The following is a 57,671-nucleotide window of genomic DNA, read 5'->3' on the forward strand; positions in this document are numbered from 1 at the left end:
TTTGCCTGTTCTGTTGCAAGGGCCATGAGTATGCTAGGGTTGTCAAGCAGGCGGCGCCTCTTTTCATGGGGGAGAAGGTAATCCTCCAGGTCATCCCTGATCTGGTAGGCTACACCCATTGCCTCGCTGTATTGATGAAGGCAGGCCAGCACAGAACTGTCCGCCCCTGCAAGGAGCGCCCCAAGGGAGAGCGCAACATCAAAGGCAGGGGATGTCTTTCTCCTGAATATCTCGATCACCTGATTGGATGTGAGAGATTCAGGATGCCTTGACCAGTAGAGCTCCTCACCCTGCCCAAGGCACATGATGCGATGCGCATGGGCAGCACATTCAATCAGAGAGGCCTTCACCTGCGCAGCCACATCCAACTCTGAGAGGAGCTGATATCCCCAGCCAATAAGTAGATCCCCTGCATTAAGCGCAACAGGGATGCCATATCTTGCATGAAGGGTCTCCTGCCCGTATCGAATATCATCATTATCCTCTATATCATCATGGATAAGAGATGCCTTGTGAAAGCATTCCACTGCGACACATATACGCCTGATATTATTGTCGGAGATGTTATTGCCCGGTGTCAGGGCTGTAAATGTGCATGACGCAAGAAAGGGACGCCATCTTTTCCCTGACAGGGCAATCCAATCCATTGCAATGGCCTCTGTCTGCGTGCCTTCGGGCCTGATAACCTCATCAAGCTCCTCCTTTGAAAACCAGGAATCAACACGGTTTCTCTCCTCTTCAAGGTTCAGCCGCGGGATTGAGGGGTTTTCAGATGTTTCATACAATGCCTCCCATAGCCAGTCTGTATCAATAGCTGTGTTTTCACACCCGTCATAGAGCAGGGGGATAGCTATACCGGGTACAGCGCCTGCCTCCATGTATGGAAAGACCCTTTCAAGTGTGGAGAGGCAGCTTACACCCAGAATTGCCTCAATCTGGCGTGTCTCTATCAGGCTCATTACAACCGGCGAACCCTCTGCAATGAGCACCGCATACCCCAGCTCCTCTGCCTGCCTTTTAAGGTCATTTATTATGCATGATCCGCAGTGGGCGCAGATGAGCCCGATCTCATCCATAATGCCCCTGCACTTTTCCGCTGAACGCAGACACTTTGGTACCAACAGCAGGCGCCTGTTATAGGGGATGGCAGTAAAGATATCATGCCACAGGGTATTATTGATGAGCACAGCTACAAAACCCCTGAACCTTGCGGGCCATTTATACTGGTTCAGTAATATTTCTGCATGTCTCTCAAGTTCAGCAATACCAAGAGGCGCACAGAGAGAGTTTGACTCAGCATAATCCCTGACTATCCGGCGCAGCTCTTCCCTTTCCCTAAGGGTGCAGGGGATATCCGCCTGGGGCGGACGGGCATTATATATCAATGCAAGGTTAAGGTCGCTCATCTCTTTTTCTCCGTTGCGCTGTACGCGGAAATCGTTGCTGACCCTGATAATCTCTTTGACATGCCCCGAAAGGTCATGCGCCAGTTAAAGATCTCTGCCCTGCCCATCACCTGCATTATCATACGTTTAAGCCAGGGCACACCTCCTGCCTGCTGGTTGTCCCACATGAGTTTGGGGACACGTTTAAAATTGATCTCATAACAGGTGCGATAGAGTTCAAAATGGCTCATGCTCATACTCGAAACAGAAAAACCGCCACCTGCCCTGATATCCTTTTCAAGCACAGGCTCATAGAATACAGGGAAGACAACAAGCTCCTGAGAGGAGAGCTCTTTAATGAGACTGAGGGTATCTATCACATCCTTAGGCTCCTCACCGGGCAGGCCCAGGACAATGCTGATTACCGGGAAGAACCCGGAGCGGGTCATCCTGCCTACTGCCTCCCTTATAATGTCAGGCCAGTCTTCAGATGAAAATGGCGCAATCTTACCGGGGCTGTTGGCAGCAACAAGCCTTCCATTGGCGCTTTCAGCCCCCATGTTTACCCATAGGTATTTTGCCGGTTTTTCCCAGGTCAATAGCCGCCGGATCTCCACAAGCTCCTTTTCCTCAAGATCAATAACGCTTGTGATATTGGCGTGATCTATCTGCATGAATGATAGCCCTTTAAGCCCTCTCATCTGTTCAAGGAGGGATGCAAGCCTTTTAAAATCAGGCCTTGTTGTGGATGAGCCATACCTGAAAAAATCTTCGCTCCCGCTCACCACATTTTTTATTCCATTGGAAAGGTTTGTCTCGAGGTCTGCCATGATCATATCAGGGGAAAGGTGTTTCATCCCCTTCTGGGCCATGCTGCAAAACCTGCATCCCCTTCCGCATCCCCTTGAAAGCTCAATAATACCCATCATTGAGGGGCCACAAATGGGCTGAACGCGCTCGATGCCAATCCCATTTACAGCAACATAATTATCTACATGCCTGCCCGCTAAAATGTCAGCAATAAGCTCAGGGCCAGATTCTTCGAAATAGCCCTCATATACCACATCAATGCCAAGACGGGCCGCTTCATCCGGGCTGGTTATAAATTGCCATGCGCCTGCCCCTCCGAACACCACCTTGAAGGGGTATTTTTTTTTGGCAGCCTTGAGCATGAGGAGCGTCTCTCTTGTCCATCTCCTGGTATAGAGTTCCCCTCCCCAGAAGCTGCTTGTGGTGGTATTGCTCATGCCATGACCAAGAGGGTCGCTGGAGCTGAAGAGCACAAGCTTTACCCATGGCCCAATAAGGTCAAAAAGCCGCTCAGGTGTGGTGCAGACTATATCATCAGGAGAGAGACCTGATGCGGCCCTCATGCATGATTCAATGCGGCGCAGCCCCAGGGGAGCAACAGAGGCCCTGCCATTTTCATCAGTATGCACCTTTGGGCTTAGAAAATATCTCATAAGGGGTTCAGGCACCTTGCTTGTCTGCATGGTTGCAAAGATGCCCTCAAACAATACTGGGTAATTGGCGCTTAGTGTGCGGTCAGCCACCAGTATAACGGCAGGTCTTAAGAAGTTATTTTTCATCCTGATCTCCGGCCTTAAAGGCCCTTTTTTGTATCCGGGACAGGTCTGATGGTGAGAGTCCTTCCAGCACACTCATCGGGATATCAAGCCTTTTGTGAAGCGCCTCCAGCATATTAACCGGCTTGCGCGGCTCAGCGGAAAAGAGCCCGCCCTGCCTGCCGCGGTTTCTCAGCATGGAGTGGATGTCTGTTCCATTCAGAAGATCCAGCCTTACAGGAGGTGCCTGGATTTTTGATTCATCTATTTCGTCACCATTAAATGGTGGCTGATTCAGTTTAGGAAATATAATGGCCCTGCCAGGGCATATACGGGCGCATGCGGCACAGTTGTTTTTACAGTTGTCAGGGTGGGAAACCCTGATATTGGCCTCTTCATCAATGGTGTAGACACCAAAAAGACAGAAATTAAAACAGAGTTTACATTTCTGGCAGCGGCCCCGATCAATTACCGGGAACCATGGCTCCTGTAAACCGCTGAATGCTATCTTCTCAGGAGTGCCTCCTGAACCTCCTGTTACCTCACTTGTGACCCTTGACATGATCTCTTCAGGAGGCATGACCCGCGGGTTGAGGATTATGATTTGACTGCCGGGTGAAGACTCTGCCTCTGCCATGCTGAACAGGGCCTGTATGGCCCTCTCATAACAGGCAATAACAATAAGTTTACTGTATTGCACCCACGCCTTTAACAGCGGGTCATTATGCGAGACAAGCCCGCACAGGTCATCAACAATAACCGCATCATGGCCATGTTGTTCAAGACTTTTAAGCAGCATATCACGGGATTCATCAGAGACCAAATCCCTGTGGGTACATTTGCAGTAAACTATCATATTATTTTCAGCCATATAACTTCCAAAAATATTAAGCTGTTTTTTTGTCTGTTTCATAAAATAATTAAGACATTACCTTGAGCCTTGCGCCATTAATTATCTAAATATTCAATGTGGAAACACAACTGATGCGCAGCATGTAATGCTCAAATATAAACATGATATATTTTAATGCATTATATAGCCAATTAAAGGATAGTCAATCTATGTTGATGCCTATCCCTTGAATCCTGTTTATTCCCATATCCTTTCTCTCACTATTAGACTTTTGACTCTCTTTCTTTCTCTCCTCTTTTCCCCCCTTGCTTTTTTAAATAGTTCATCTTAAACCCAGCTTTTTTATTAGTTTGGGTGCAATGTATTATTGTATCTTTTCAATCTCGGGGAGTTAACTTATAATTGTTTATGGTTCATGCATTTGTGTATTAAAAAGATGAAAACGGGTATGATGTATACCTTCACCGCCCGGAAGAGCCATGCCGGAAATTTTTTGGGGCTCCAAAGGCCAAGGCTAATGATGATTAAATATAAGGAGAACTATTATGGCGACACCAGGGTTTGGAGGAAAGTTACTCTTAGTTAATCTTACCAATAAACAGATAACTGCACTGGACACAGAAAAATATGAGCAGTTCGGCGGCGGGCATGGAATGGCCACTGCACTTTTCTGGGATTATTGTGTGGCGCCCGGAGACTGGGATCTGCAGGATGCCTTTCACCCGAAAAACATGGTTGCCCTTGTAACCGGCCCGGTAAGCGGGACAGGAGTGCCGTGGGCAGCAAGGACAAGTGTTTCAGGGTTGTCACCGCAGTGTTATCCCATACAGTGGTTCGGTCATAGCAATTTCGGCGGCATGTTCGGGGCCTTTATGAAAATGGCCGGCTGGGATGGTGTTGCGGTCATTGGCAGGGCAGAATCCCCTGTCTATATCAATGTGGTAGATGACAGGGTCACCATTGAAGATGCTAAAGAGCTCTGGGGTTTAACCACATGGGAGTGCCAGGAGGAGATATGGAAGAGATCCGGCATCAGGTATGGTAAGGAGTGGCAGGGGGTTGAAGAGAGGTATACACTACAGAGACCTGCTATAGTAACCATAGGCCCTGCTGGCGAAAACATGACCAGGGTAGCATCACTTGTCCACGGAGGCGGAAGCGGTGCAGGGCAGGGAGGTTTCGGCGGGGTATTTGGCTCCAAAAATCTCAAGGCAATCGCCTTTCTTGGAACAAAGGGGATAAAGATAGCTGATCCAAAAGTATTGCTGGATGTAAGAGACTGGTATTACCAGAATTGGCCGGCAGGGGCACCCCCTTTTGCAGGGCAGGGTGTATCATCAGCGTGTATTGGCTGCGGACAGGTAAGAAAGTGTCATAACCGGGACAGGATTCATGGCAAGGATTCGGATGGTTGCGCTGAGGCAGGATGGTTCTACCTTACACCCCAGGATGCAAATGGGATGGACGATGCAACAAAGTTCAGGATAAACGCTAAAGGCACTGACATAGTCCAGCAGCTTGGTATAAACGGCATGGAAACCTGTTTCATGGGCCCCCTGACATTTAAAACTGATCATAATCCCGATTTTCCAATTCAGCCGGAGGTGCCCGCCTATACGGCCCTTGGCTGGTACATGAAGAGGATGTATGACATGGGTGTTATAGGCCCAGGCACAAAATATGATACTGCCCCTCTGAATTTTAAAAAGTTTGCCACTCAGGAGTTCATGGAGATCTACGGCATTGCCCTGGCAAACCGTTATGGAATAGGTGACCTGTTGGCCGAGGGAACCGCGCGCATGGCGGATATACTTGGACGAAAGGATGATTTTAATACACTTGCCAGACTTACCAACTGGGGTTATGTGGATCACTGGTCCATGCCCGGAGTAGACTGGGCCTATGGTAACCTGATGGATTCAAGGGACATCAACAGCCATGATATAGACCTGGCAAACCCTGCTGTAGGTCTGATGGGTTTTGGGGGCGGCGGCAACAGCAAATGGTCATGCGAGGAGTTTGTAAAGATCCATGCAGAGCGAACCACGCGCAACAACCCCTACTGGTTTGATTTCAGCTGGGAGGGTAAACAGGCACATGATACCGGTGTCTTTTCAAGGCACAAGGCGGAATTTGTCGCATGGCGCATGCATTACTGGACCTATTACAAGGAATCTGTCGGATTCTGTGACTGGGGTTATACAAAGCTCTTTGATGCAAACCACCCGAAAGGCTATGGCTATACCCCTGAGGCTGAACCTCGCTGGCTAAACGCAATCACCGGAAGAAAACACACCTTTGAGGATGGGCTTGAAATGGGAAGACGCGCCTGGAATCTGAAACGTGCAATCTTTGCCCTTCAGGGCAGGCACAGAAAGATGGAAAAATTTAACGGTTACATGTACAGACCCGGGGCGTCCTATTGCGGATTTTACAACACGAAGCCAATATACGATGGAAAAAACTGGGAATGGAAGGACTGCAAGGAGCTTTACCTGACTGAAGAGGGTGTGGAAAAGTGGAAGAGCTATTTCTATGAGATAGAAGGCTGGGACAAGGATTCGGGATATCCGAAGAGGAAAACCCTGGAAAAGCTTGGTCTGAAATATGCTGCTGATCTGCTTTCTAAAAAACTTGTTTAAGCATAAAGCCAGGGGATAGACTGTATGCTTAAGGCTGGTAGGAGGTATAAATTCAAGACTAAAGATTCACGATCCAATATTCCTCTAGTTCCAATGTTCTTCGTTGGAAAAAACGTTCGGCATGTAAATGTGGAACAGGTGGCGCACTTCAAAATGTTAAATTACTTTTAAGTTGGTAAATTGATGTGCGCCAACTATAAAAAAGTCCTGGTTTTATTACATCTCAGGAGATATTTAATTTTTTATGTCCGTTTCCACTTTTAATACAGTATTCTTATTGTTTTCATGAGATCCTGTTTTTGACTGAACAACAAAATAATAAGGTTTACCAGGTTCAAGCCCTGTAACATCAATATGGTTTATATCTATTTCCTGCACCGCTGTATTATCCGAATTGCAAAGCACTAAAAAGCAACTGGATTCCCGCCTTCCAGGGAATGACTATAAAAAGACTATTGTTATCAAAATCTTAAATTTAAAATCATTATCTTTCAATCTCTGCAAGCGTCTTTTCTATTGCATCCTGGAATATGGCAAATGGTTTTGCGCCGCGGATATAGGTTGCCCCCTTCACCTTTTCGGGATTTTCCGGATCGACTTTCCCAAGTATAAACCCCGGCACACTCGGTATGCGAAGCTTATCAGCAAGGGCTACATTTTTAGTGACTGTATCAGCATGTTTTTTTATCTCCATGCAGACCCTGAAATCAGGCATGTCAAGATTAATAGAGGATGCAATACCTTTTATGTCTGCCATTTTGGTCTGATTAAACATGAGCTCTTCATGCATCTCCCAGAATTTACCCTGATCAGATGCACAGTGTGCCGCCTCAGATGCTGTCACAGAAGGGAGGTCTGACAGCAAAGGATAATCTATAACCACATAGCGAAGTTTCCCGGTATCAATAAAGTGCTTCTGTATATCAGGCAGGGTCTCTCTTGTATGAAATGAACAATGGCTGCATGAATAGTCTGAGAATTGCACAATTATAAGCCGGGCTTTATTACTCCCCATGACCTGATTACCTGCAATATCAAACTCAACATCCTTTACAATAGGGTCCGGCTGCCTTGGAGGCTGATTCTGTTGCATGATCATATTGATCATCTCTTTGTCTTTGTTTATGGCCTCCTGTACAGAGCTTGATTCCATTCCATTTTTTTTCTTTTCAGTCGCCTGCTCCGCAGCAAATACAGGAGAGGCAACATCTGATACCATTAAAAAGATTAGAGCGGCTGTTATGACAAGCCTTATATGCATTTTTTGATCTCCTTATTCTCAATAAAAAAGCTTCATCCATAAAAACAACTTTCTGGATGTATGCTATTTAGTGTCCATCCAGAAAGAGACAAATTCTGGATGGGGCTTTCATCTGTCAGCGATCAGATGTCAGCTAAATCTTTGATTTGAAAGTCTTTTGCTGAAAGCTGAATGCTGATGGCTGACCGCTTGAATCCAAAAACGACAGTTTTTGGATTGACATATTTAGTATTACCAGTGATTCCCTTTGTCAATAATCTATCCAAAATTTTGTGACGTTAGAAATGGTTGACAAAAAAAAAGATTACCTATAGATTTTTCATATTCCCTAACATATTAATTTGAAAGGTATTATTGTTATGAAAACAATTATTTCCGGTTCTATGGCTTATGACAGAATAATGGAGTTTCCGGCAGGATTCTCCGAATGTATATTACCCGAAAAGATAGATAACCTTAATGTATGCTTCACTGTTAACGGCATGAAGGAGAGGTTTGGCGGCACAGCAGGCAATATTGCCTATGCCCTCAGGCTCATGGGTGAAGCGCCTGAGATCTCTGCCGCCATTGGTCAGGATCATGCAAAATACATTGACTGGCTCAGAAAAAACAATATCTCTACAGGCATGATCAAAATTATTGATAAGGATTTCACAGCAGGGGCATTCATTACCACCGATAAAACAGGCAACCAGATAACCGTATTTAACATCGGCGCAATGGGCAATTCATCATGCCTTGATTTTAACAGCCTTGACCCTAAAAATACCATCATTATAATATCACCGGGTAATCTGGATGACATGGTCAACTATCCGAACCATTGCAAGGAGAAGGGGATAAGGTATATCTTTGACCCGGGTCAGCAGATACCGGTTATACCCCCTGAGGCACTTGAAAAATCCATTGATGGGGCTATGATACTTATTTGCAATGAATATGAACTTGACATGATCATGAATATTACCGGGCTTAATAGAGATGCCCTTCTTAAACGGGCTGAGACCATAATTGTTACAAAGGGAGAAGAAGGCTCAGTAATCTTCACACAGGATAGTAAAATAGAGATACCTGCTGTGCGTGCAATTCGTGTGCTTGACCCGACTGGCGCAGGCGATGCTTACAGGGGCGGGCTTATAAGCGGAATTGTAAGGGGAATGGGGCTTAGAGAGAGCGCTATACTTGGCAGCGTATGCGCCTCCTTTGCAGTTGAATGTTATGGGACACAGGAATATACTTTTACCAAGGATGAATTTCAAAAAAGACTGGATGAGGTTACTAGATAGTGTCCATCCAGAAAGAGGCAAATTCTGGATGGGGCTTTCAGCTGTCAGCGATCAGCTGTCAGCTAACTCTCTGATTTGAAAGTCTTTTGGTGAAAGCTGAACGCTGATGGCTGACCGCTTGAATACAAAAACGATAGTTTTTGGATGGACACTAGATAACAGTATATAACAGCAAATCTGGAGAAAGGAAAAATGACACAGACTAAGGAATGGGCAGAGGCAATTGGAATCAATACACAGGATATCTTACCCCCCTCGGAAGATATCAATGAGAGCTACTGGAGAACTGCAGGGGAGGTCGCCATTCGAATCCTGTTGCTTCATTCAATTGTGGCAGCCGGCTCAGGCATAGACAGAAGGACTATTACTTCATGGTTGCAGGATCAGAACCTGTGGGAGCATGCATCACCACATGAGCAGACAGTGCTTCTCTCCCCAAGGGTCTTCAGAGAGGACAGGTCCGCTTCACAGTGGCTTCAGGAGGCGCAATGGGCGCTGTTATGGACTATCAATAAGGTTGAAGCCCTCGGCCTTCCGACAAAAACATGTAACAGTATCAGGCTGGTTGATGAGATTATGCCTACCCTCGGCGGCAATATAGACCAGTTCATCTCCACCGCAGAATTCCGGCCTGCCCCGGAGATAAATGCGGAAAATGACCGAATCAGCAGGCTGTACCTGAACTACAATAAGGCAGCCGATAAAGGCGAGGCACCTGATGACCTTATCTACGGGGTGCTGGCAAACCGTTATCACGCCTTCAGGTGGCTTACAAGTGATGACCCATGGGATGATGTGAAAATGGACATCACAGAGTCATAAATATCGATAGAGAGATATCATGAGAATAAAAATGCTCGGAACAGGAGGGGCAATAAATGACGGGCTCCCATATAACTCATTCATTGTTGATAATACCCTTCTTGTTGAAACCCCGCCCGATATCATGAACAGCCTTTACAGGGAGGGTATAGAGAGAAGGGATATATCGACAATATATATATCTCATTTCCATGCAGACCACTGTTTCGGGCTTCCATTCCTTCTTTTAAAAAATTTTTTTGACGGGTATACAAATACAATAGATGTTTATGGATCTGAAGATATTAGGCAAAGGGTATTAGATTTGTGTGCTCTTGCCTTCGGGCCTGAAAGCAGGATGCTAAACTGGGTAAACACATATGTCAGGTGCCATGAGGTCAAAGAGGGTAAAGAGGTAACAGCCTGTTCAAAATACAGACTCATTCCCATAAGGATGTTTCATTCTGAAGAGACGTACGGTTTCAATCTGGATTCAGAAGGAAAAAGGCTTCTGTATATAGCTGACTCATACTGGGATATGAGCCTGCTTAGATACATGGATGATGTGGACACCATTCTGATAGACCTGAATGGCGAAAAATCCGACACTGTAAAGGTGCATATATCTGAGGATGACCTTGTAGAACATGCACTCCCTTACTTAAAAAACAGAGAGGTTATTTTTTACGGCACGCACCTCAAATTCAGCAAGGTATCATCAAACAAGAAGATAAGGTACCTTAAGCCTGGAGATGAGTTAATTATCTAAGTCACCCTGTTATCCAGCACCCGACGCACTGTTTCCGCCACGTTATATAAAGCAAGTGGCTTCATTATATATTTTGCAATGCCTGCTTCAGCCGCCCTCTGTTCATCAATAAGATCACTGTAACCGGTGCAGAGTATAACTGGGATATCGGCCCTTAATGCCTTTACCCTTCTGGTAAGGTCAAACCCTGTCATTTTGGGCATGGTCATGTCTGTAATAATAAGGTCAAACCTATTTGGATCATTCTCAAATACTTTGCAGGTCTCGACGGGGTCTGTCCCTGATGTTACTCTATATCCAAGCCTTTCAAAGAGGTAGGTGAGCAATGTTACGATACTCTTTTCATCATCTATAATGAGTATACTTTCACTTCCACCAAAAAGTGTGCCTGATGATTCATTTTCCTTTTCAGGCTGCTCATTAACAACCGGGAAAACTACCCTTATTGTTGTGCCTTTACCTGGGATGCTTTCAACGCGGATCTTTCCATTATGGACTGTCACTATACCATGCACAACAGCAAGCCCCATACCACTGCCCTCTCCCACCCCTTTTGTTGTAAAATAGGGGTCAAATATGCGCTCCATAATATCAGGCAGAATGCCATGCCCTGTATCCTTCACTATCAGCTCTGCGTACTCACCATTGGGAAGGTCATAATATTTTATCCTTTCCCTGTCCCTGGCGCCGAATCTTATGACTGAAATATCGAGTGCTCCTCCGGTTTCACGCATGGCATGTGCGGAGTTTGCGCAAAGGTTAAGCATCACCTGGCTTATCTGGGTTGAGTCGCCTATTATATTGTCATCAGACTCAGGGATATTTACGGATATTGATATTGTTGAAGGTATTGTGGCCCTGATCAGATTTATAGATTCCCTTATTACCCTGTTTATGCTTATGGGGCTAAACTCCTGATCGCTTTTACGGCTGAAGACAAGTATCTGCTCAACCATCTTTTTTGCCCTGAGACATGCGGTCTTTATCTCATCAATAAACTCTCCGACAGGCCCCCCTTCTGATATGGTGATCTGGGTAAGCTCCGCATTGCCAAGGATAATGCCAAGGATATTGTTAAAATCATGCGCAATGCCTCCGGCCAGCGTGCCGATTGATTCCATCTTCTGCGCCTGATATAGCCTAGATTCAAGGTTCTTGCTTTCGGTGATGTCATAAAAAGCGCCCTGAATAAAGCTCTTCTTTCCCTCTCCGGGGTTTATCCGGCAAATATCCCTTACCCACTTTACCTTGCCATCTTTGCGGCTTATCCTGTATTCATTATCTATAACCTGTACAGTGCCCTCCTTTAGATTATCAATATCAGCCATGACTTTCTTGATATCTTCAGGATGAATCAACTCTCTTAATGTCAGCTTCTTTTCAAGAATTTCCCAATCATCATAACCGGATATATCCTTCACATAACCGTGAATCATCATAAATTTAAGACTCTCCTGATCTGCCTGATAGGCAATGCCTACAAAGTTCTGCAAAAACTGACGATATTTTTCTTCGCTGTCCCATAAGGTACGATTAAGCGCCTCCAGTTCACCTGTATACTCATTGACCTTTCCTAAAAGTTCTGCAAGTTTCATATCAACAAGACGTATCTCACTGCTTACGACCCTGCAGCGGGATGAGACAGGCTCTATCTCCCTGATATTGCCCGCTGCCAGTGATTCAGCCAGAAACTGAAGTGGTTTAAGCAGGTACAGAAGGATCATCCATGATGCAAAAAGAAGCACTATTGTCCCGCAGGTGGCAGCTATAAAACTCTTTTTTACACTTTTCTCAAAATGCCTGAATGAATATTTACTGCAATGAAAACGGGCAATGCCAAGCAGCTCTTTTGTGTTAAGAGAAAAAAGGGGTATCTCAACATTGTAATAATCATCATCTGTGTTTTTAGTCTCAACATCCTGCCATCTGCTTATATCAAGCGAACCCTCTTGCACATCTTTTAAGACATCATAATCCATTATAAGCTCAATGCCTGAAACAAAAGGTGTGCCTGTAACAGAATCCCTGAGCAGAAATAGATCATCTATAGTGCTGATGATCTTTTCCTTGTTTATTTCTCCATCTGAGAGAGAGTTTGCAATAGCGTTGCTCTGGGTCTGTGCAAGTGCCTTGATATTTGACTCTATATCACTCTCTATATGAGGCATCATAAAATAGAGCCAGTAAAGTGCAATGGATATCTCAATCACAAATGCCAGCACCACAAACATAAGTGTGATCCGGCCCTTCAGGGAGGACGCATATTCAGAAAACTTATTGCCCATAGATAACCGATACCCTCATATAGAATTCTTTTATGTTTATTCCTGCCGACTTCATGGTTGATTTATTAATATAGGGCAGAACCCTGTCACTTATGTGCAGCCCTCCCAGAACACCCTTTTCAACATCCCCCTGAAAAGGTGAAAAGAGAATAACTCCCTTGTTTACTGAAAATCTGATTATCTCAAGCAGTTTTTCATCAAGGGGCTGCATTAAAAAGATGCCGGCAGGAGGATTATCCGCATATGCCCTCATAGTAAGGTCATTCGATATCTCAACACGGACTGGTATATTGCAGATTGTTTTAAGTTCGCCCAGTCTCTGCGACATGGAAATGGCCTGAGACCTTTTGTCAGTATAAACAAGAAGCAGGGTAATAGTTCCGTCACTGCCTCTCTTTTTTACAATGTCAAGGTCAGCAGCTATCAGGCTTGGGAAAAGGTCAATGCCTGCCCTCACCCCTAATTCATCCCTCTCTACTGAATATGCCCTTTCGCCCGTAATAACTATCAGGGCAAGGCTGATAAGGAGGAAATTCCAGGCCAGATATCTGGCATTCTTTATGTTAAAAAGTATCTTCATGAATATAACAGCAATTAGAATTCATATGTTATCTTTGTCCACCACTCTCTTCCCGGTCTTGGATAGTCATTAAAGTACAGATATTCCGGGGCTGCATAATACACATCTTCATTAAGGATATTTTTCATCCCGCACCTTAAGGTCAATCCCGGTGTTAAAAGGTTGTACAGGCTTACAGTAGCGTCAACAGTGTGATACCCCTTTAATTTTGCCCTTGTATCAGTTACTGCCCTGTTTCGTTTGCCAACATAGCTGTATTGAAGGTTAAAGGCCATGTCCCTGCCGGGTTCAAATATGACGCCCAGATCCCCAAGCCATTCAGCCACCTCAGGGATAGAGCCCCCTGTGATACTGTTATTTGAATGTGAATAGGAGATATTGCTGTCAAGCTTGAATCTTTCAAGAAATTTATACTCAACCTCCAGTTCAGCCCCTGAAATTTTAGTCGAGCCGGTATTTGAATATGTGCCCCCGCCTGCGCTAATCAGTTTATCAAGCTCCGAATAAAAATAGGTTAATCTCCCCATCGTAAGTTCATCACGATAGAGGTAGCTAAGTTCCATAGTATCGATCGTTTCCGGATCAATTGCGGGATTACCCACCAGATATGGGTTATTCTTTGAATAGAGCTGGTTAAAGGTCGGGGGGCAAAATGCCCTTGCATACTGGGTCTTTATAATATGGTTTTGTGTTACCCTCCAGACCGCTGCGATTCTTGGAGAGAGTTCTGAACCCACATCATCATAATGATCATACCTGAGCCCGCCAGTGATGGAAACCATATCATTAATCTTATATTCATCCTGAAGGGTAATATTGATGAGGGTCCTGTCCATCCCCTCCTCGATCCAGTTTTCAGTGCCTGTGAATCTTGAAACAGGGCTGATTGGCGCGCCTGTTGAGGGTATGTAATTTGTATCATGCCAGGCGCTGTCTATTTCAGTATTTGCAAAGGCTGCGCCAAATTTTACAGTATGCTTCTTCCAACCTGCATAGGTGAAATCAACCCCTGCATCAATTCTATCTTCCATATAAAATGGGGCTGCCGCCATCCCCTCTGTATAGATGCCGATAAAACCTGGAGGCTGCTGAAATGTAAGGGCTGAGCTGAATCTATGGTGGAAAAACCCCAGGTTATACTCAAACAGGAGATTTTCTATCATATAAATTTCCTGTTTTATCTGTCCTCCATAGTTCTTGAACCTGAAGGCAGTGCTGCTGTGAGGAGGTGGTAGAGATCCCAGAAACCCGTAATAATCCCCCTGGCCCTCATTCAGATAATATCCGGTAAGATTCAGGCCCTTAAAGGAAAACCCCATAATCGCATTGCTCACATCCCTTACTTCATTAACAGGCCCCGGTGCATTGGAGATATCCCCCATGCCCATTCCATACAATTGATCAGTACCTGAGATAACATCTGCGCCATCTGTATCAAAGGCAGCAAGATTAAGGCTGAAGTCTATTGCGCGTGCCTCATTGGAATATGAATATAATGCGCTCCCGTGATATGAGTCATAACGGCCAACCCCGCCGGTCACCTGTCGGCCTTTATTGAGTGTAATGATGTTGACAACGCCGGTGCTTGCAAATTCACCGTGAACAGCAGATCCAGGCCCCCTGATTATCTCGATCCTGTCGATCTGCTCCACGGGTATATCAAGCGCAGGGTATGCCTTGCCCCACAGGGCTGAATTCATGGATATGCCATTGAGCTGGATCTTCAGGTTGCCCGATGAAATGGTATTTCCTATGCCCCTTACAAGGACATCTCTCAAACCCATATTGTTTATGCTGATATCCATGCCGGGGACAAAGCTCATTGCCTCCCATACATTATGGATGCCGCGCACCTTCAGGTCTTCACCTCTCAAGACTGTTACCATGCCCGGCACAAAATCCACGTTGAGCTTGGTTTTAGTAGCTATCTCAGTATATTTGTCAATAAACTGTATAAGGCGGGTGAACTCCTCTTCATCCTCATCTGACTGGGGCTGACTGCTCTCTTCTTTTGGGATGACCTGCTCTGATGTCGCTGATAAGATGGGTGAAATAAGAAGAACCAGGATCAGAATTAATAAGGCCGCAAGAGGGCTGCATGCAATTTTTTTCATGATAATTCCTCCCTACTGCCTGACTTAAGTGCTAAATAAATCAGGATATGCTGTAAAAGCTAAATATTCTGCCCTTTAAATACCATGGCAGAGTTTAACTTTGTTAAAATACGGAATACAATCTGAAAAATTATAATATCTAATCGGCCTTAAAATCAATTTTCATAAGAATATTTAGAGGTTAATACCATATAAATTTAGAATATTCAAATATGAAGAAAAAGGCTGACCCTGATGGTTTCTTAAAAAAGCTTAATCTCACACAAAGACACAAAGGTAACTACTTAGTGTCCATCCAAAAACTTTTTTTTTGTATTCAAGCGGTCAGCCATCAGCGTTCAGCTTTCAGCAAAAAACTTTCAAATCAGAGAGTTAGCTGACAGCTGAAAGCCCCTTCCAGAATTTGCCTCTTTCTGGATGGACACTACTTAAATTAAAACTGTTTTTCTTGGTGTTCTTTGCGGTTTTGCGTGATAACTCACCTTTTTACAGCGTTGTCTTATCCTGATGTTTTTATTTATCAGGATAAGACTTTATATTAAAGCAGTTTTCTGAATGGGTTATTAAATGGCTCTGGCTTTCTCTTTTCAGGGGGTCTTCTGAAATTCACGTTTGGCGCTGTTCTTTTTGGCGCTGGAGCAGACTCAGCCGCAGGCTCCGGGTTTTCCTTCATGGAAAGGGATATCCTGTTACGCGCAAGATCAACCTCCAGCACAGTCACCTTTACCTTCTGGTTTACCTTTGCAACGCTATGAGGGTCCTTTACAAAATGGTCAGCAAGGTGACTCACATGGACAAGACCATCCTGGTGAACACCTATATCAACAAATGCGCCAAAGGCGGTTACATTAGTGATGACCCCGGGGAGCCTCATGCCGGGTTTTACATCCTCTATCTTTTCAACGCCGTCTGTAAACTTGAACTGCTCAAACTGTTTTCTGGGATCACGGCCAGGTTTTTTAAGCTCGTCCATGATATCCGTGAGTGTCGGCATACCGATGGTATCGGTAACATACCTGGCAAGGTCTATCCTCTTTCTTATATCCTCCTTACCCATGAGTTCATTAATAGAGCAGTCCATGTCAACAGCCATCTTTTCAACAATATGGTATGTCTCCGGGTGCACCGCGCTTGAATCAAGGGGGTTAGCGGCGCCCCTTATCCTTAAGAAACCCGCTGCCTGTTCAAATGCCTTTGGCCCTAATCTTGGTATATTTTTCAGCGCCTCACGGCTTGAAAGCGCCCCGTTTTCATTCCTGTATTTTATAATATTTTTGGCAAGCTGTGGCCCAAGTCCTGATACATATGCAAGAAGCTGCTCGCTTGCTGTATTCACCTCAACACCAACCCTGTTAACACAGCTTATCACCACATCATCAAGCCCCTCCTTGAGTGACTGCTGGTTTACATCATGCTGGTACTGCCCTACACCTATTGACTTTGGATCGATTTTTACAAGCTCGGCAAGGGGGTCCATGAGCCTTCGGCCTATTGATACGGCCCCCCTGTATGATATATCAAGGTCAGGGAACTCCTGCCTTGCAACATCTGATGCAGAATAGACTGATGCACCGCTCTCATTAACCATAGAGATTATGATATCTCCCGGAAGACCTAAGCCCCTTACAAATGTCTCAGTCTCTCTCCCTGCCGTGCCATTACCAATAGCGATGGCCTCAACATTATATTTTACACAGAGCACCCTGATTGTATTTTCTGCGCTCCTTATGGCCTCAGCAGAACCGGATGGGTAAATGGTCTCCTGGTAAAGGAGCTTTCCCTGTGCATCAAGGCAGACCACCTTGCACCCTGTCCTTATGCCGGGGTCTATGGCCATTACCCTCTTCTGACCCAGAAAAGGCGCAAGCAAGAGTTCCCTGAGGTTGTTTGAAAAAACAGATATGGCCGTATCATCCGCCCTCTTCTTGGTCTCAAGCCTTACCTCCGTCTCCATGGACATGGAAAGTAACCGCTTGTAACAGTCATTAACCGCCTCAAGCACCTGTGCTGATGCAGGGGATTCACCCTTAACAAAAAGCCTCTCAAGAATTTTAACGGCATCATCCTGTGGAGGGGTAACCTTCATGGTGATAAAGCCCTCCTTTTCACCACGCCTCATGGCCAGCACCCTGTGGGATGGTGCGCTTGTTACAGGCTCAGACCATTCAAAGTAGTCCTTGAACTTGGCCCCCTCTGTCTCCTTTCCCTTTATAAGAGAGGTCTGGAACATGCTCTTTTCCATAAAGAAACCCCTCATGGCCTCCCTTGCTGCCTGATCCTCGTTTATCTTTTCAGCGATAATATCCCTTGCACCGCTAAGGGCATCGTCTGCTGACCCTACGCCCTTTTCAGCATCAATAAATTTTGCGGCCTCGGCTATGGGGTCTGTTTCAGCAAGCTGCGCCCAGATAATATCAGCAAGTGGTTCAAGCCCCTTTTCCTTGGCTATTATCGCCCTTGTCCTCTTCTTTGGCCTGAATGGCAGATATATATCCTCAAGCTCAGACATGGTCTGGGCATTTATTATTTTATTATTGAGTTCTTCAGTTAAAAGCTCCCGCTCCTTTAATGATTCAAGTATGCTCTCCCTGCGTTTATCAAGCTCCTTAAGCTGTTCAAGCCTGTCCCTGATATTAATAATCGCCACTTCATCAAGTGTGCCTGTTGCCTCCTTCCTGTACCTGGCAATAAAGGGCACAGTGGCCCCATCCTCAAGGAGCCTTGCAACCGCATCTACCTGTATTTGTTTAAGACCAAGTTCCTCCGCAATCTTCAACTCATGTTCAATACTCATTCATTCCCCTTTTAATAAGAACTATATTTATCACATTCAGCAAAATTAAGATTAAGAATTGGCTGACAGCTGATAGCTGACAGCTGAAAGCTCCATCCGGAATTTGTTTCTTTCCGGATGGGACTATTTAAGAATCATATTCAATTGTCTTTTTAAAGATTATCTTCGGGTGCTCCTTCATTGCCCTTTCAAGGTGCCACTCGCTCTGGGCAAGGTATGTAAGCTGACCCTCTGCATTAAATGCAAGGTTACGCGCGTTTGCCTGTTCAAACTCCTTCATGATCTTAGGGTCTTCAGCGCTGACCCATCTTGCGGTAATATATCTGGATGGTTCAAATACTGTCTCTGCTCCATACTCGGTTAATAACCTTGAGGCAGTCACCTCAAACTGGAGCACACCAACAGCGCCTAATATATACTCACTGCTGTTTATCGGCCTGAAGACCTGGATTGCACCCTCCTCTGCAAGTTGAAGCAACCCTTTAGCAAGCTGTTTTGTCTTAAGCGGATTCTTGATCCTGATTAGTTTAAAATGCTGTGGCGCAAAACTCGGTATGCCTTTAAACCTGAGGGGTTCCTTTTCAGTGAAGGTGTCTCCGATCTTTATGGTGCCGTGGTTGTGTATGCCTATGATGTCTCCCGGATATGCCTCCTCTACATTTTCCCTGTCCTGGGCCATGAGTACTGTGGCATTTCCAAGGGATATCTCACGTCCTATCCTGTGGTGCATAACCTTCATCCCCTTTGTAAATCTGCCTGAGCATATCCTTAAAAAGGCTATCCTGTCACGGTGTGCAGGGTCCATGTTTGCCTGTATCTTGAAAACAAACCCGGAGAACTCCTCTTCATATGGCGAGACCTCCCTTGTGGTGGTCATGCGTGGATATGGGGCAGGCGCCATCTCTATAAAGGCATTAAGCAGTTCCCTTACACCAAAATTATTGATAGCACTCCCGAAAAAGACAGGTGTCTGAGAACCTGTAAGGTAATGTTCAAGCTCAAATGGATTGGCTGCACCCTCTAATAGCTCCACATCCGCCCTGAGCTCTCTTGCCTGGCTGCCAAGCAGGTCATCAAGCCTCTTATCACCAAGATCCTTTATAGTTATACCATCTGTGAGTCTTGTTACACCGCCCGGTGTAAAAAGATGAAGCTCCTTTTTATAGAGGTTATACACACCCCTGAATGATTTACCCATGCCAATTGGCCATGAAAGCGGGGTGCACTCCACCTGGAGCTTTTCTTCAATATCGGCCATTATATCAATGGGGTACATGCCCTCCCTGTCCAGCTTGTTTATAAAGGTCATGATAGGGGTATTGCGCATACGGCACACCTCCATGAGCTTTTCGGTCTGTGTCTCAACCGCCTTTGCACTGTCTATCACCATCATGGCGCTGTCAACAGCGGTAAGCACCCTGTATGTATCCTCAGAAAAGTCCTGGTGACCGGGTGTATCGAGCAGGTTGATCTCATAATCCATATAATTGAACTTCATTGCGGATGCAGTAACAGAGATACCTCTCTCCTGTTCTATGGCCATCCAGTCGCTCGTGGCATGACGCGCCGCCTTTCTGGCCTTGACCGCACCTGCCTGTTGTATTGCACCCCCGAATAAAAGGAGCTTTTCAGTCAATGTGGTTTTACCGGCATCCGGGTGGCTGATAATCCCGAAATTACGCCTGCGGTCAACCTCTTTCATATGCTGTTTATTCAATAGATATTCCTCTGTATTTCATTATATAAAAAACCGGGGCCAAAGGGCACCGGTTTTTAAAAGCCGGGCTATTATATTCATATTAATAAAAAGGTCAATGGCAGGATTAGTTCCTGGGAAATATAACAGGGTAATAATTTTGGGAGAGTGTGAAACATTTTCCCATGGGATAGTTTTATCGTAGTCCTCTGAATCAAAAGCCTCTAATTACTCTCCAGCTGCGCGCGTCTAAAACCCAGATCATTCCTCATACCCTCCTCTCAGGCGGCGCAGTATTTCAAGACCGTTTTTGTTTACCTTTTTCCTTCCCCTCAAATTTTTGACTGAATCAAAAATACGTTTTTTCCCTTACTCTACCTTCCAGTCCAAAAACCTTTTTTCAAATTGATCCGGCGTAACAAGGACAGCCCTAACCTATGGTCCATCTGAACACAAACTTGACAATATTGATTGCATTGAATACATTGATATCATCGGTTAATTCATGGAGGTTTAAGTCTATGGCAAGTTTAACAATTCGAAATATTGATGATTCTCTTAAAGCTACTCTCAGAATGAGTGCAGCCTTAAATAAAAGGTCGATGGAGGAAGAAGCCAGACAAATCCTTAAGCGTTATTTATTGCATCAAAAATGTTCCACTGGCATTGGCACTCGTATTTCAAAGCTTTTTTCAGAAATTGGTGGTGTAGAGTTGCCCCAGGTATCTCGTTCATTGCCGCGCCAATCTTCCATTTTATCGAATGATTAATAATGATGTTGCTGCTTGATACAAATGTTCTCTCTGAGCTGATGCGCCCTAATCCGAATGAAGGTGTTGTCCATTGGCTGGATGCACAACCGGATGATGAGGTCTGGATCAGCGCTGTCACAGTGGGTGAAATTCGGTTGGGTATTGAACTACTACCGGAGGGTCGTCGTAAACAAATTCTAACAAAAATTGCAGATCAAATGTTTAAACAAGAATTTTCTGAAAGATGTCTTCCCTTTGATTTTGAAGCTGCTGGTGAATTTGCAAAAATTATCGCATCGCGAAAACATAAAGGAAAACCAATTACAGTTGAAGATGCACAGATTGCAGCAATTGCCATAACGGCAGATATCACCTTAGCAACCCGGAACATTAAGGATTTCTCAGATATTGAAGGCTTGGAACTGGTCAATCCGTGGGAAGCTGATATCCCCTGATCATTTATTTAAAGAGTTATGCCCCTGATGACAATAGTAAAACCCTGGCTAAAGATGGAATGTCTAAGCTGCCTCTTATTGCCGAAAATGATGACCACTGTTAATAAAATGAATCTGATTTTTTCTTCAACCATCCCATAAAAAAGCTAGGTTATTAAAGATAATAACCTTTAACCCCCTTGGTATTACAAGCTCTTCGATGTTTTTTAAATATTGAAGGACGTTTTTTCTTCACATAATGGGAGGATCGAATACGTCCCCTTTTTCTTCATTCATATTAATAAAAAGGTCAATGGGAGGATGGAATAAAGGGAAATAAGTATATTGGTGTCGAATTTGACTGAATGTCAATGTCTTAAATATGCAGTTGATTTTGAAGGTCTGATAATCAACGCATCTTTATTGCGATTTTCCAGACCTATATTATTTATGTTGAATCATTATTTATCCTGATTGTATAATGGTTAACACAAACTAAAGAAGTGCCGGACAGCACATAGGTAGACTGGGAAATCTGAATTAATAAAATATGAAAATATATTTAGACAATTGCTGTTTTAATCGACCATTTGATGATCAATCTCAACTCAGAGTGAGGCTTGAGTCAGAGGCAAAATTGAAAATCCAAGAAGAAATTCGGATTGGTAATATGGAGTTGATTTGGTCATATATATTGGATTATGAAAACAATAAAAATCCCTTTATTGAGCGAAGACATAGAATATCAGAATGGAAAAAATATACCATTGAAGATGTAGATGAAAATCATGAACTAAAAAGTATAGCTACTTCATTAAATAAAAAAGGTTTTCATAAAATAGATTCATTACATCTGGCTTGTGCAATCTTTTCCAAATGTAAATATTTCATAACAACTGATGACCAGATCCTAAAATTATCAGTTATTGAAAAAGAGATAAAAATAGTTGATCCGATCGGGTTCATAAAGGAGGTATTATCGTGATTACTGATACTGAGATCAGATTAAAAGGAATAAAAATACTGGCAAAATATCTTGGAGATGTTGAAGCCGAACGATTCATTGCCTTGATACAGAGAGAACCATTTGATTATACTAAATGGAGACAGGACTTGGATGAGGAATTTTCAATAGAAGAAATCAGCAATAAAGCAATGAAATTAAGGATGAAAAACACAGCCCAAAATGGAGATAAAGGCCTGGCATAATAGGTATACCTGGAAAAAGCTTTAACAATATAATTGAATTAACCCCCTTTCCAGCAATTACCCAAAAAATAAAAGGCAGTTAAGATAAAAACCTTAACTGCCTTTGCATTACTGGCTATCTGCCTTACTATTTCACAATGAATATCTGATATTGATCTTTTTTCCTCAAAACCCACAATTGCAGTTTTTTATAAACTGTCAATTACATAGGTTTGAAACCTAAATTTGTCTTAAATGAAGTTAATATAATGAAATAAAGTAAAATCACTCACCATATAATACCTGGGCACGAAAATCCCTGCCTATAGCCTGTCCAAGGTCTCGCATGAGCGGGTACCCTTCAGGCGGACAGAGCCCCCTGGGGGTTTTAACAGAAAGCCTTCGTTCCACCTTGATTGCCTGCCCATCCTGTTTGTAGGTTGCAGTATAACTGCCATACTGATTCTGTACTGAAACATCCTTTGGCAGCTGCATAACCTTTATCTTTTCCGGTAATGCCACTGTTGTAATCTCAACCTTTCCATACCCGCTATGGTAGCTTGGATATTTCATTTCCGGCTGATTGGTCCCAAATGAAAGGACAACAGCTGGAGATGGATTGGGGATACCGGCAGGTATCATAAATGCACCAGGGCCTGGAATAGTCATCACATTCTGAAGTGTATATGAGGTTTCAACCTTCATTTTATCAGTAAGTTTACGCGGATCACTGCCAGTTATTGTCCCTTCACCCTGCTGCCCGGACCTTGTCAGAAAGGCATTTGCGGCCATTGCCTCCTGGCCTGGAGGTATTGAGGCCTTGTAGCTGCGCAGGACATATTCCATCCCACCATTTGCAGTAACCACTGATTGCCCTTTTGCTGTGCCGTCATCATTTATCGTAATGGTAGTGATGGTTTCCATATTTGATATTTCAGGAGAGGGCTCCGGAAGCATCTTTATCCCCGCACCCTTTTCAAGCCCGCGTGTAACCAGGGCATACTTGCTGTATTCATTTGTCGGCAGTATACCAAAAGGAGCAATTTCTGCGGTAGGATCGATAAACAAATCAAAATCTGGCAGATAGGTGATTACATGGTTATAGACTCCAAGGGGCAGTGCCACGTCCGGCTGCCAGTACACATCCCCGGAATTAATAAGCACCGGCGCTGATTTTATACCTTTGGCAGAAAGTAATGCATTTAGCAGAACAACCTTGTCTTTACAGTCACCATACTGGGTCTCTATAATGGCATCGGCATCACGCGGTACAATACCCCCTACCTCAAAACTGAGGGCCACGTACCTGATATTCCCTGTTACCCATTGGTACAGAGCGGCTGCCTGATCACGAGGGCTAACTATACCGCCTGTGATCTTGTCTGCAAGTTTTTGGACCTCATCTGTTACCTTTTCCTTGTCTGCTGCACGCTTGAGATATGCCTCGGCGACCTGATTAAAGTCAGCAAAGGATGTCACTGCCAGACGCGGGCAGTAGTTTGTCTCACTGATAGCTCCCGACTCAGGGGTTTTGGCTTTCTGGTCTTTTACTGTCCAGACATATTTGGATTTACCTGGTATATCTGACTGAACCTGTCCACCTGCAACATCAATGGCCTGGATATACATTTTCATTGTTTCAGGTGCAACCAGTGTTATTTTAATTGAATCTATATCAACGCTCATAGGGAAGGTTTCAAACATTGAGAAATGGTTTTCAAACAGAGGCTTTATCTGTTTGTGTAAGAAATGATACCCCTTGCTTGCGCCCACAGATATCTGCGGAAACACAATCGCCTTCACCTTGATATCACCAAATGCAGGGGCTGATGTGCTGATTGGACTCTGCTGTGTGATTATCATATCAGCCGGAACAGGTATCTTTTCTCCCTGAGCTGTTAAGGTGTAGGCATCAAGCACTTCAAGGGACTGAAGGCTCTCACTGTAAGCAAGATATGACTGCGCCTGTGACTGGACTGCCTGATCAATATTAATCCGGATTTCACTGATTATATCCATGGTATATGTACCGTCTGCATTTACCTCATAAGTCACATCCATTTTGCTAATCGTGAGTGGTGATTTGTATTCCGGGGCCGCCATCTGTGCGGTTACTGTTCCGGTCGTGATAAGAATGAAAAATACAACTGATAAAAATGAACCAAGTCTCATAATACTTTCTCCTTTTATTTATATAATCTATTACTGTCCTTATTTATCAAAATCCGGCACTATAAATTCCAATGATTTTTCACAAAATTCCTTCCATTTGGGTGTTATATCATCAAAAATAATATTTTGTTCTTTGTATATATCATCTGTTACAACATAGTTTTCCTGGAGATAAACAATCGATTCATCTGTGAGTACCCTTATTTCCTCAACCTCTATTCCATCAATTTCCTTTTTTTCTTTACGAGTATTCTGTGTATTTTCCTTCCAGCTACGATATTTTCTCATGTCTCTCAAATGGTATGCCTTGCAATATTTTCCCATAACTTTAATCATATTGTTTTCTCCTTCAAAAATATATGAACAGAATTAATTTAATTCTGTTCATAATTATCCAAACAGTTCTAAGAGTATAAAATTACTGGACTTCAAATTGTTTTGAACTGTTGATTGTCATAGTTACACCACCAAAAGGATTTATTTCAATGACTCCTGTCACACTAACATTTTTTCCATTATAAAGATCAGGTGGAAACTGATCCTTTATTGTATCTTGAATAGCAAGAGGAAATGCTCCGGGAGTTTCCGGGGGTTTCCCGATGGAAATAGTTGTTACCTCAAAATCAGGATATTCTTTTACTCCTTCTACTTTACCAAAAACAGTAGCCTGCCTTCCAATATAATTTTCAGCCTCTGAATAATATATTTTAACCAGTTCATCAGGATTGCCAGTCTCCATATTCTTCTGAATATTTTGCTTTGAATAATTAGTTTGAGGTGTAACAGATATTTCCGATGTTTTAATTTCGGCCTTATTCAGTGTTTTTTTTGCACAGATTTGTGTTAAAGAGGTTCCAAAACCATCATATCGATTTACTGAATAATGCATCAATCCCTCTTTATCCTGAAAGTCTTTCAGCTCATCAAGCGTCCAGGTCCCGGATGTACTTGTGATACTCCAACATAAATCCATCAATACACTCGACAGATCATCAGCAGATGGAGCAGATGGTTTTATATACTCTTGAATTACATAATATCCATTTTGCTTTAAAGCTTTTGCTATTTTTTTAGAAACCAAATGATTCTCTTCTGACTTGAAATGGTGCAATAGACTTGAAACAAATATAAGATCATATTTATTCTCTCCAAAATCATCTACTAAAGCATTTCCAGCTTGGAATTTTATACGATCTTCCATATTATGCTTCTTTAATATTGATTTTGTAAATTCTTCAACTTGAGGAAGGTCAACTATCGTTGCTTTTAGAGTCGGGTATCTTTTGCATAGTTCAATAGAATAGAGTCCATGAGAACCTCCAATATCAAGCATTTCAGAAGGGTTTTCAGGAATTGGTGTAATTTTTGGGCAAATGTTGGATGTATATATTGCATGATTTTCCATAGCAATTTGATAATTACTCCATTCTTCATCAGACATTGTGTTGTGTAAATCAATTCCTTGACCTGTACGCAAATATTCTTTTAAATGAGCCATATTATTGCCCATAATTTCATAAAATCTGGCAAACTTATAATAACTAAACGGGCTATCTTTTAAGCACCATACTCTTGCCATCTTGGTTAATGAATATTTATCGTTTTCAATTTTAAAATAATCTAAAACAGCTAAAATAACCATAATTCTTTTCAATGCATCAATATTTAATCCTGTTTTTTCAGCGATTTGATCAATTGTAACCGGAGAGTCTTTTGCAGCTTCGAATATGTCTAATTGTAAAGAATTTAATACAACTTTACTGAATATATTAAATGTATATCCATGTATTGATGGAAAATTTATTAAGTTACTTTTAAAAGCCAATTGTTCTGATTCATTTTCTGCAGTCACATATTTCATAATCCTCTCCATATTTTATTATTAATTAAAGATTAACTGATTGGGGCAGCCAGATTTACGGTAAGCAATTCCTTATTTATAAGCTCAATAACCTGAGCTTGATGAGTATTAATAAACAAATGTTTTCCTGTAATCATTTTTAAACAAAAGCCTTGGTTGGTATGTCTGTTCCATGCTTCAGCATCCTCTCTGCTTGCACGCTTGTCAAATTCACCATATAATACAGTCATACCGCTACTTAATGGTTCCTCATCAATATATTCCATTGTATTGAGCATCTCTATATCTGCCCGAAGAATTGGTAGAACTATTTCCAGTATTTCTTTATTCTGGAGCACTTCTTCCGCCATACCTCCAAGCTTAATCAATTTATCAATAAATTCTTTATCTTCCATCTTGTAGTGAAGGGCATCATGGATTGGCTCTGTTAGATGAGGCGCCCGCGCTCCTGAAATAAACATATGAATTGGACAGGGGAGATCATATTTACGTAAATGACGAGTAAGATAAAAACTTATATGAGCCCCCAGGCTGTGTCCAAAAAAAATAAATGTTTTATCCAAAAATGGAAGAATAGCTGGCGCAAGGTCTTCAACCAGCTTCGGAATCCTTCTATAAGGAGGTTCATTGAACCTGATCTCACGGCCAGGCATCTTAATAATGCAAACTTCAATATCGTTTGAAATGCTATGAGGCCAGTTTAAAAAAACAGAAGCCCCTCCGCCTGCATAAGAAAAACAAAACATACGTATTTTAGCATCCGGTTGTTTTTTCGGGCAGGTTATCCACTTAGTACTGTACAAATATCAACTCCTCTTAATAGTTAAAATATCAACCAGTAACAAATTGCTCATCAAATAAAGCTTTTCCATTCAATGCTGCGGCTAAAAGTGTTTTTGTATATGGTTCCTTCGGTTTTTCAAAAATCTGTTTTACAGGACCTTGTTCCACAACCTCACCCTGGCACATTACCAGTACATAGTGGCTCAATGCTCGTATAACTTTCAAATCATGACTTATGAACATGTAGGCAATCCTATATTTTCTCTGGATATCCCTAAAAAGTTCTATCATTTGCGCCTGAACCAGACTGTCCAGGGATGATGTCGGTTCATCAAAGACTATAAATTTTGGTTTAAGCACCAATGCCCGCGCAATTGCTATCCTTTGTCTTTGCCCTCCTGAAAATTCATGGGGTAACCTGTCCAGCATATCTTTCTCAAGTCCAACTTCAATCAATGTTTTAACTATTAATTCATTCCTTTCCTGGGTTTGCATGTGAGGTTGATGCACCCTTAAACCTTCATCTATAATATTTCTAACTGTCATTCTTGGGTTAAATGCACCATATGGGTCCTGAAATACAATCTGGATTTTACTTCTCAATCGCCTCATATTCTCTTCTTTTAACAGATGTATCTCTTTCCCCATAAAAACCGCTTTGCCTTCAAATCGTTCCAATCGCAGGATAGCCATACCAAGTGATGTTTTTCCGGAACCTGATTCTCCGACGACTCCCAATGTCTGACCTTCAAATATTACAGAGGACACATCTTTTACCGCTTGGATACAGTTGACTGTTCTTTTCATTAAACCTTTTTTAATGGGGTATTTTACCGATATATTATCGAACCTGACCATTTCCAGTGCCTTGGGATCAAGAGCTGTCGGTTCTCCTTTGGGGACAGCATCAATTAATTGTTTTGTATATATGTGCCAGGGTTTTAAAAATATTTTTTCGATTGTGCCCTCTTCAACAATTTCACCATATCTCATCACTGCGACCCTGTCCGCTATCTTCTCAACAATACTTAAGTTATGCGTGATAAGTAAAATTGCCATCTGTGTGCGGATTTGAATCTCTTTAAGAAGTTCAAGAATCTGCGTCTGAATTGTGACATCAAGAGATGTAGTCGGCTCATCAGCAATCAACAGATCAGGACTATTAGCCAGTGCCATGGCAATCATAACACGTTGACGTTCTCCTCCTGAAAGGTTATGTGGATAAGCATTCAGCCTAGATTCACCTTCCGGAAATCCTGCTATATTTAACAATTCAATTATCCTGGTTCTTTTTTCTTTTTTGGATAATGGGTGATGTTGAGTGATCATTTCACCTATTTGTTTTTGAACGGTATGCAATGGGTTCAGTGAGACCATTGGTTCCTGAAAAATCATTGAGATGCGTTTACCCCTGATACCGCGTAATATTGTTTCAGGTTGTTTGAGTAGCTCCATGCCATCGAAGGCTATAGAACCTTCCAGCTTAACAACATTACCAGGTAGCAGTTGAGGTATAGACAATCCTGTTACAGTCTTACCAGAACCAGATTCTCCTACCAGGGCAAGAATTTCTCCTTTATGGATGCTCAGGTTTGCTTCTTTAACCGCCTCTACAATACCATTGCCGGATGAGAAAGAGACTGTCAGTTTTTTAATAGTTAATAGTTGTGATGATGTCATATCTTTTTAGGGTCAAATGCGTCTCTGAATGCTTCACCAATGAATATGATCAGGACAAGAGTTATTGAAACGGAAAAAAAGCCCACAATACCAAGCCATGGCGCCTGTATATTTGCTCTCCCCTGGGATAATAGTTCGCCAAGAGATGCAGATCCTGCTGGCAGACCGAAACCAAGAAAATCCAGGATTATCAACATTGTGACTGCACCGCTGAAAGTAAAGGGAATAAAGGTCATTGCTGCAACCATTGCGTTTGGCAATACATGCTTTAAAAGGATATTATATCTTTTTACTCCCAGTGCCCGCGCCGACTTAATAAAATCAAAATTTCTTATCCTGAGTACCTCTGCCCTTACCACATTTGATAATCCTGCCCATGAAAAAACCAGCAGTACACATATCAGTATCCAGAATCCCGGATTAATAATGCTAAAGATGACGATTAACAGAAAAAACAATGGCAGCCCGTTCCATATCTCTAATAAACGCTGAAAAATAAGATCTACCAGCCCCCCCAAATAGCCCTGAACAGCCCCGGTTATTATTCCTATAATGGATGAAAAAATCGTTAATATTAAAGAGAAAATTATTGTTGTTCTGAAGCCATAAATCAAACGGGCAAATACATCCCTGGCCTGATTGTCTGTGCCCAGAGGGTTTTCAATGGATGGCGGTGATGGAACAGGCATTCCTGGTATTTTATTAATAGTTCTGTAGCCATATTTGAAAGGCGGCCAGATCATCCACCCATTGGAAATTATCTCTTCAATAATAAAGGGGTCCCTGTAATTCGTTTTAGCAAGAAAACCACCAAATACCGATTCAGGATAATCAACAAATACAGGGAAATATATTTGTTTTTTATATCTCACAATCAGAGGCTTATCATTTGAAATAAATTCTGCAGGCAGTGTGAAAATTAGAAGAAACAGGAATATCAACAGACTATAATAGCCACGTTTGTTTGCCTTGAACTTTTTCAGGCGTCTCCGGTTTACATCTGATGATTTTAATCTTAAAAAATTATAGGACATTGTAACCTTTTGAGTGTAAGTTCCTGTAATCAGATAAAGTCGCTAAGAAAAACAAAAATTATTATTTGATAAAAATAAAAAGCTTTTCTCCGTGAACTCTGCCTGTCCCGCCATAGCTTTAGCGGAGGCGGATGTTCTCCGTGGTAAATCATACGCCTCTGCTTTCAAAATCTATTCTGGGGTCAATCACTGTGTACAAAATATCACTGACCAGCTTCATCAATAATCCCATAAGTGTATATATGTAAAGAGTGGCGAAAATAATCGGATAATCTCTCTCCAATACTGCCTGAAAACCCATCAATCCTAAACCATCCAGAGAGAAGATAACCTCAATCAGCATAGAACCTGTAAATATGGCAGTGATAAATGCCATAGGAAAGCTGGATATCACGATCAACATGGCATTTCTGAAAACATGCTTATATAAAACCCCATTTTCGGTCAGTCCCTTTGAACGTGCTGTTACCACATATAATTTATGAATTTCATCCATAAAGAAGTTTTTGGTAAGCATTGTCATGGTGGCAAAACCCGGAAGCGTAATACATATAACTGGTAATGTGATATGCCATATATAGTCAAGTATTTTAGCAGTACTGCTCAACTCATCCCAGTTATTTGAAATAAGTCCCCTTACAGGAAATATATGGAAATATGAACCTCCTGCAAAAAACACAATTAGTAATACAGCCAGAATAAATCCCGGTATAGCATAAAACACATTCACCATAAAACTTGACCAGGCATCAAATGGGGTGCCATCCTTAACTGCCTTACGAATCCCAAGGGGAATGGAGATCAAATACATAATGAAGGTGCTCCAGAGCCCAAGACTTAAGGATACTGGCAGTTTTTCTTTAATGATATTAAGAACAGTCTCGTTACGGTAATAACTCTTGCCAAAATCAAAACAAAGATAATCCCATACCATATTTATAAATCGTTCATGGGCTGGTTTATCAAACCCGAACTGTATTTCCAGTTCTTTAATAATGGCAGGGTTCAGGGCTTCTGATCCTCTGTAAACCCCTTTTGCGCCCCCGGATTGAACCGCGGTCTTGTTTCCATCTGCACTTTTACCGGATGTTCTCATTATTGGATCAGATGCCCCGAACGAGTATTTTGCTATTATTCGCTCCACCGGGCCACCGGGTGCAAACTGAATAATGAAAAAATTTATTACCAGTATACCAAACAGGGTCGGTATTATGAGTAATAACCTGCGTATAATGTAGGAAGTCATTATGGATTCCTGATACTGGATACTGGATACTGGATGCTGGATACTGGATGCTGGATTAAGTATGATTAGAAACAGCTATTTTAATCCTCTATACTTTTTCACCGCCGCATCCTTTACAGGATCAACCCACCATGTATCGGAAGGGGAATATGCCTCCCATTTGGGCTGAGTTTCAGGTATCCCGAACCTGTCCCAATAGGCCATTAGTTGTTTATTCCAGAAATACATGTTTATTGAGTAATAATTCCATAAAAGCACTCTGTCCAGTGCCCTGCATGCGGCTACTTTATCGTCTCTGGTCTTTGCATTTACTACTTGTTCAATAAGATCATCAACAATGGAATTTTTAATATACTGCGAGTTTGAACTCGCATTGGCATCTGCTGTCTTTGATCCCCAGTTCTGCTTTAGTTCCGCCCCTGGAGAAAGAGAATGAGGATAAAGACCATTTGATATCATATCCCAGTCATAACTGAAGTTTCTTGGCCAGAAGGTTGTGGAATCAACAATGTCCAGTCTGGCATCAATACCTAATAACTTCAGGTTTTCGACAAATGGTGCGAATAAGGGTTCATCGGATGGATCCTGCAACATAAAATCTATCATAAATGGTTTCCCATCTCTTACCAGTTTACCTTCTATATTTTCCCAGCCAGCCTCCTTAAGTAGTTTCGAGGCCTTACGTAAATTATTACGAAGACCTTCCTGTGTACCCTGAGTGCTGGGGGGTACAAATTCCTGAGTAAAAACCCTTGGGTCTAATTTATCACGATATGGTTCAAGTAACGCGAGTTCTTTGCCTTCAGGAACACCTCTGTGTGCCAGCTCTGTGTTGGCAAAATAGCTTGTATTACGCTCATACATACCATGAAATATATTCTTGTTTGTCCATTCCCAGTCAAAGGCATAAGCAAGAGCCTCTCTTGTTTTTTGGTCTTTAAACTGCGGCCTTCGGCCATTCATACCTATAGCAAAAAACCAGACAGGACCATTTAATTTATCTTCCCTCTTTTTGATAAAACTTTTTTTTACCGCATCATTGTTATATCCTTTTTTCCATTGCGCCGGTTTAAATTCATTACGTATATCAATGTTACCTCCCATAAAGGCCTCATAAGCAACATTGGTATCACGATAAACATCCATACGAACAAAATCAAAATTATTCCGGCCTGCATTTACAGGAAGATCCTTCCCCCAATAGTTTTCATCCCTTTTCATTATAAGGGTATTACCAACATCGACTTTATAAAAGACATATGGAGTACTTTGAACATTCATCTCGATGGTCGGTTGGGAAAAATCTCTATTTATCCAGTAATGTTTCGGGATTACAGGCAATCTTGTTGCTATCTTATATACATTATTACGATCACCCGGTTTGAGAAATATAAATTTAACAGTATCCTTTCCAGTCTTTTCAACTTTTTCTATGTCAGCTACCAGACTTTTATATGTTGGAGATGCCTTGTCTCGCATTGTCTCATAGGAATAAATTACATCTTCAACAGTTATTGGTTTTCCATCGTTCCATCGGGCAATATCTCTGATTTTAAATTCTGCCCATTTGTAATCTTCAGGATATGTGACTGTTTCAGCAATCAGTCCATATGCTGAATTCGGTTCATCAGCATTCGTAACCATTAAGTTTTCAAAAACGCTGAAAGTTGCAAAACCTGGTGATGTCCCAAGCGCTATATAAGAGTTGATATTATCAAAATTACCCATATCCCAAACAATGGTTCCGCCTTTTGGCGCTTTTGGATTCACATAATTAAAATGTTTAAAATCCTTCCCATACATCAGATCACCATATAGTGTTATCCCATGAGAGGTAGTAATATCCTTTGCAAGTAAGACACCGGATGTAAAAAATACCAATAGTAAAACGATAAATATAATTTTTCGCAACATAGTAATATCCCCTTTCTATTAAATATTTTCAGCCAAGTTTTTTTGAATTATTTACTGGGCATCAATCTATTTCACAATGTGTTTTCCTTAATAATACTTCTATGGGGTTTCATCTTCAGTTCGGACAATCTTATATCCGGTTTTTTCAAAACTTGAGAAATAAGGATCACATAGTCATTTGTCAGGTTAACAATAGTTGATCTGTTATAAAAAGTTTTGTTGAATGTAAAAGATCCATTTATAGTATCTGCGGCCTCCGACAACATCACCTCAAATGGAAATATCGCGAATGGAGGCTGCTCAACCTTGATAGGAATAAACATCATGGGTGGAGGCATGGTCCTGGATGTTGTCGATTTTTCCTCTGTCTTCGATACTTGTTGAGAAGGCTTTTCTTCAGAAGTGCGCTCAGGTGCCTTAGCGCCTCCTTCCCAGAATGTCTGAAGTTGAAAATTGACCACAGGACCTTGAGGTGGAATAGTCTTAGAAACGTGGAGGAATGGAACAAAATTATCATATACCTTTAACAGTGTATTTTTTGTTCTCTCGATAACTTCTATAAAAGTGGGATCTCCTGATAGATCAATGTGAAAGAACTGCCAGGTCATAAAGCATCCTATCAGCGGTTCTGTTTCCTTTTGATTACGGTTTGCAACAATAAAGCTGAAAAAATTATATTTATTACCGCTGAAAATATAAACCATTGCCATAAATGCGGCATATAGAACTGTAAACATAGTAGTGTTATTTTCATTACACAATACTTTGAGTCTTTTGACTATTTCAGGCAGAATAATTATAGGGACAGTATCCCCGTCATAGCTGAAGCTTTCAATGGCATGGTCAAAAGGTAAAAAAGTATTTATTTTATCGGTTAACTGTTTCCAATAGCCAAGTTTTTCTTCAAGAAAATCTCCTGAATATCTTTCCTGTTCCCATATTGCATAATCGCCATACTGTAATGCCAATTCAGGAAGAGGGATAGATATGTTTAAAGCGTATGCATGATATAATGTTAATAATTCTGATTGTAGTATACCCATAGATATTCCATCTGTGGCGATATGGTGAGTAAAGATATATAGGGCATGTTCATCTTTGGCTGTTATCAGTGTAAATGTAATCATTAATGGATCCTTGAAAAATGAAAATGATTCAGATGCCCTCTTGTCTGCAACCCGTTTAAGTTCATCCTTTTTTTCATCTTCAGATAATTCGTTCAGATCAATTACTTTAAGGATATTGGCAGGGACTTCGTTTATTTTCTGATATGGCTTATTATCTACTGCCTCATAATTTGTGCGCAGTATTTCGTGGCGTTTAACTACCTCCTGTATGGCCCTGTGAAAGGCAGAAATATTTACCCTACCTTTAATCAAATAACCTAATGCAGGGCCGGAAGATCTGATTTCTTCAGGGTCGTAATATTTATTGATAACAGGCAGTAATGTACCTTCCTGTATGCATGAAACGGGTATCAACCCTTTTCTGTCACGCGGAGTTATTCGATCTTTATTTTTTGACTCTCTCTCTTTCTGAAATTTTAAAAACATCTCTTTTTTTGCTGCAATGGAAGATGATGCTGTATTTTCAAGCATTTTTGACTCCTTCATTTAAAATATTTTCACCACGGAGAGCACAGAGAACACGGAGGGGTTTATGATACATATCTCTTTATTCCTTCTTTAAGCCTCGGTACATAGAGATCTCTCTTTTGTCCACAATCAAGTTTTATACCCTTATATGCTACGTGTAACCCATGCTGTAGTTTGAAGTTAATAACTTTCGGTTTCAACTTATAGGTCAGACATTGTTCATATGCAGATTCAAACAAGCCGGGGTCTAAAATCCTGTGAACTCCAATCGTTGTCTGTATCATCGGATCTGTAATTTTACGTATTTCACTCCGCTTGTCCCGCCATAGCTTCAGCGAAGGCGGATGTTCTCCGTGAACTTTCATTGTTAAAGTGACAGAAAATTAAACCGCAAAGTCGCAAAGGTCGCTAAGAAAAACAAACAATATTATTCATTAATAAAATATAAAGGATTTTCTCCGTGCTCTCTGCCTGTCCCGCCATAGCTTTATTAGATGTCGAAAGCCTTAGCGACGGCGGATGTCCTCCGTGGTAATTAATTATGCAGTTAAACACATGAACCCTAGAACCCTCGAACCCTTCTTCGCTAAATCACCCCTTCCTCCATCTCTCCACCCAGCACCTCATTGTATGTATCTTCAATCTTCTTAGCTAGGGCTTTAACAGTCTGAAGTTCAAATATGGTCCTGATGGGTAATTCCATTCCAAACACTTCAAAAATAAGGTTAATAATGCGACTTGCCTGTAATGAATTTCCTCCCATCTCAAAAAAATTATCATTACGGCCAATATGCTCTATCTTAAGTACACCAGACCAGATTCGTGCAAGCTCTTCTTCTATCTCACCTATAGGAGCCTCATAAGGAGTCGGCCCCTTTAACACCATAGAGTCAAAGATCGTATTGTTATTTTCATTGATGTCAGTTTCCATATCCACCCCCAGCATCCATAATCTAGTATCTAGAATCCAGCATCCAGTATCTAGACAAACTCCCCCAACCTTTTACCCGGTTCTTTAATTGCCTCAACCACTACTTCCTTAAAAATATCCAGAAACTTGTTAATAGTCTCTTCATCATAAACATCTGTCCTGTATACCATTGAACCTTCTATAACAGTTTCTCTGTCAATGAATTCCATGGCACAGGAAACAGGAAAGCCATGACACCCATGTCGTACACCTGGTGGCTCAATCTTTATACTGCGTGGTCTGAAATCATCCTGTTTTTCATCAGAACTGCCAGTCAATATACTTATTCCAGGTGCATTAAATGAGATACCATCATCGGCTAAGGCCTTGCGTACCCAGTCGAGTGGAACTGGTTGATGAGAATGGGCTTCATTCATTGTATTTGTAACACGCTCGGAGATCTCTGCAAAACTTGGATTTCCTGTAAGGCTTGTTTGATAGGCAACCTCCATGGCAAAATTACCAATAATATTTTGAAAATCAGTGTTTAACCTCCCGGCCTGAAGCGCAACAACAACCACCTCTTCCTGCCCGGTCATGCGCCAAATTGCCATGTTGTATGCAGAGAGCAAAACACAAAACAAGGTCTTCTTTAAACTGGAAGCCAATTGCTTTAGACCACTGGTTATATCAGTCTCAATAACAATGGTTTTTTCTGCACTTTCTTCTGTAGTTGATCTTTTAATAGATTGGTTTCCATTAGAAAGAAGGCCGGTAAAAGGAGCAGACTTAATAGTGTCCTTCCAAAAATTGATGTGCCTGATGCCTGCAGGGCTTTTTGCCCATTCCTCTATGGATGCAAGATAGTCCATGTACTGGAATCGGACAGGGAGTATTCGGGGCGGGGTGCTTGATAAAACTGAATTATATACAATCATAAGTTCCTGAAAAAATATGCCAATAGATATAGCATCTCCAATGGCATGATGAAGACCAACGCTTAATATGTAATCTGTAAAAGATATCCTTATTAAAAAAACACGATATAATGGTCCTTTATCCAGATCGTATTCCTGCCAGACAAGTTCATTAGCAATACGTATTGCTTCATTTTCACGCTCTTCGAGAGACTCTCCTTTAATAACAATTTCTTGAAAGGCAGGTTCCTGTTTAGGTTTATTAACCAGGTAAAGATTGCCATCTAAAATCTCAACAGAACTATTAAGCACTTTATGGCGACCAAGAATGTAGTTAATGCTTTTTATAAGAGAATCGGCATAAATTTCCCCTTTTTGCCGTATTACACTGTGGGTAGCATTAGCGCTGCTTAACTCAATCACACGGTTGGGATAATCCTTCCATAAGAACCTGTTAAATAATACGCCGCGATCTTTTGAAGTTGATAAAACCTGAAAAGGCCTATTGGCTTTTTCAACACTCTTCAAATATCGCAAGATGTCAGACTTTTTTTCTTTTATAGATAAAAGGATATCCTGCGTCATAGCGCCTTTCTGCGCTCGATAACTTAACTCTCTATCTTTGAGATACAAGTGTATGCCTTTCCCAAGGCAGTATTCAAGAAATGATTCTATTGTCATTCAAACGTACTCTTATAATTGTTTTGATTTTTTAAGGTTATCTGTTATGTAAAGCTTGCGTTGCAATATATCCAGTTAAGAATTACATCAAACATAGTTATAGCAAAATAAAAACAACCAACAATATGCAATCTTTCACTTCCGTGTTTTTATTTTCGTGCTTTTCGTGTGGTTCGCGGTTAGAAATATGTTTTTGGTTTTTCAGTAACGGATGACAAACATTATTATAATCAACCACGGAGAACACGGAGGGCACGGAGATTTTTTTTTTATTAGATTATACTCTGTGCTCTCAATGTTCTTGTATGGTTAAAGTGACAGGTTAAAATTGAACCGCCCCTGTGAAATAACGGCAAAACATGTTTCACAGGGTAAACAAAGGCGCAAAGGGCGCTAAGAAAAACAATAATTAATATTTGCCTTTCGATTGATAAAAAAATAAAAAGTTTTTCTCCGTGAACTCTGCCTGTCCCGCCATAGCTTTAGCGGAGGCGGATGCTCTCTGTGGTGAGAATACTGTATTCAAAATATAATCAGGTTCGCCTCGTAAAAGCACAAATTGATTGCAATGCACTTTTTCATTGCCCTGTTTTTATTTTCGCGCTTTTCGCGTGGTTCGCGGTTAGAATGCTATATCTGAATTCCATTTTTTAATATTTCTTTTAAAAATCCGCTTTCATCATGATTTTTATCCAGAATAACAGGTTCAATTCTGTCGTCAATTTCCCTTCTTAGTTTCCATAATAAAGGTCTGGTTGAAAAATAATCTCCTTCAATTTTATCAACAATAACTGCAACGTCTATATCGCTGTCTTCTCTATTATTACCTGTTGCATAGGATCCAAACAAAACCATCTGATCAAACATCATGTTTTTTGAAAGGAGTTTTTTATATTTTTTAAGTTTTTTTATAACCTCTGTTTTATCCATATCTGAAGTTCCCTGGTGTCCTTTAAAATCTCTATGCATTTTTCATCGGTTAATGTTTTCAGTAATTCTTCTTTATGAACTGGATACCTGCATTCAATATTCATTGGTTCGAGCAGGTCTATGAAATCCTGTTGTTTTTCTGATAAAAGCTCATAAAGTTCTGCTTTTTTAGCAATATATGAGAGACTGTGCGAGTATGGAGGTGTATCAGCGTGTATCTTAACAAAATAGCTTTTGAGTATTTTTTCGATTGCCTGATGAGCCATGAATCCGACATAAAGATATCTTTTGCTTTTCAGCATTGCTTCCGCTGTTTCCAGGTCATACTCTGACAATTCTTTCCAATAATTTACTTGGCTTGACATTTATTCTCGCTATTCATCATTCTAAATAAAACATAATTTTAGTTCTTTTCTGAAGCGACGAGATAATATAATCCAAACCAATGAATTTCTCAATATATTCTTTGAGATAGCTGCATATTTCCAAATCACTTATCGTCAGTTATGTAGTGCGGCTTTTCATATTTTTAATGAAGAATGGCAACAAACATCGTTATAACCAAACAAGATCTCCGGCGATACGCTTATTTTCATCTCCTATTTTCATTTTCGCGCTTTTCGTGTGGTTCGCGGTTAGAAATATGTCTTTGCTTTTATTTAAGGGGTCGGAGCCAGTACTGCCTCTTTTTAAGGCAGATTCAATATATTCGATATTTTTCCTTTCTATCTTTCCTGCTCTTAGATATATCCTTTTACTCATTACCTCTTGATGTTACATGATAAAAAGCCCCCGGATATGAAATTCTTAAAGGCCGAGCCATGATTGCTCCTCTCATATATTTTTATGGAAGGACATTTATCATGGCATCTTTATATTGTTAAGAATGAAGGTCTGACCCCTTTATTTTTTCTTACTTTTACTTTCTGCTACCAGTACCTCAGTTGTTGATCTTTCATATCTACTTTACCATCTCCGTTTAAGTCACCGTGAGTTCCATCTCCGCTTGCAACATAATTAATTTCATGTATAGGCGCATTGATTTTTTTCAATACTTCCAATTGGTACTTCAGACATTTTCTTTCAGCTTCAAAACTTATCCAGACTTCCGGCGGAATTTGCCAAACTCGCCATGGATGCTTTTTCTTATATTCATGATAGAGTTTAGAGTGAAACGCTTCATGCGCAATGGCACCGGCACACCATGTTAAAGAATAATATATAGTTTCATCAGACAGAAACATTATAGGTGGGATTTTAAATGGGGCCATTCCAGATCTTTTGCTCTGTTCAATCTTTACGGCATATTCATTAACCATATCGTATGCCTCAGGTGCCTTTTCTTTAAGCAGGACCAACGCCTGTGAGATCTGATCAACAAACTTTGGATCGCCTTTTATAACCAACTTTTTATATCCAAGACTTGCTATCCCCATTACTCTATTATAATTAAGGCTAATTATTACAACTAAACCCGAAAACACAATTATAATTAATATCACTATTTTCATTACTTATTCTAGCCCTCTTTTATTATCTTCGAAAAAGATAATAAAATTACTCCTGCCCTGCAAGAATAATCTTCAGTTGTTAATATGCTAATACTGTATTATTGCTATATAATGTAAACTTACCCAATCATTATTTTATTCATTCATTTTATTTTTATGAAACGAGTCAATATATTACCCCGGAATGGAAGCACCACTCCGAGGTTACTAAATTAGGCTATTTTTTAAAATCCGTACATCTCCGCGACGTCCACCCATTGATGATATTGTTCTATGGATACATTCGGGTTACCAAAAATATAGTATTCATAGTCGGCCATCTGTTGTGGGGTCATTGCACTCGGGTGAGGCATTCCGCTTGGTACCCCTGATGATGGTGCGGGTTGTAATGGTGCTGTTGCTTGCATTGATTTATATGCTACATAAGCACCTCCAATAGCAGTTACAGCCATACCTCCTACATATAAAACACCCTTAACAATAAGCCAAGCCAATGGATTTCCCCCACTTACTTCTTCTAGTTCATTATATGCTAATTCACGCATTTTTTTCCCTTTCATCTGAATTAAAATCTTAGCAATCAGATAATGGCCAAGATAATACCCGATTCAGTTTCGGATACATTATTTTCTGTTAATGATTGTACCTGACAATTATTAATAACGATTCCATAAAGATGAAATAAAAAGTGATATTTTTAATTTGTTATTATTAAAAATAATTATCCTAATCATACTTTATATGTATGTCATTATGTGTCAGGTTTGCCTGTTTGAAATTTATTAAATTATTACTCACACAATCATTATACCACCCCCTTTCTTAAGCTATTGAATCAATGCCATTTAAAAGGCGTTGACAATGGCTTCTTTGGCTTTATTTAAAACCTGAAGAGGGTGGCACTATTTAACTAGTGTTTTGTTTTGCAAACATGGAGACATGTTATTAGTTAAAACCCTCGCAGGTTGAATGATTTTGGAAATTATTGTTTGCATATTGGAATTATGAAATGGTGAGGCACTTTATTATAGACTATAGTATTTTTAAATATTTTCATCCTAATTAAAAAATAGATTATTGTTTTCGAAATGCATTCGGTCCCAACATTAAGCCATCAATACCGGATTCAGGCTCGTGAAAAAAGCCAATAGAAAAATGTTGCATATCAGACTGCACACGAAGAATACCTTTTTCATCTTTTTTCATTACAAACCTCACAGGTTGTGATTTTTTAACTTGCTTTGAAATTATAATTTGATCATCTTCACATGTAACAATAACTTGTAAGCCTTTTGATCCAATATAAGTCCCGGCCAACTCGCTTAAGGACATTTCAAAGGGTTCTTGGTGAGAAGTTTCAATTGATTGTCCTCGCAATCTACCAAAAATATAATTTATGATTGAATCTCGTAAAAATGGCTTCCACATATTAAGGCTTATTACCATTGCTATTTTGTTATGTGGATCAAAACGTAAACCTGTTGTCTGACTTCGAGCCGAACCATTCAGTCCATAAATCCAGCCACGATAAAAAGCACATCCAGCACCAAATGCAACAGCGACCTGTTCACTCATAGAGCTTCCATATGTTCGAGGAACTTTAATAACCTGTTTCTGAACAAACTGCAATGCCTTTTCAGATATGCCTGATGGGGGTTTACTAATACCACAGATAGTTGATGCAAGAGTTAAAATATCCTGCGTACTCATGGTAAGGCTGTTCAATGATGCACTCCAAAAATCTCCCATAGGTATAGATTTTAAAGGTTCGACTTTCATAGTCTCAGAGTTAAATTTATGATCAATGGCATATGATATATCTCCACGCTGATTGCTTTTAATGGAGCCTGTTGTTAGTTTCAAAGGTTTGATGATTATTTCATTATAAAGATCAAAAATATCATTGCCTGTTATACGTTTAACTATTTCTCCCAGTATCACAGATTCTGAGTGAATATAGTTGAATACAGTTCCGGGTTTAAAAAGTTGCGTTGCAGTATTTAGATACTCAACAAACTTTGGCCATGAGTAGTAATATGATACACCGGGATCAGAAATATCGACTTCTGAATATCCGCTTGTATGTGAAAGCAGGTGCCATATTTGAATATCTTTACCTCTTTCTGTTCCGCGTAATTCATCAAGATATTTGCCGATAGGATCATCAGGGTCGAGTTTACCTGCGGTTATTAGTTCCGCTGCTACCAAAGCCGTCATCAACTTGGATATGCAGCCTAATTGAAAATGGGTATTATCAGTCATTGTGATATCACTGTCGATTGAGATCGTGCCCACATTGGCTGTAATTTTTTGCGAACCTATATTCAAACCAAGAGAAATACCCGGAATGCCGGTTTGTTCCTTGATAGTTGTTAAAAACATTTGCAACTGGTCTTGTAACATGCTTAATGCTTTTTCGGGAGTTATTGTTTCATGAGCTGTTGCTTCCATAGAAATTCTCCTGTTTAAATCTGGATACTTGATACTGGATTCTAGATTCCGGATACTAGATCCTTGATACTTGATGCCCCGATAAATTCATAGGGATCTTCGACTGGCTTCTTGATATTTGATTAAAGACTCTGGATACTGAGTGCTGGATAAAGACAACAAAAAATGGATTTATGATAATTTATTTTTACGCCTTTTTCTGATCCTCTCTTTTACTTTAGAAAAATCAATAAAAGATGATTTGCCTTCACTTACTCTTAATTCTCTTTCTTTTAAAACATCAGCATGCCATTCAAGGCTCGGAATTGACTCAGGATCTTTTAATAAATCATCCCATATCATTTCCATAGCAGCGATTTTTTCTGAAGTAGACATCTCCTTTAAAGGTAGTGAGAATTTCATACTTTTACTCCATTAAGATCAATAACATATCAATTTTTACTAATTGTTACAGATAAAGAATAAAAATGCAATTTATTCATTTGCCTATTTTTTATGACAAAACTTAATGGATTATTATGTTTGATACCTGCGTATGGATACACAAATCCAGTATCTGGAATCCAGCCCCCAGTATCCACCCTCCTCAAATCACCCCACTCTCCAGTTCCTGGGCATCCAAATATTCTTCTGGCAATGTTTTTGTTTCAGATTCAGTCATTTGTTCATCTATCTTTTGACAAAACTCTCGCAGAGTTGGAGACTGGCTTATCGTATAAGGCGGCATATCAACTTGCAGTATTTCCTTTACACGAAACATAACCATCATAGTCATTAATGAGTCTCCACCCATCTCAAAAAAGTTATCTTCCGGGTTTACTTTATTCTGCTGAAGTACTTCTGACCAAATCTTACTTACGATGGTTTCGGTTTCTGAAAGTTGTGGATTATTGTTGTGTTGTTCGTGTGCTAACATAGGTTTTCCTTTCGTGTATTTTATAAAAGATACTGGATGCTGGATACTTGATCCTGGATAAATACGGATACTTGATGCTGGATACTAGAAAAAAAAGCTAGAAATCAGATTCTGGATAACTCATTTGCGCGAAACTAAATCTTAAAGGTCTTTTTAACGTATTATTTGATACACCTTTTAAAATTAAGGGGGGAATTTTATATGCCAACTTTTTATCGGTGGGGTGTAAAACCCCACCCTACAGAATTTTTCAACATTTTTCTCGCCAAATAAATAGCATTCGGTATGTTAACCTCTTTAACTTGACGCAAGTGGCCATAGCTATGGCAAAGGTGGATGCACTCCGTGGTGATAGGTATTTAAGTTTTTTCGGTGTCCCTCAAGGGTTGTTTATTAATTATTTATAATCTTGATTGGGAATTGGCTCATAGCAACATCAATAGTTGCCAGAGGAATTTGTTCCAGCTTAGCCTGAGCGGCAAGCATACGATCAAAGGGGTCACGATGAGATACATCCCAACTCCCTGCGAGTTGGGCATGCTCCAATGTTACATTCAATGGCTGAAATCCTGCCTGCAATACCCATTTAGAGACGTCTTTTGCAACTTCTGATGCCTCGGGAAGCTTTCCCAGACGATATTTTGTAGAAATCTCCCATACCGAAGCAGCACTAACATAGATTGCATTATCAATATCCTGAATATACTCCCTGATATTAATTGGAAGCTTCCTATCATCAAAAAGCCACCATAAAAATATATGGGTATCCAGAAGCATTTTGTCTTATCCTATTCCCACCTGGCCAATTCTTCGTCTGGAAGCGCTTCAAAAAAGGCATCTGTAACTTTGCCTTCAACTATGCCCGGAACCCTTTTTTTCTCTTTGTTAAACGGAATCAGTCGAGCGCAGGGTTTTCCTGACCTTGCTATAATTATCTCTTCTCCAGAATTTACACGAGCCAACAATTTTGAAAAATTTACCTTGGCTTCATTAATATTTACAGTTTCCATACATGCCTCCGATAAAACTAAGTCTTTTTGCTTAGTCTATACAAAACAAAAGGCAAAATCAATTAATACATTCTATACCATCAGCGTAATTTGCCTCCTTAATTCATTCCTGTTTACTTTTCCTGAAGTTGTTCGTGGTAATCTATCAACCATGTTTATTTTTATATTATCAGAATACTCATGCAACATGGCACATAACTCCTGTTTAAAGCTTGCTTTATCAATTTGCTGATTATTTTTTGGTAAAACTGCCATCACTATAGCTTCACACCTTTCTGAATCAGGCATTCCTAATACAACTGCCTCATCAACCATTGGGTGATCACCTGCCATGCGCTCTAATTCATTGGCTGAAATTTGCTGATTATTGCAAATAATAATATCCTTAATACGATCAGTAACAAAAAGGTTTTCGTCTGCATCCCGATATCCCAGGTCGCCGGTTTTTAGCCATCCATCTTTGATAACATCTTTGGAGATATCAGAATCAGAAATATAACCCTGCATAATCATTGCACCTCTTATACATATTTCACCTAATTCACCTTTCTGTAGTTGCTCTCCAGCATCATCAACCACCTTGATTTCAACGCTCGGTAATATCGGCCCTGCCCAATTGGGGTTATCCATCAGTTCAGCACTGGTTACATTGCTGATTGATCCGCATGTCTCTGTCATCCCATAACCTGTGCCAATATTCATTGATGGGATCGTACCGGTAACCTCTTTTATAAAATTCCGATTTAATGCAGTCCCGTGTATATTAAGGTTTGTTAATGTTTTTAGACTTTCAGTTGTGCTCTCTGATCTCAGCAACTCCCTTATCATATCCACAGAGGCCCCATTTATTGATCTTACCTTTTCCTTTTCAATAAGTGAGGCAGCCCTGGCTGTATCCCACCGGTTCATTAAAACTATTTTCCCACCAAGGTAACACATGAGCATAATACTGGAAAATCCGCCAATATGGGATAAGGGAGATAACAATATTGAACATGGCTGCATATTTTGATTATTTGCCTGTGCCCCTGGTGCCTTTTTAGGAGCACGATAACTCATCATATACCCGCCAAGCATCATGTTCATCAACCCTGTTGTCATGTTTCGGTGGCTGAGTACAACACCTTTTGGTGTGCCTGTTGTACCAGATGTAAATGAAATCAAGGCTTCATCATCCGGGTCTGATTTAGTAAATTCGCAAACCGGTGAAGCAGTAATATCTGTTTTCATTTCATTGTCCTGTTTTATACTTGAAAACAGTATAACAGAACATTTCAAATTGACCGCATCCAGTTTTTCTATGTTCGCTTTATCACATATTACTGATTTACAGCTTGTTATTTGTAAAGCCTCTACAACAGTTTCTTTTGTAGAATCAGCATGGATAGTAACTGATACTGCCCCTGCCATATGAATTGCTATAAAGGCGATAATCCATTCAGCGCTGTTTTTCATCAACAGGGCAACCCGATCTCCTTTTGATATGCCATATTGAATTTTTAAAATGAAAGCAAAATATTTTGCCTTTTCAATGGTCTGGTTGAATGTTAATCGCACCTCACCATCTACGATAAATTCATTCTGTTTAAATGAAGCGGCTTTTATAAAAACATCCTGCAAGGTTTTAGGTCCATGTGGAAATATTTTGCATGGAATACCATTTATTACTGCATCCTGGAGTTCAAAGGGTGAGCCTTTTTGTATAAGGCGTTTTACAATACTATCCATTATATGGTTCTCCAATTTTCGAGACTTAACTTCTCAGATAAAATAAAGACGCAATTCGCATCAGATCATAAGAGTTAAAAAAATTTCTAGATTCCGCGATCCCCTATACAACACGGGATCTTTGACAAGTCGCGGAATGACGAGGGGGTAACATCATATTGAATATGGATTACAGTGGATTCAGATTCAGATTCCAATTACTTTCCACTTTATCTAAAGTTAATACAAATCACTAGATATTAAATGAAACCAAATAAAAATTTGCGTCCTTTGCGCCTTTGCGGTTAAAATATTTCCGGTTCCAGCTAATCAAACAATTTACCTTCATAAAAATCCAGTTGTTCAGGAATTACCGGGATCAGCCCCTGTGGCGCCATCTGGAATATACGATCTGCAAGTTTTATTGTTTCAGGTCTGTGCGCTACTATTATACGGCTCATCTTCAATTCTTTAACAGCAGCGTTCACCAGTTTTTCATTATCAACATCAAGATGGCTGGTAGCTTCATCAAGAAACATAAGTAAAGGCTTTTTATATATTGCCCTTGCAAGCAATATCCGCTGAACCTGACCACCAGACAGCGCTACCCCAAGATTTCCTACCAGTGTATTATACTGCATCGGCATTGCCATTATTTCTTTATGGATTGCAGCAAGATCAGCTGCCCTTTCAATAGCCTCCTGATCAGGTGTTGAATCAAAGAAGCATATATTATCGGATATGGAACCTGTTAACAGGCGGTCATCCTGCATAACCACACTGACTTTACTCCTGAAATGCTGAAACCCGATCTTTTTTATATCCATCCCATACATCATAATTTCACCATGGGATGGTTGGTAAAGGCTCGATAATAGCTTTAATAATGTGGATTTCCCGCATCCGGATGGGCCTATAATGGCGACTGTCTCTTCATTTTCAAGTGTAAAATTTACATTGCTGAAAACGAACGGGTGATCTTCAGAGTACCTGAATGCCAGATCCTTAACCTCAATAATTGGTTTGGATGACACATTTATGGAAGGGACTCCTGAACCCTCCATTTTCTGTTCCACATCTGTATAAACAATATCAGCAAGCCTTGTTAAGTGGACATCCAGCAGGCGGTATTGAATGGCTGTATCCAAAAGGCTTAAGGCCCTCCCCATAAATGATCCGCCCCATGATGTAAAGGCCATGAGCATACCAATGGATAATTCAGTATCAAGAACAGCCTTTGCGCCAATATATAGTATAAGTACTGATCTCAGGCTCGAGGCAAATCCATTAACAACCCCTATCCATATGCCAAATTTCTGAACCCTGAGTCCAGTATTTATGACATCCACAAAATAATTCTGCCATACGGAGAGCCTGTCTGTCTCTTTACCGAACAGCTTGATGCCCTGCATGGCTGTGATATTTTCCATAAAATTTGTATTTTCTTTAGCGGCTGCAACTAACTGCTCTTCTGTCCTGTTCCTGATCCATCGGTATGTGGAGAGACGAATAATTGCATAGAATATAACTGCCACAAAAATAATGATTGAAAGAATCCTGCTGTAAATAAGCATCATTACCATGGTTATTATGACCATAAGCCCGTCAAGGATTACTGCAATGATGCTCGATGTTAAAAAATTCTGTATATTTCTATTTGAACCAAAACGTGAAACAATATCACCTATATGACGTTTTACAAAATATTCCAGAGGCAGTTTTAAAATATGACGATAAATATTAACAGCCCACTGGAAACCCAGCTTGGTTGTAAAATGCATAACAACATAAGAGCGAAGGACGCCTGTAACTGTCTGGATTAATACGAGTAAAAAGTAGCCGATGATAAGTATTTTTAATAATTCTATGTCCCTTGATACAAGAACATCATCTATTACCAGTTGTGTGAAATATGGAGAGGTGACTCCGAATAGCTCCAGCAGCAAAGATAAAATTAAAACCTGAATTATACCTCTTTTAAGTCCTGATGCCCTTGTCCATAACTGACTTATCTTTAATTTTTTTACTTCATCTTCTTCCTTAAAATCCTTTGTGGGGGTCAACTCAAGGGCTACCCCGGTAAAGTGTTTTCCGAGTTCCTTGAGTGTTATATCCCTGATCCCTACAGCAGGGTCATGAATAATTACTTTATTTTTTGATATTTTCTTAAGTACTACAAAATGATTCATGTCCCAGTGTAATATGGCTGGCATTTTGAGTTTTGCTATTTCATCAATCTCAACCCTTACTGCCCTGGAAGACATATTCATCTTTTCTGCTATTTTAATTACATCTTTTAATGTAACACCATGTTGCGAAACAGAGTACTTGTTTCTTAAGGTGATGATATCGATCTTATGCCCGAAATAGCCTGACATCATGGCAAGGCAGGCAAGTGCGCACTCAGAATGCTCAGTCTGTATTATGGTCGGTAAAGATCGTCCGGACTTGAAGATAATTCCATCCATTTAGATTTTTCCTCTCAGGCTGTAGAGCGGTTCAAGAAGCCATTCAAATAATGTACGTTCATCAAGGGTCACATCAGCAGAGAGCATCATACCAGGTTTTAGCGGTAACTCTTTCCCATATGCTAAAATTTGCTGTTTTTCCAGTTCTGCCACAACTTTATATACAGGCTCTTTAAATGATAACCCTGATGCCAATTCACCGGGCATAATAACACTTTTTGCTATCTGGTTTATTTTACCGGAATAGGTTCCGAACTTTTGATAAGGGAATGCTTCATAACTGATATTTACCTGCTGACCCATTTCCATAAAACCGATCGATCGTGTTGGAAGAAACAGATTGGCCTGAAGCTGTGATCCCTCCGGTATTATGGAAAACATGGGCACATTCGGGTTCATCCTTTGGCCCACATTTGCTACAACAGATGTAATTCTACCTGCAACTGGCGCTGTAAATATCAGTTGTCTTTGCCCTTCAACCTGGGCCAATTGTTTTGCAATTTCTGATGTCTGGCTCTCAATGTTTGAAATCTCACGAGCACTGTTGACCTTTAGAGCCTTAATATGGAGCGGGATATTTTCAAGGTTTGCTATTGCCTCTTCCAGCCTCATTGCAAGCGATTGTGCCTGTTGTTTCTGGTCAAGATATTTTCTGTAAAAGGTTTCAACATCTGAGGATGAAATATAATCTTCGGAGAGCATTGTTTTTGTCTTGTCATAATTATTCTGCTCTATTTCCAGTGTCTCATTCTGAATACTTATTACCTCTTTCAGTCGCCCTATTTCGGTTTTCAGTCTTTTTGCCTCTGCTTCCTGTGCTGCAATCTCTGTTTCAACCCGCTCTTGTTCGATTTTTAGTCTTTTCCTGAGAAAATCTTCCTGGAAATTCAATTCCTCCATAATTTTCTGGCCGATGTACTCACCACCATTAGTGCGCTGATCAATCAGGATGCTGAATAATTCAACATTCTCCTTTACATACACACCCTCTGTCACATTCAGTTTAGCAAGTATCCCTGCCTGAGGCGGAAAGACTGTTACCATGCCCTGTTGCGGCACTATGATACCTGAGACCTTTTCTTTTCTGGCATAGTTGTGTCCTACCAGGAAGATAATTGCAATAATGGTTATGAGTACCAGAAAGCCTGATAAAACATAATATGAGACCGGTTGAGTCAGAATTATCTCACCGTATAGCCTTTCTCTCTGGTGATCCACTGCCTGTTTTCTGAATAATGGTAATGTCATTGGTGAAACCTTTTAAAAATTGTTACTGGATACTGGATACTTGATTCTGGATTCTGGATACTAGATACTTGATACTGGATGCTGGTCACTGGATACTGGTCGCTGGATGTTGGATGAAACATACAATTTGGAATAAAAAGTAAATTCAACAAATCAGAATGCAACAATTTCAATGGAATCGAGATAATTGAATCTGTGGGTTATAAAAACCCACCCTGCATTTCTAATCCTTAAAATTTCCTTATGAGGAATAAGCTTTATACCAGAATCCAGTATCCTGTATCCGGTATCATTCTTTAGGCACTATCGGCTCCAGCTCCACCTTTGCTGCACCTAATAATGTCCCTGTCGCATATGCAAGGTCAACAAGCGCAATCTGATATTCGGCTATAGCTACTATCTCCATTATCTGTGCCTCAGCGAGCTTTGTCTGTGCATCAAGAACATCTGTGGATGAGGCAAACCCCAGTTCATACTGCTTTTTTTCTGTTTGATACTGCTGATCTGCAAGGATGGTTGTTTGACTGCTTGCCTGTATTCTCTGCCAGTTGGCCTCAAGTTTATCAACCTGGTTCAGCACCTCATTTTCTATTTCTGCTTCTTTGCTTTCTTTTGTTGCGAGCCTTTGATTACGTTCAAAGACAGCCCTTCTGTAATTGCTTTTTGCGGCCTCATTAAACAAAGGTATTGAAAATTGAAGGCTGAATCTGTGGTCATTATAATCGTTATCCAGCAACATGTCATATAATTCGTGTCTGTCTCCGCCCAGGGCATTGATATTGTATTTGTATTCCATTGTAACAAGAGGGAGCATCTGATTTTTCATATATTCGATACTGCTATTGTCCTGTGCCAGTTGAAGCTCTATTTCGAGAAGCTCCATGCGATTTTTAAGAGCATTTTTTACTATTAGCATATTGTCAAATTTATAATGTATTGGATCAGGGAGAGTTGCAGGGATTACAACAGTCTTTGTTCGCATTCCCAACCCCTTTTTGTTCATCATCCTCTTAAGCGCCCTTTCAGCATCCCTTACATCATTTTCTGCCTTGATAATGGCCTCAAGTTTTTCTGCCATGCTGGCTTCTGTTCTTATAACTTCCACTTTGGATTTTAAACCTAATTCTACAAAACGTTTTGTCTGTTCAAACAGGGCTTTTGACAAATCATATTGCTGTTTACGCACCTCCAGTAATTTCCTGGTTGCGTATAGTTTCCAGTAAGTTATATCAACATTAGCTATTATGCGTATCGCCTGTAGTTTCGTTCTGGTATCAATAATATCACTGTTATATTGGGCCATACGTATTCGATAGGTGTTTGCATTTTTACCAGCATTTCTTAATAACGGCTGACTTATTGATATACTCGGAGCCGAATAATATGATGGATTTAATAATGTCCACACAGATGTTTCCTTTCTGCGTGAATCTACAAAATTAAAACTGAGTGTCCCGCCTGTCCTGAGCGGCATACTAACCCCTATGTTTGCTGTGTACTGGTTTATACCTGTCCCATCAAGAAGTGATGATTGAGGCATATCAGTGTTGTTATACTCAATTTTACCAGAATAAATTGCCTCAAATTTCGCCTCTTCCTGATTCACTCCTTCGTTAGCAATAGAAGGATTAATAAGCTGAACACGAAGATCCAGATTGTTCTCCAATGTAAAGGCACGGCACTCAGCAAGAGAAAGCGTTATATCATCAAGCTCTGACTCAACCGGCACTGCTTCGGTTTCATTTTTCTGTTCCACCTCTTTCAAATCCATCATATCAATTTGACGCACTTTTTTTTCAGGAACAGTCATTATGGCTGGAGCCTCATAAAACTCTTTCGCCTTTTTCATATAGGAACAATTCCCGAGCATGAGCATGTAAATTATCAGGAATGTAAGATGAAGATTTTTTTTTACTGTTAAACTTTTAAGCAATTTAAAGACTCCCTGAAGTTGGAATATTCTGGATACTGGATGCTGGATACTTGATACTTGATGCTGGATAATCCTTAAAACATCCAGAAACCAGAATCCAAGATCCAGCATCTAGACTTCTGGGCAGGCTACCGCCATTTGGGTGAAAACATCTGTTTTTACCCATTCGATACTGTTAAAGCATAAATCCTTGATTTATTTGGTAAGGAAATTAACTTAGCAATTCTTCCTTACCGGTCAGCAAAAAGACAACGCTGAAAGAGGCACCATGGTTCTTGCCTGCTCCTGTAAAAAATCGAGCAGGATCAATGCTCTTTCATTTCCGTGAAGTGCTTGAAAAACACCTGTCTGTTCTATATTCTCCAGCAACGATACCTTGACTCTGTCACCTGTTTTATATTTTTCAGTCTCATCAAGTATTATTAAGCCCGATTCATCCTCACGTGACCGTAATTCCACGATAATCCAATCAGGGACAGGAGGATAATATTCACCAAATCTAACGGGTCTTATAGCGCCCCTTGTACTTGAAATGCTTTGCCACTGACATTCATTGGACGCCAGATGAATGAATAAATATCCCGGGAAAAAGGCCTTTTTAGTTAAACCAACACGCCTTGCATGTCTGCGGATCACCTTGATCTGCGGGAAATAAACCTTATATCCCTGATTCTCTAAATTAACTTTCGCAATCTGTTCTTTCATTGAATGTGTCTGGACAGTAAACCACTGCCGATGATCAGATGCGTTTTTGCTTTTTGTTTCAATATCCAATGTCATAATTGTTCTATATTATAAAATTTAAAAACCAAATCATCTTTACCTTTTACCGTGAGCCCGGCAGCGTAATTATTGGCCGGAGTAAACCGGTGTGTTGTCCAGCAATCTTCTTTCAAATTATTTTTATTATCTATTACAGATACAATGGATTCTATTTGAGAAAATTTAACCTCAATATTTCCAAGGCCTCTTATACCTTCACCTGTTGCCTTAAGATATGCCTCTTTTAATGTCCAAAGAGTATAAAAGGCTTGTTCTCTTATATCCGGTGATAATGAAAGTATTGTTTCATACTCATCTGATGCAAAATAGCGTTTAGCAATTGACAGCATATCAGGCGCAGGACGCAGATATTCTACATCAATACCAATTGAACGATTTAACGTTATTGCACACAGTGCATACTGATTTGAATGGGACATGTTAAAACAGAGGCTCTCGCTATTTAACCCTGAAGATAAAGATGGTTTACCTGAAGAGCTATAGGCAAATTGAATTTCCGAAGGTTCTGACCCAATATATTTTGAAAGGATTTTCCTTAATGACCCGCGGCTTGCCTTGTAACGTTGTCTGTCAACACATGAATAGTATCTGTTGGCCTTTGACAGTTCATCAAAACAAAGCGTTTGCTCAAATGAATTAACCTGACTAATTGGCAGGTCAAGCGGAATACGCCAGACATGAACCTCATTGCAACGAATGTATATATCTGAAGCGGGAGGACTCCATAAACATTCTACTTCAGGCCATGTTGCATAAGGAGAAGATAAAAAATCATTTTCTTTCAGAGTCTGGCAAAGCATAACACTAAACTATATAACCTTTCTACCAATATGAAATTCAATGTCTTTCAGTCTAAAAGCAATATATACAGCATCTTAGGCAGCATGATATTTGATTATCAGAATGCCCTTCAGGTGGATGCATTTTTGAAAAATAAGCCATGACATAGCAAAGCATGCTACCATCGTAATGCAAAAAAAAGACTTAATTTTTATGTGAAACTAAATAAAACAGGTAAAGATGTAAAACTGATCAGGAGCTAGAATAGACTGTCGAAGTAAAACCCCCCTCCCAAGGAATTATGTAAAACATTATCGACAATTATCTGCCTGTTTAAAGCATGATTATGTGAATATCTGATTCGGCATATTTCTGTCAAGAAATTTTTCTCAAAAAATACATTTTCTCTTTTAAAAATATTTTATCTCTTTATCCCGGCTTGCATCTAATTTAATATTTTCAATGCTTCCTCAATGTCCGGATCACGCCCGGAACGCAGCGTGGCAAGATCCGGTTCAGGTACTATTATATCCGGGGCAACTCCCCGTCGTAATATGTCCTGGTGCCAATAATAATATCATCCTGAAAAAATCTTTTAAGGGCTGATTTCATTAAAAATTCCATCCCCCCATTATTATAACGCAGATCAAGTATGACTCCTGGCGGGCTATCTTCAACAAGGATTCTGGATTTGAGTGGATTTAAAAGCCTGAATGAATTAAAATTTTTAATGAGCAGGTATAAATACCCTTCAGGGAGTGTGTGGGATAATACAGGCTCATAATGGATGTCCTTGTCATTAATAGTCCACCTTAAAAGTGTTTTATCCTCCTTTTCAGGAGAAAGGGTGATTAAATGCTCCTTTTCATCCTGATCAATAAACATATAAGACTCGGGCTTACCGACATCCAGTATGGGCGCACGGAAGGTGGGAGCATTTGTGGCAGTATCTAATTTTCCATCAACAGGGGATTCTCCTTTTATCTTATCCAAAATCCACCCCCTCTGCACCCCGGCCTTTTCTGCAAGGCTCTCGGGAAATACTTGCGTTACAACTGCCCTGCCTCCATAGACCTGCCAGATAAAACCGGCAGATATGGGCTCTTGATAATCCTTATACATATCCTCAAAACGCCCGGTCATGCTTGCCCTGAGATGTGAACCTCCCAGTTCACCAAGCATTTTATTGATCGTTATTTTATCCTTAAAAAAGCAAAATGACAGCAAACTGCAACAACAAATTATACCGGTAAAATCACATCAGATTGTTAACATTTTGGAAAAATATTGATCGGAAAGGATTGCCTGCTATTTGCCCGCTTCCTTTGAATGGAAATTCAAGTTGCCATTCTCGATCAAGGTTTTAAAACAAAGAGAAGACCATGTGATTTATATTTTAATTTAGGGCAGGATGTCAAAAAAAATATCTATTGACTAAAAAATGAAGTATTGAAAAAGCGGTTAAAGAGCGGCGGGAGAGTAAATATAAATCAGCAGAATAAACCGTGATGTATAATTTTATCATCAGCCAAATATCTTATAATGCTGGTTTTGCATCCCGCATGCTTTTGGGGTGGAAACCAGCATGTGGTATATGAATACAAATAAAAAGACTTTTCATTAAAAATAGTGTAAACAGGTGGTGTCTAATCGTATTTTTCAAATATTAAATTCAAAAACAGGAGGGTTTATCATGGGATTTATCCAGGAATTCAAGACTTTTGCAATGCGCGGTAATGTAGTTGACATGGCTGTCGGTATAATCATTGGCGGGGCCTTCGGGAAGATTGTCTCATCATTTGTTGCAGATGTAATTATGCCGCCCATAGGAGTCCTTCTTGGTGGTGTGGATTTTTCAGATCTGGCAATAACCATTAAACAGGCATCCGAGGGTGTTGCGGCTGTTACGCTTAACTATGGCAAGTTCATACAGTCAGTGGTGGATTTTGTGATAATAGCCTTTGCTATTTTTATGATGATAAAGGCAATGAATGCATTCAAGAAAAAACAGGAAGAGGCGCCTGCTGCGCCACCTGCCCCACCCGCAGAGGTGGTGCTTTTAACAGAAATCAGGGATGCACTGGTTAAGAAGTAATTCGTTTTCATCCAGAAATAGACCATTTCTGGATGAAGCTTTCAGCTATCAGCATTCAGCTATCAGCTTTTAAATGAATACTGGGTCATCGGTGTAATGTGAATACACCACTCATTTATTGAGAGAAAATATGAATACTCTAATAAAAAACATAACCAGAAGGGATTTTGTTATTGGTGCTGCTGCCACTGCGGTTGGTTGCGCATGCCTTAAACTTGATTGCCTTACAGCGCATGCAATGGAATCCAAACAGGATGCAGAACAAAAAAATGAAATCCTTGTAGCCCCGTGCGGGCTATATTGCGGCGCATGCCCCATGTACATTGCAACCCAGTCAAAAGATAAGGGAAAGCTTGATGCCCTGGTTAAACAGTTTTCAACAGGGCCTATGAAGCTTGAGAAGGAGGATATCCTCTGTGATGGCTGCATAGGAAATGGCAGGGTCGCCTCCTTTTGCCGTGATTGTGCAATGAGAAAATGCGCTTTAGATAAAGAGGGTGTTACCCGCTGCTCAGACTGCAAAGATGAGCCATGTGAAAAAGTAACAAAATTCAACAATGATGGCATGCCTCATCATGGAGAGGTATTATCAAACCTCAGCCAGATCAAGAAAATGGGGATTGAGAAATGGGCAAAACATGAAAAGGAGCGCTGGTCGTGCCCCAAATGCGGTTTACAAATGGCCTGGTATGACAGTAAATGTTCAGGATGCGGCGCACCCAGATCAGATAAGCTCTTCACCCTGCGCCCATTTCCAAAACAACCGTGACATTCTTTTTCAGATATGCCATTTTCTAACCCTTCAGGAAACTTGCATTTCAGAAACTCTGTCAGACATCCCGGTGCAGGCGAACAGGCCTGCACCAAAACCCGCCACCTCCCCATTGAAAGGATCAACTAAACATGACCGTTTCCCCCTCCAGATCAAACGCCATTAACCCCTGGTGGATTGCCATTGTATGCGGAATGGCATCCTATATAGACGCATGCGCAATAATCGGTTCAGGCATTGCACTTGTCATATACCAGCATTCCATCGGCATAACAGAAAATCAGATCGGCACCCTTTCAGCTGCCCTGATCGCCTGCATAGCAATCGGGGCACTGCTTGGAGGAAGGCTTGGAGACAGGTATGGCCGCCGCTCTGTCTTTATTGCCACCATGTTCATGATTGTTGTGGGCTCTGCAATGCTGACACTTATGACATCATTTTCATGGCTTTTTACCGGGACGATTATTGTGGGGCTTGGGGCAGGCGCTGATCTGCCGGTATCCCTCGCATCCATTGCTGAAACTGCCACAAATGAAAACCGTGGAAAACTTGTTGGCTTCAGCCAGGTCATGTGGATTCTAGGGTTTTTGGGTGCGCTTGCCTGCGCCTCTCTGGTCGGCGACTTGGGTTATATCGGTGGTCAGATCATGTTCGGACAGTTGGGTATTCTTTCTCTTATCACCCTGTTTCTTCGCTTTGGAATCCCTGAATCGGATAAGTGGCGCATGGCCTATAAGGGACATATTGAAGGATCAAAAACTATCCAGGCAAAAAAGGCATCCTTCTTCGATCTCATGAAACCGCCATTTCTGAAACCATTCATCGCCTTGATTATCTTTTATTCAGCCACAAACCTTGTAGCCAATACAAACGGCCAGTTTGGCACCTATATGTGGGTTAATGTTATAGGGCAGGGGGTGGAATTTGCCTCAAGAATCAATGTTGCAAGCCTTCTTATCAGTTTTATATGGGCCTACTGGTTTATGCGCATATCAGATACACCCAAACGATTTAAATATTTTGAGATAGGCGCAATTGCAATTGTACTCATGTGCCTTGTGCTTGCACTCTTTGGGTTTTCCATATTAACCGCCATTATAAGCGGGCTGCTGGGTGGTGTGGGCCTTGGTTTCTCATTTGAGGCCATCATGAAGGTCTGGACTCAGGAGTCTTTCCCTACACTTTTACGCACAACGGCCCAGGGCGCCATCATTACAATCGCCAGGGTTGCCGCAGCAATTTTGGCCAAATACACCCCGCTGATGATGGATTCAGACCCGAAAGGCCTCTTCTATCTCCTGGCAGTGCTCAGCTTTATCGGGCTGATGGTTGCATGGTTTGCATTCAGGGAGGGTGGAGTAAATGAGTTTGATATTGAGGGGCAGACAGAGCAAATTTAAACAGACTTAAAGGCCAGTGCCCCTGTCGGGCATGCCATTACCGCTTCCCTCGCTGTCTTTGAGATGCCTTCCGTTAGCGATTTATCAAATGGGACAGCCACCTTCACATCAAAGCCCCTCCCGATAAAGGCAAGGCCAAGTCTTTCACCATGCATTTCTGTGATCTTCACGCATATGCCGCAGCTTATGCATTTACCAGGTTCATAGATTATATTATTATGCCCGTTTATAATTTCAAAGGGGCGTCGTTTCCCGGTGTACCTCCCATCCTTTGCCCCAAATTCATCAGCAAATGTGCGCAGCCTGCACTCCATCTTTTTGCGGCAGTCACAGTGCAGGCAGAAAAGGGATTCATGAGATGCCTGCCCTTTATCCATTTCATCAAGGGGCTTAATATCATGGGGATTGTTTGTGCCTGTGGAATCTGTAAAGCGTGCAAGTTCTTCCTGATCAACCTTTCCCATCCTGC

The 57,671-nt window shown here is 40.9% G+C and carries 51 protein-coding genes (2 of these 51 running past the window's edge); 12 read left to right on the top strand and 39 right to left on the bottom strand.

Annotation, left to right across the window (positions count from 1 at the left end; all coding sequences use genetic code 11):
• The 3 genes in view from GX654_22240 to GX654_22250 are tightly spaced (each overlapping or abutting the next) and all read right to left on the bottom strand, a layout consistent with a single transcriptional unit that may run on beyond the window.
• Positions 1–1,406, bottom strand: the 5' portion of a protein-coding gene (locus GX654_22240) for a DUF116 domain-containing protein (GenBank protein ID NLD39582.1). Its footprint begins 304 nt before the window's first position; the window shows 1,406 of its 1,710 coding nt (coding positions 1–1,406); the start codon lies at positions 1,404–1,406; its stop codon lies off the left edge, out of view.
• Positions 1,403–2,974 (bottom strand): B12-binding domain-containing radical SAM protein, encoded by a 1,572-nt coding sequence (locus GX654_22245; GenBank protein NLD39583.1) that lies wholly within the window; start codon positions 2,972–2,974, stop codon positions 1,403–1,405. Before GX654_22245 ends, GX654_22240 begins: the two co-directional genes overlap by 4 nt.
• Positions 2,964–3,821 (bottom strand): ferredoxin family protein, encoded by an 858-nt coding sequence (locus tag GX654_22250; protein ID NLD39584.1) that lies wholly within the window; start codon positions 3,819–3,821, stop codon positions 2,964–2,966. The genes GX654_22245 and GX654_22250 overlap by 11 nt, the downstream gene beginning before the upstream one ends.
• A 527-nt stretch (positions 3,822–4,348) precedes the next feature.
• On the opposite strand from GX654_22250, the gene GX654_22255 reads away from it, so the two are divergent.
• Positions 4,349–6,445 carry a hypothetical protein gene (locus GX654_22255; GenBank protein NLD39585.1) on the top strand — a complete coding sequence of 699 codons (2,097 nt, stop codon included), beginning with the start codon at positions 4,349–4,351 and terminating at the stop codon, positions 6,443–6,445.
• A gap of 234 nt (positions 6,446–6,679) precedes the next feature.
• Here the strand turns inward: GX654_22255 and GX654_22260 are convergent, their stop codons facing one another.
• Positions 6,680–6,823: a hypothetical protein gene (locus GX654_22260; GenBank protein NLD39586.1), complete on the bottom strand. Its 144-nt coding sequence runs from the start codon at positions 6,821–6,823 to the stop codon at positions 6,680–6,682.
• 106 nt (positions 6,824–6,929) lie between these two features.
• Complete coding sequence (locus GX654_22265) at positions 6,930–7,706, bottom strand: thioredoxin domain-containing protein (GenBank protein NLD39587.1); 777 nt, start codon at positions 7,704–7,706, stop codon at positions 6,930–6,932.
• Between the two features lie 359 nt (positions 7,707–8,065).
• Between GX654_22265 and GX654_22270 the strand changes: the two genes are divergently transcribed.
• The 3 genes from GX654_22270 to GX654_22280 all read left to right on the top strand — a co-directional run bounded on the left by GX654_22270 (position 8,066) and on the right by GX654_22280 (position 10,562).
• Positions 8,066–8,992: a carbohydrate kinase family protein gene (locus GX654_22270; protein ID NLD39588.1), complete on the top strand. Its 927-nt coding sequence runs from the start codon at positions 8,066–8,068 to the stop codon at positions 8,990–8,992.
• Positions 8,993–9,184: 192 nt separating this feature from the next.
• On the top strand, positions 9,185–9,814 hold the full coding sequence (locus GX654_22275; protein ID NLD39589.1) for a DUF4272 domain-containing protein: 630 nt from the start codon (positions 9,185–9,187) through the stop codon (positions 9,812–9,814).
• 19 nt (positions 9,815–9,833) lie between these two features.
• Positions 9,834–10,562 carry a ribonuclease Z gene (locus GX654_22280; protein ID NLD39590.1) on the top strand — a complete coding sequence of 243 codons (729 nt, stop codon included), beginning with the start codon at positions 9,834–9,836 and terminating at the stop codon, positions 10,560–10,562.
• On the opposite strand, the gene GX654_22285 is transcribed toward GX654_22280, so the two are convergent.
• From GX654_22285 to GX654_22305, 5 genes are all read right to left on the bottom strand, one after another.
• On the bottom strand, positions 10,559–12,847 hold the full coding sequence (locus tag GX654_22285; protein NLD39591.1) for a response regulator: 2,289 nt from the start codon (positions 12,845–12,847) through the stop codon (positions 10,559–10,561). The genes GX654_22280 and GX654_22285 overlap by 4 nt on opposite strands.
• Positions 12,837–13,427, bottom strand: a complete 591-nt coding sequence (locus tag GX654_22290; GenBank protein NLD39592.1) for a hypothetical protein — start codon at positions 13,425–13,427, stop codon at positions 12,837–12,839. The genes GX654_22285 and GX654_22290 overlap by 11 nt, the downstream gene beginning before the upstream one ends.
• Before the next feature lie 14 nt (positions 13,428–13,441).
• Complete coding sequence (locus GX654_22295; protein ID NLD39593.1) at positions 13,442–15,541, bottom strand: TonB-dependent receptor; 2,100 nt, start codon at positions 15,539–15,541, stop codon at positions 13,442–13,444.
• Positions 15,542–16,079: 538 nt separating this feature from the next.
• On the bottom strand, positions 16,080–18,335 hold the full coding sequence (locus GX654_22300) for an RNA-binding transcriptional accessory protein (protein ID NLD39594.1): 2,256 nt from the start codon (positions 18,333–18,335) through the stop codon (positions 16,080–16,082).
• Between the two features lie 127 nt (positions 18,336–18,462).
• Positions 18,463–20,052, bottom strand: coding sequence for a peptide chain release factor 3 (locus GX654_22305; protein ID NLD39595.1), 1,590 nt, complete (start codon positions 20,050–20,052; stop codon positions 18,463–18,465).
• Between the two features lie 500 nt (positions 20,053–20,552).
• Here GX654_22305 and GX654_22310 point away from each other — a divergent pair, with 500 nt between their 5' ends.
• From GX654_22310 to GX654_22325, 4 genes are all read left to right on the top strand, one after another.
• Entirely contained in the window at positions 20,553–20,801 is a 249-nt protein-coding gene (locus GX654_22310; GenBank protein ID NLD39596.1) for a plasmid stabilization protein, read from the top strand.
• A 5-nt stretch (positions 20,802–20,806) separates the two neighbouring features.
• Positions 20,807–21,238 (top strand): type II toxin-antitoxin system VapC family toxin, encoded by a 432-nt coding sequence (locus GX654_22315; protein NLD39597.1) that lies wholly within the window; start codon positions 20,807–20,809, stop codon positions 21,236–21,238.
• 529 nt (positions 21,239–21,767) lie between these two features.
• Positions 21,768–22,202, top strand: a complete 435-nt coding sequence (locus GX654_22320) for a PIN domain protein (GenBank protein NLD39598.1) — start codon at positions 21,768–21,770, stop codon at positions 22,200–22,202.
• A complete protein-coding gene (locus tag GX654_22325; GenBank protein NLD39599.1) occupies positions 22,199–22,426 on the top strand; it encodes a hypothetical protein in 228 nt (75 codons plus the stop codon). Before GX654_22320 ends, GX654_22325 begins: the two co-directional genes overlap by 4 nt.
• Positions 22,427–22,690: 264 nt before the next feature.
• Here GX654_22325 and GX654_22330 read toward each other — a convergent pair whose 3' ends face one another.
• The 15 genes from GX654_22330 to GX654_22400 form a co-directional block, all read right to left on the bottom strand.
• Positions 22,691–24,577: a DUF3857 domain-containing protein gene (locus GX654_22330; GenBank protein ID NLD39600.1), complete on the bottom strand. Its 1,887-nt coding sequence runs from the start codon at positions 24,575–24,577 to the stop codon at positions 22,691–22,693.
• 39 nt (positions 24,578–24,616) lie between these two features.
• Positions 24,617–24,910, bottom strand: coding sequence for a hypothetical protein (locus tag GX654_22335; GenBank protein ID NLD39601.1), 294 nt, complete (start codon positions 24,908–24,910; stop codon positions 24,617–24,619).
• A gap of 85 nt (positions 24,911–24,995) precedes the next feature.
• Positions 24,996–26,438, bottom strand: a complete 1,443-nt coding sequence (locus GX654_22340; GenBank protein NLD39602.1) for a methyltransferase domain-containing protein — start codon at positions 26,436–26,438, stop codon at positions 24,996–24,998.
• Between the two features lie 32 nt (positions 26,439–26,470).
• Positions 26,471–27,241 carry a thioesterase gene (locus GX654_22345; protein NLD39603.1) on the bottom strand — a complete coding sequence of 257 codons (771 nt, stop codon included), beginning with the start codon at positions 27,239–27,241 and terminating at the stop codon, positions 26,471–26,473.
• A 28-nt stretch (positions 27,242–27,269) separates the two neighbouring features.
• On the bottom strand, positions 27,270–28,901 hold the full coding sequence (locus GX654_22350) for an ABC transporter ATP-binding protein (protein ID NLD39604.1): 1,632 nt from the start codon (positions 28,899–28,901) through the stop codon (positions 27,270–27,272).
• A complete protein-coding gene (locus GX654_22355; GenBank protein ID NLD39605.1) occupies positions 28,898–29,935 on the bottom strand; it encodes an ABC transporter permease in 1,038 nt (345 codons plus the stop codon). Before GX654_22355 ends, GX654_22350 begins: the two co-directional genes overlap by 4 nt.
• A gap of 148 nt (positions 29,936–30,083) precedes the next feature.
• Positions 30,084–31,181 carry a microcin C ABC transporter permease YejB gene (gene yejB, locus GX654_22360; GenBank protein NLD39606.1) on the bottom strand — a complete coding sequence of 366 codons (1,098 nt, stop codon included), beginning with the start codon at positions 31,179–31,181 and terminating at the stop codon, positions 30,084–30,086.
• A 75-nt stretch (positions 31,182–31,256) separates the two neighbouring features.
• A complete protein-coding gene (locus tag GX654_22365) occupies positions 31,257–33,095 on the bottom strand; it encodes an ABC transporter substrate-binding protein (GenBank protein ID NLD39607.1) in 1,839 nt (612 codons plus the stop codon).
• Positions 33,096–33,166: 71 nt separating this feature from the next.
• Complete coding sequence (locus tag GX654_22370; protein ID NLD39608.1) at positions 33,167–34,693, bottom strand: hypothetical protein; 1,527 nt, start codon at positions 34,691–34,693, stop codon at positions 33,167–33,169.
• A gap of 59 nt (positions 34,694–34,752) precedes the next feature.
• On the bottom strand, positions 34,753–34,974 hold the full coding sequence (locus tag GX654_22375; GenBank protein ID NLD39609.1) for a GxxExxY protein: 222 nt from the start codon (positions 34,972–34,974) through the stop codon (positions 34,753–34,755).
• 302 nt (positions 34,975–35,276) lie between these two features.
• Positions 35,277–35,621: a hypothetical protein gene (locus GX654_22380; GenBank protein NLD39610.1), complete on the bottom strand. Its 345-nt coding sequence runs from the start codon at positions 35,619–35,621 to the stop codon at positions 35,277–35,279.
• Between the two features lie 50 nt (positions 35,622–35,671).
• On the bottom strand, positions 35,672–37,198 hold the full coding sequence (locus GX654_22385) for a hypothetical protein (GenBank protein NLD39611.1): 1,527 nt from the start codon (positions 37,196–37,198) through the stop codon (positions 35,672–35,674).
• A 630-nt stretch (positions 37,199–37,828) separates the two neighbouring features.
• Positions 37,829–38,128 (bottom strand): nucleotidyltransferase domain-containing protein, encoded by a 300-nt coding sequence (locus GX654_22390; GenBank protein NLD39612.1) that lies wholly within the window; start codon positions 38,126–38,128, stop codon positions 37,829–37,831.
• Positions 38,107–38,493, bottom strand: a complete 387-nt coding sequence (locus GX654_22395; protein NLD39613.1) for a HEPN domain-containing protein — start codon at positions 38,491–38,493, stop codon at positions 38,107–38,109. Before GX654_22395 ends, GX654_22390 begins: the two co-directional genes overlap by 22 nt.
• A gap of 564 nt (positions 38,494–39,057) precedes the next feature.
• Positions 39,058–39,639: a hypothetical protein gene (locus tag GX654_22400; protein NLD39614.1), complete on the bottom strand. Its 582-nt coding sequence runs from the start codon at positions 39,637–39,639 to the stop codon at positions 39,058–39,060.
• On the opposite strand from GX654_22400, the gene GX654_22405 reads away from it, so the two are divergent.
• A complete protein-coding gene (locus GX654_22405; GenBank protein NLD39615.1) occupies positions 39,624–39,680 on the top strand; it encodes a GlyGly-CTERM sorting domain-containing protein in 57 nt (18 codons plus the stop codon). The genes GX654_22400 and GX654_22405 overlap by 16 nt on opposite strands.
• Positions 39,681–39,863: 183 nt before the next feature.
• Here the strand turns inward: GX654_22405 and GX654_22410 are convergent, their stop codons facing one another.
• From GX654_22410 to GX654_22470, 13 genes are all read right to left on the bottom strand, one after another.
• Positions 39,864–40,184, bottom strand: a complete 321-nt coding sequence (locus GX654_22410; protein ID NLD39616.1) for a hypothetical protein — start codon at positions 40,182–40,184, stop codon at positions 39,864–39,866.
• A gap of 529 nt (positions 40,185–40,713) precedes the next feature.
• Entirely contained in the window at positions 40,714–42,090 is a 1,377-nt protein-coding gene (locus GX654_22415; protein ID NLD39617.1) for a beta-lactamase family protein, read from the bottom strand.
• A gap of 171 nt (positions 42,091–42,261) precedes the next feature.
• Complete coding sequence (locus GX654_22420) at positions 42,262–42,492, bottom strand: addiction module protein (protein NLD39618.1); 231 nt, start codon at positions 42,490–42,492, stop codon at positions 42,262–42,264.
• 184 nt (positions 42,493–42,676) lie between these two features.
• Complete coding sequence (locus tag GX654_22425) at positions 42,677–43,006, bottom strand: hypothetical protein (GenBank protein NLD39619.1); 330 nt, start codon at positions 43,004–43,006, stop codon at positions 42,677–42,679.
• A 393-nt stretch (positions 43,007–43,399) separates the two neighbouring features.
• On the bottom strand, positions 43,400–43,783 hold the full coding sequence (locus GX654_22430; protein ID NLD39620.1) for a type II toxin-antitoxin system VapC family toxin: 384 nt from the start codon (positions 43,781–43,783) through the stop codon (positions 43,400–43,402).
• Positions 43,784–43,794: 11 nt separating this feature from the next.
• Positions 43,795–44,016, bottom strand: a complete 222-nt coding sequence (locus GX654_22435; protein ID NLD39621.1) for a type II toxin-antitoxin system Phd/YefM family antitoxin — start codon at positions 44,014–44,016, stop codon at positions 43,795–43,797.
• A 72-nt stretch (positions 44,017–44,088) separates the two neighbouring features.
• Positions 44,089–45,744, bottom strand: coding sequence for an acyl--CoA ligase (locus tag GX654_22440; protein ID NLD39622.1), 1,656 nt, complete (start codon positions 45,742–45,744; stop codon positions 44,089–44,091).
• A gap of 305 nt (positions 45,745–46,049) precedes the next feature.
• Positions 46,050–48,191, bottom strand: a complete 2,142-nt coding sequence (locus GX654_22445; GenBank protein NLD39623.1) for a peptidase domain-containing ABC transporter — start codon at positions 48,189–48,191, stop codon at positions 46,050–46,052.
• Positions 48,192–49,439, bottom strand: coding sequence for an HlyD family efflux transporter periplasmic adaptor subunit (locus GX654_22450; protein ID NLD39624.1), 1,248 nt, complete (start codon positions 49,437–49,439; stop codon positions 48,192–48,194).
• Positions 49,440–49,728: 289 nt separating this feature from the next.
• Entirely contained in the window at positions 49,729–51,372 is a 1,644-nt protein-coding gene (locus tag GX654_22455; GenBank protein NLD39625.1) for a TolC family protein, read from the bottom strand.
• Between the two features lie 237 nt (positions 51,373–51,609).
• Positions 51,610–52,077: a transcriptional activator RfaH gene (locus tag GX654_22460; GenBank protein ID NLD39626.1), complete on the bottom strand. Its 468-nt coding sequence runs from the start codon at positions 52,075–52,077 to the stop codon at positions 51,610–51,612.
• 71 nt (positions 52,078–52,148) lie between these two features.
• Complete coding sequence (locus GX654_22465) at positions 52,149–52,955, bottom strand: 4'-phosphopantetheinyl transferase superfamily protein (protein NLD39627.1); 807 nt, start codon at positions 52,953–52,955, stop codon at positions 52,149–52,151.
• A gap of 505 nt (positions 52,956–53,460) precedes the next feature.
• A complete protein-coding gene (locus GX654_22470) occupies positions 53,461–54,117 on the bottom strand; it encodes a hypothetical protein (GenBank protein ID NLD39628.1) in 657 nt (218 codons plus the stop codon).
• A 511-nt stretch (positions 54,118–54,628) separates the two neighbouring features.
• Between GX654_22470 and mscL the strand changes: the two genes are divergently transcribed.
• The 3 genes from mscL (at position 54,629) to GX654_22485 (ending at position 57,202) form a co-directional block, all read left to right on the top strand.
• The gene (gene mscL / locus GX654_22475) at positions 54,629–55,030 is read left to right on the top strand and encodes a large-conductance mechanosensitive channel protein MscL (protein ID NLD39629.1); all 402 of its coding nucleotides are present in this window, start codon (positions 54,629–54,631) and stop codon (positions 55,028–55,030) included.
• 130 nt (positions 55,031–55,160) lie between these two features.
• Complete coding sequence (locus GX654_22480) at positions 55,161–55,799, top strand: DUF3795 domain-containing protein (GenBank protein NLD39630.1); 639 nt, start codon at positions 55,161–55,163, stop codon at positions 55,797–55,799.
• A gap of 134 nt (positions 55,800–55,933) precedes the next feature.
• On the top strand, positions 55,934–57,202 hold the full coding sequence (locus GX654_22485) for an MFS transporter (protein ID NLD39631.1): 1,269 nt from the start codon (positions 55,934–55,936) through the stop codon (positions 57,200–57,202).
• On the opposite strand, the gene GX654_22490 is transcribed toward GX654_22485, so the two are convergent.
• Positions 57,199–57,671: the end of an FAD-dependent oxidoreductase gene (locus GX654_22490; GenBank protein NLD39632.1), read on the bottom strand. The gene runs 1,087 nt beyond the window's last position; the window shows 473 of its 1,560 coding nt (coding positions 1,088–1,560); its start codon lies off the right edge, out of view — the gene reads right to left on this strand; its stop codon occupies positions 57,199–57,201. The two genes, GX654_22485 and GX654_22490, sit on opposite strands and share 4 nt — an antisense overlap.

It is taken from the genome of Desulfatiglans sp., from assembly GCA_012513605.1.
Taxonomy (GTDB): domain Bacteria; phylum Desulfobacterota; class DSM-4660; order Desulfatiglandales; family HGW-15; genus JAAZBV01.

Coding starts and splice junctions, on each gene's coding strand:
- GX654_22245 (NLD39583.1), bottom strand. CDS start 2,974: ATGAAAAATAACTTCTTAAGACCTGCCGTTATACTGGTGGCTGACCGC.
- GX654_22250 (NLD39584.1), bottom strand. CDS start 3,821: ATGGCTGAAAATAATATGATAGTTTACTGCAAATGTACCCACAGGGAT.
- GX654_22255 (NLD39585.1), top strand. CDS start 4,349: ATGGCGACACCAGGGTTTGGAGGAAAGTTACTCTTAGTTAATCTTACC.
- GX654_22265 (NLD39587.1), bottom strand. CDS start 7,706: ATGCATATAAGGCTTGTCATAACAGCCGCTCTAATCTTTTTAATGGTA.
- GX654_22270 (NLD39588.1), top strand. CDS start 8,066: ATGAAAACAATTATTTCCGGTTCTATGGCTTATGACAGAATAATGGAG.
- GX654_22275 (NLD39589.1), top strand. CDS start 9,185: ATGACACAGACTAAGGAATGGGCAGAGGCAATTGGAATCAATACACAG.
- GX654_22280 (NLD39590.1), top strand. CDS start 9,834: ATGAGAATAAAAATGCTCGGAACAGGAGGGGCAATAAATGACGGGCTC.
- GX654_22285 (NLD39591.1), bottom strand. CDS start 12,847: ATGGGCAATAAGTTTTCTGAATATGCGTCCTCCCTGAAGGGCCGGATC.
- GX654_22290 (NLD39592.1), bottom strand. CDS start 13,427: ATGAAGATACTTTTTAACATAAAGAATGCCAGATATCTGGCCTGGAAT.
- GX654_22295 (NLD39593.1), bottom strand. CDS start 15,541: ATGAAAAAAATTGCATGCAGCCCTCTTGCGGCCTTATTAATTCTGATC.
- GX654_22300 (NLD39594.1), bottom strand. CDS start 18,335: ATGAGTATTGAACATGAGTTGAAGATTGCGGAGGAACTTGGTCTTAAA.
- GX654_22310 (NLD39596.1), top strand. CDS start 20,553: ATGGCAAGTTTAACAATTCGAAATATTGATGATTCTCTTAAAGCTACT.
- GX654_22315 (NLD39597.1), top strand. CDS start 20,807: ATGTTGCTGCTTGATACAAATGTTCTCTCTGAGCTGATGCGCCCTAAT.
- GX654_22320 (NLD39598.1), top strand. CDS start 21,768: ATGAAAATATATTTAGACAATTGCTGTTTTAATCGACCATTTGATGAT.
- GX654_22330 (NLD39600.1), bottom strand. CDS start 24,577: ATGAGACTTGGTTCATTTTTATCAGTTGTATTTTTCATTCTTATCACG.
- GX654_22340 (NLD39602.1), bottom strand. CDS start 26,438: ATGAAATATGTGACTGCAGAAAATGAATCAGAACAATTGGCTTTTAAA.
- GX654_22350 (NLD39604.1), bottom strand. CDS start 28,901: ATGACATCATCACAACTATTAACTATTAAAAAACTGACAGTCTCTTTC.
- GX654_22355 (NLD39605.1), bottom strand. CDS start 29,935: ATGTCCTATAATTTTTTAAGATTAAAATCATCAGATGTAAACCGGAGA.
- yejB (NLD39606.1), bottom strand. CDS start 31,181: ATGACTTCCTACATTATACGCAGGTTATTACTCATAATACCGACCCTG.
- GX654_22365 (NLD39607.1), bottom strand. CDS start 33,095: ATGTTGCGAAAAATTATATTTATCGTTTTACTATTGGTATTTTTTACA.
- GX654_22370 (NLD39608.1), bottom strand. CDS start 34,693: ATGCTTGAAAATACAGCATCATCTTCCATTGCAGCAAAAAAAGAGATG.
- GX654_22375 (NLD39609.1), bottom strand. CDS start 34,974: ATGATACAGACAACGATTGGAGTTCACAGGATTTTAGACCCCGGCTTG.
- GX654_22380 (NLD39610.1), bottom strand. CDS start 35,621: ATGGAAACTGACATCAATGAAAATAACAATACGATCTTTGACTCTATG.
- GX654_22385 (NLD39611.1), bottom strand. CDS start 37,198: ATGACAATAGAATCATTTCTTGAATACTGCCTTGGGAAAGGCATACAC.
- GX654_22390 (NLD39612.1), bottom strand. CDS start 38,128: ATGGATAAAACAGAGGTTATAAAAAAACTTAAAAAATATAAAAAACTC.
- GX654_22395 (NLD39613.1), bottom strand. CDS start 38,493: ATGTCAAGCCAAGTAAATTATTGGAAAGAATTGTCAGAGTATGACCTG.
- GX654_22400 (NLD39614.1), bottom strand. CDS start 39,639: ATGAAAATAGTGATATTAATTATAATTGTGTTTTCGGGTTTAGTTGTA.
- GX654_22410 (NLD39616.1), bottom strand. CDS start 40,184: ATGCGTGAATTAGCATATAATGAACTAGAAGAAGTAAGTGGGGGAAAT.
- GX654_22415 (NLD39617.1), bottom strand. CDS start 42,090: ATGGAAGCAACAGCTCATGAAACAATAACTCCCGAAAAAGCATTAAGC.
- GX654_22420 (NLD39618.1), bottom strand. CDS start 42,492: ATGAAATTCTCACTACCTTTAAAGGAGATGTCTACTTCAGAAAAAATC.
- GX654_22425 (NLD39619.1), bottom strand. CDS start 43,006: ATGTTAGCACACGAACAACACAACAATAATCCACAACTTTCAGAAACC.
- GX654_22430 (NLD39620.1), bottom strand. CDS start 43,783: ATGCTTCTGGATACCCATATATTTTTATGGTGGCTTTTTGATGATAGG.
- GX654_22435 (NLD39621.1), bottom strand. CDS start 44,016: ATGGAAACTGTAAATATTAATGAAGCCAAGGTAAATTTTTCAAAATTG.
- GX654_22440 (NLD39622.1), bottom strand. CDS start 45,744: ATGGATAGTATTGTAAAACGCCTTATACAAAAAGGCTCACCCTTTGAA.
- GX654_22445 (NLD39623.1), bottom strand. CDS start 48,191: ATGGATGGAATTATCTTCAAGTCCGGACGATCTTTACCGACCATAATA.
- GX654_22450 (NLD39624.1), bottom strand. CDS start 49,439: ATGACATTACCATTATTCAGAAAACAGGCAGTGGATCACCAGAGAGAA.
- GX654_22460 (NLD39626.1), bottom strand. CDS start 52,077: ATGAAAGAACAGATTGCGAAAGTTAATTTAGAGAATCAGGGATATAAG.
- GX654_22465 (NLD39627.1), bottom strand. CDS start 52,955: ATGCTTTGCCAGACTCTGAAAGAAAATGATTTTTTATCTTCTCCTTAT.
- GX654_22470 (NLD39628.1), bottom strand. CDS start 54,117: ATGCTTGGTGAACTGGGAGGTTCACATCTCAGGGCAAGCATGACCGGG.
- mscL (NLD39629.1), top strand. CDS start 54,629: ATGGGATTTATCCAGGAATTCAAGACTTTTGCAATGCGCGGTAATGTA.
- GX654_22480 (NLD39630.1), top strand. CDS start 55,161: ATGAATACTCTAATAAAAAACATAACCAGAAGGGATTTTGTTATTGGT.
- GX654_22485 (NLD39631.1), top strand. CDS start 55,934: ATGACCGTTTCCCCCTCCAGATCAAACGCCATTAACCCCTGGTGGATT.